This is a genomic window from Stenotrophomonas sp. 01N47 (genome assembly GCF_056399165.1).
This window is the reverse complement of record NZ_JBFTQU010000005.1, coordinates 341,626-396,802: the sequence shown is the minus strand read 5'-3', so window position 1 is coordinate 396,802 and position 55,177 is coordinate 341,626. Positions and strand designations below refer to the sequence as shown.

The window sequence follows — 55,177 nt, the reverse complement described above, 5'->3', positions numbered from 1 at the left end:
CCCAGGCGCCCTGGGTCAGCACCAGATCACCGGCAATGGCGCCGAACACCGCGCAGAACACATCCACGGTACGCATCGCCTGTGGATCGCCGTGCAGGGCGCGGGCGGTCACGTCCACCGGTTGCAGTTGGCCCGGGTCGATACCCGCCATCTCGCAGATTGCGCGATGGATGTTGACCAGGCCGGGGCCGCAGATCAGCCGCTCGTTGGAGACGCGCCCGAACTGCTCGGACAGGATCTCCAGGATGCGGATCTCTTCCGGCGTTCCCGGCGGGAAGCTGACATGGCCGCCTTCGGTTTCCAGCGGGTAACAGCGGCCGTGGCGAAGGATCAGGCCGCCGACGCCGAGGCCGGTACCTGGGCCGATCACTGCGTAGTTGCGCGGCTGACCCGGCTTGCCCGGAACCCAGGCGGCACCGCCGACCTGGACCACGTCATCGGGCTGCAGCAGCGAAATCGCCATTGCCTGCGCGGCGAAGTCGTTGATCAGGTGCAGTTCGTTGAAACCAAGCATCGCGGCCGTGCGGCTGCGCGAGATCACCCACGGATGGTTGGTGATGCGGGCTTCGTCACCATCGACACGACCGGCGACTGCGAACACGCCACGGTTTGCGGTGGCGCCGATCTGCTCCAGATGGTGGCGCGCGGCATCACCCAGCGACGGGAACTCCGCCACGGCGTACTCGCGGATGCTCTCTTTCAGCAGCGGGGCGTCCTGCGAGGTGTCGGCAAGGGCGAAGCGGGCATTGGTGCCACCGATGTCGGCGACCAGCACGGGCTGCGAGCTGGCACTCATTCCGACGCTCCGCTATCCGGTGCATCCACGCCCTGCGGCAGGAAATCGACCGCGTTGGCCGGGCCCCACTGGCCGGCAGGGTAGGGCTCCAGCGGCAGGTTGGCCGCCTTCCAGGCGTCGGCAACGCTGTCGATCCAGGCCCAGGCGGCACGCACTTCGTCATCGCGCACGAACAGGGTGTGGTTGCCGTTGAAGGCGTCCAGGAACAGGCGCTCGTAGGCGATGCGGCGATGCAGGCCGGTCGGCACCGACAGCTCCAGCTCCAGCGGCTGCAGTTCCAGCGCGCCCCATTCGGGCCCGGCCAGGCTGCTCATCAGGCCCAGTTCGATGTTCTCCTGCGGCTGCAGCTGGAACACCAGGCGGTTCGGTGCGGCCTGCGCACGCTGCGGACGCTCGAACAACCAGTGCGTGACCGGCTTTAGGGTCACCACCACGCGGGTGGTGCGCTCGGGCAGGCGCTTGCCGGTGACCAGGTGGAACGGCACGCCGCTCCAGCGCCAGTTGTCGATGTGCGCGGTGACACCGGCGAAGGTCTCCACGTCGCTGCCTTCCGGCGGCTGGTAGGCCTGTGCGGGCTGGCCGTTGATGCTGCCGGCGGTATAGCGGCCGCGCACGCTGTCACGCGCGGCGTGCTTGGCATCCAGCGGGCGCAGCGCGCGCAGCACCTTGACCTTCTCATCGCGGATGCGGTCGGCTTCCAGCGACGCCGGCGGCTCCATTGCCACCATGCACAGCAACTGCAGGATGTGGCTCTGCACCATGTCGCGCAGGGCGCCGGAGCGCGCGTAGTAGGCATCGCGGCCATCCACGCCTTCGCTTTCTGCAACGAGGATGTGCACCGATTCGATGTAATTGCGGTTCCACACTGCTTCCAGCAGCGTATTGCCGAAGCGCAGCGCGATCAGGTTCTGTACCGCCGCCTTGCCCAGGTAGTGATCGAGGCGGAACACGCGGTCTTCGTCGATCCACTGGCCGATGGTGGTGATGATCTCCTCGGCGCTTTCGCTGTCGCTGCCGATCGGCTTCTCCAGCATCAGGCGCGCGGGTGCGGCCAGTGCGCCGCCCTTGGCCAGGCCCTCGCAGGTGGAGATGTACAGGCCCGGCGGGATCGCCAGGTAGCTCACGCAGCGGCGGTCGACCAGGTCGGACACGGCAGCGGCGACCGAGTCGACGTCGCGCAGGTCCACCGAGCGGTAGTCGATGCGGCGCAGCAGGGAGGCGATGTCCTCCTGGCTGGCCATCGGCATCGCCTGCTGCAGGCGCGGGCGCAGGATGTCATGGAAGGCTTCGGTGTCGTGGCCCGACAGGGCCAGCGCACGGATGCGGAAATCCTCCGGCAGCAGGCCGTCGCCGAGCAGGCGCAGCAGCGAAGGGAACAGGTAGCGCTGGGCCAGATCACCTGTGGCACCAAACAGGAAGAGTGTGTCGTGCATCGCTCGAGTTTCAGATCCGGGTGACATCGTTGTCAATCGCTTCATGGCTGGGTTCGGGGGACATCCGCGCAACTGCCTGTCCGAGGCTCATCTGGATCGGTTTTCCGGCTCGCCGGAGCACCGTTCCAATCGAAACCACTACAGCGGCAACCCTTCGTTCGGTCGACGATGCAGGTCGGCGCGCACCGACTGTCGGATAGTGCCACGTGAAAACGTTTACATGGCAGAATGGGCAACTGTATTCGATTGCAGTGGTCGCCGTCATGCGGCAACCGCGCAATCATCACTGCCATCGGGAGGGCCGAGGCAGTCCCAAAAGACAGCCCGGCGTCGGGCGGACTGGATGAGTGAAATGGCAAAAGTGCAGTTGCAGGGTGTGCGCAAGGTCTACGACAACGGCCAGGTTGCAGTGAAGGACGCCACCTTCGAGGTCGCCGATGGCGAACTGATGGTGCTGGTCGGTCCATCGGGGTGTGGCAAGTCGACCCTGTTGCGGATGGTGGCCGGGCTGGAAGAGATCAGCGGCGGCACGTTGACCATCGGTGATCGCGTGGTCAACGACGTGGCGCCGAAGGATCGCGACATCGCGATGGTGTTCCAGAGTTACGCGCTGTATCCGCACATGACCGTGGCCGAGAACCTGGCCTTCGGGCTGAAGCTGCGCGGCCATGACAAGGCGACCATCGACAAGCGCATCAGCGAAGCCGCGCAGACGCTGGGACTGACCGACATGATGGACAAGCTGCCCAAGGCGATGTCCGGCGGCCAGCGCCAGCGCGTTGCATTGGGCCGTGCGCTGGTGCGTGAGCCGGCGGTGTTCCTGCTGGACGAGCCGCTGTCCAACCTGGATGCCAAGCTGCGCCACAGCGTGCGCACCGAGATCGCGCAGCTGCACCGCAAGCTGGGCACCACCATGATCTACGTGACCCACGATCAGGTCGAGGCGATGACCCTGGGCCAGCGCATCGTGGTGCTGAAGGACGGCATCATCCAGCAGATCGATACGCCGATGGCGCTGTACGACCGCCCGGCCAACCTGTTCGTGGCCGGCTTCCTCGGCAGCCCGGCGATGAACGTGCTGCGCGGCACGCTGCAGGGCGACGCTGGTGGCGTGACCGTGGTCGATGGCCAGTGGCGTGCCCCGTTGGGGCAGGCGACGATCGATCCGGCGTGGCTGCAGAAGCCGATCGCCGTGGGTGTGCGTCCGGAGCACCTGCAGCCTGCGGGCAGCGAGGACACGCATGCGTTCACCGCACGCATCGAAGGCATCGAGCCGGTCGGCAACGAGATCTTCGTCAACATGAGCAGTGGCCAGCACGCGCTGACCATGCGCGTGGCGCCGCAGTCGCTGCCGGGCGTGGGCGAGGACATCCGGGTGGCGATCCACCCGCAGGGCCTGCATTTCTTCAACCCGGAAACCGGCGAGCGCCTGTAGCCGGCACTACCTTCCTTCGCCGAAGGCGTGCGGACCAACGGTCCGCACCCACCGTGATCCCCAGTAGATCCACGCCATGCGTGGATGAAATGCCGGATCGGCGCCTCAGCGCGCCAGGCCGTCCAGCAGCGGTATCCGCTGCGCGGGCGCGTCGCCCACCTGCAGCTCGCTGTCGCTGGCCTCCAGGGGCAGCACGGCCAGCGCCAGATCGCCGGCTACGCTGGCCAAGGTGCCGAGCGCAGTGCCGTCCTGCTGCACGCCATCGCCTGCCTGCGCAGGTGCTGCGGTATGCAGCAGCTGCACCGCGCGCTTGGCCTTGCCAAGGAAATGGGTGCGCGCGACGATTTCCTGACCCGGGTAGCAACCCTTCTTCACGCTGTAGCCGTTGAGGCGGTCCAGGCCCAGCTGCTGCGGGGTCCACACCTCGCGCTGGCTCTCTACCAATCGTGGCAGGCCAAAGCGCAGGTCGGCCTGGCGCCAGGCCAGAGCAAAGGCGGCGCCCCCGGTTTCGTCGCTGGCCGGGAAGGCCTCGACCGGACCGATGCGCAGCGTGCGGGGAAGTGCGTCGCTGCCCAGATCCAGCTCCCAGCCGTGGCTGTCGGCCAGTGCGATGGCAGCGCCGGTAGCGGCTTCCGGCGCAGTAAAGGCCCCGGCCACCACCAGGTCCGCATGCACCTGCAATTTCACTTTGCGGCGGAACACGAAGCGCTGCAGTTGCGACGCAATCGCATCGGCATCGCCGTCGGCGAGCACCAGAAGCACTTGGTCATCGGCCAGCCGCAGCAGCTGAAACACCGCCAGGGTGCGGCCCTTGGCGCTCAGCCACGCGCTCCACTGCCAGTGCAGCAGGGGCAGGGCGGTCACGTCGCTGCTGAACTGGGCATGGGCAAAAGCCACTGCATCCACGCCCTGCAGGCTCAGCAATTGATGGCCGGGCAGGCGCGGATATGCGACGAAAGCAGGGGGAAGGTTGTCAGGCACGTGAACGAGGTCTAAAATTTGTGCGTTGCGAGACCCATCATGATAGGCCAAACAACCCCCACTCCCGACGCTGAAGCTGAAACCCCGCTGGTTCCCCCGGTCCCTGTGCCCGTGGAACAACCAGAGGTGGAAGAAGAATTCGGTGGCCGCGGCGGACTCGATCCGGTGCGGTATGGCGATTGGGAAAAAAACGGACGCTGCATCGATTTTTGATCAGCATTGAGCCAACGCGGCCTTATGCCGCCCAGCCGAGACAACGAGCCCAGCGAATGGCGACCAGACAACGTCCCCTTTCTCCGCACCTTCAGGTGTATCGCTGGCAGATTCAGATGGCCACCTCGATCCTGCATCGAGCCACTGGCGTCTTTCTGTCTGTTGGTGCCCTCATCATCGCCGGAGGCCTGTTGGCTCTGATGATGGGGCCCGAATCCTGGAACTGCTTCACCGGCCATGCCGGGGCCTGGTATGGCCGCGTGTTCCTGTTCGCGTGGACATGGTCGTTCGCCTATCACCTGTGCAATGGCATCCGCCATATCGTGCAGGACTTCGCGATCGGATTCCGCATTGCCACCTTCATCCGCAGCAGCTGGATGTCGGTGATCGGCAGCCTGCTGATCACCCTGGCGGTGTGGGCCTATGTGCTCTTCGGAGGTGCCGCATGAGCAAGTTCCGTACCCCGTTGAAGGGCGTGCGCGGTCTGGGTTCGGCCAAGACCGGCACCGAGCACTTCGTGCATCAGCGCCTGACCGCCGCCGCGCTGGTCGTGCTGGGCATCTGGTTCCTGGTGTTCGTGCTGGGCCTGCTGGGCTCGGATTACGTGACCGCCACCGCCGCGATCGCCAAGCCGTGGAACGCCGTTCCGCTGATCGGCCTGCTGATCGCCATGTTCTGGCATGCCCAGCTCGGCCTGCAGGTCGTGCTGGAGGACTACATCCACGAATCGCTGCTGGCCCTGGTGCTGCAGACCGCGGTGAAGTTCGTTGCCGTGCTCGGCATGATCGTCAGTGTGTTTGCGGTGGGCCGCATCGCCCTCGGCGTTGCCTGAGCCCAGGCGCCAAGACAGGAATCCAGACTAGATGTCCGCTTACAAGATTACCGAACACAAGTACGACATGGTCGTGGTGGGCGCCGGCGGCGCCGGCCTGCGTGCCACGTTCGGCCTGGCCGCCAAGGGCCTTCAGACCGTGTGCCTGACCAAGGTCTTCCCGACCCGTTCGCACACCGTTGCCGCCCAGGGTGGTATCTCCGCCGCGCTCGGCAACATGGGCGAGGACGACTGGCGTTACCACTTCTTCGACACCATCAAGGGTTCGGACTGGCTGGGCGACCAGGACGCCATCGAGTACATGTGCCGTGAAGCGATTCCGGCGATCATCGAGCTCGAGCACTACGGCGTGCCGTTCAGCCGCACCGCCGAAGGCAAGATCTACCAGCGTCCGTTCGGTGGCATGACCACCCAGTACGGCGAAGGTCCGGCGGCGCAGCGTACCTGCGCGGCGGCCGACCGTACCGGCCACGCGATGCTGCACACGCTGTACCAGCAGTCGCTGAAGCACGACGCGCGCTTCATGATCGAGTACTTCGCGCTCGACCTGATCTTCGATGACGAAGGTGCCTGCCGTGGTGTGCTGGCGTTGGACATGTCCGACGGCACGCTGCACCTGTTCCGCGCCCAGGGCGTGGTGCTGGCCACCGGCGGCTACGGCCGCGCCTACTTCAGCGCCACCTCGGCGCACACCTGCACCGGCGACGGTGGCGGCCTGGCCATGCGCGCCGGCATTGCCATGCAGGACATGGAGTTCGTGCAGTTCCATCCGACCGGCATCTACGGCGCCGGCTGCCTGATCACCGAGGGTGTCCGCGGTGAAGGCGGCATCCTGCGCAACAGCAGCGGCGAGCGCTTCATGGAGCGTTACGCACCGCACTACAAGGACCTGGCCTCGCGCGACGTTGTCAGCCGTTCGATGACCATCGAGATCCGCGAAGGCCGTGGCGTGGGCGAGCACAAGGACCACATCCTGCTCGACCTGACCCACCTCGGCCCGGGCGTGATCGACGACAAGCTGCCGGGCATCGCCGAGAGCGCCCGCATCTTCGCCGGCGTCGACGTGCACAAGCAGCCGATCCCGGTGATTCCGACCGTGCACTACAACATGGGCGGCATCCCGACCAACTACCACGGTGAAGTGGTGCGCAAGGACGGCGAGAACCCCGATGCGGTCGTGCCGGGCCTGTACGCCATCGGCGAAGCGGCCTGCGTTTCGGTTCACGGTGCCAACCGCCTGGGTTCGAACTCGCTGCTGGACCTGGTGGTGTTCGGGCGTGCAGTGGCCAATCGTTGCGCGGCGACGATCACCCCGGGCGCGGCGCACAAGACCCTGCCGGCCGACGCCTGCGACAAGGCGCTGGGCCTGCTGGACAAGCTGCGTCACGCCAACGGCGATACGCCGACTTCGGTCATCCGCGATCGCATGCAGCGCACCATGCAGGCAGACGCGGCGGTCTTCCGCACCAGCCAGACGCTGAAGGAAGGCTGCGAGAAGATGGACAAGATCTTCGACTCGTTCCAGGACGTGAAGGTCTCCGACCGTTCGCTGGTCTGGAACTCGGACCTGATCGAGACCTACGAGCTGAACAACCTGCTGCTGAACGCGGTGGCGACGATCAACTCGGCCGAGCAGCGCAAGGAAAGCCGTGGCGCACACGCGCACGAGGACTTCCCGGACCGCGACGACGTCAATTGGCAGAAGCACACCCTGGTCAGCGTGGACGAGAAGGGCAAGTGCAGCTTCGACTACCGTCCGGTGCACATGTACACGTTGACTGATGACGTGTCCGTGGTGCCGCCGAAGCCGCGCGTGTACTGATCCGACCCCGCCTAACATGCAATCCGCGCCCTCGGGCGCGGGCCGCCTGAGCCAACGAGAGCAGCCATGGCCGAGTTTTCACTCCCCAAGAATTCCAAGATCACGAAGGGCAAGCACTTCCCCGCCAAGACCGGCGGCAAGAACGTGCGCACCTTCAAGATCTACCGCTGGAGTCCGGACGACGACAGCAATCCGCGCACCGACACCTATGACGTCGATCTGGACGCCTGCGGCCCGATGGTCCTGGACGCGCTGATCAAGATCAAGAACGAGATCGACCCGACCCTGACCTTCCGCCGCTCGTGCCGCGAAGGCATCTGTGGTTCGTGCGCGATGAACATCGACGGCACCAACACCCTGGCCTGCACCCGAGCCATCTCGGACTGCGGCAAGAAGGAAGTGCCGATCTACCCGCTGCCGCACATGAACGTGGTCAAGGATCTGGTTCCGGACCTGACCCACTTCTACGCGCAGTACGCCTCGATCAAGCCGTGGATCCGCACCCAGACCCCGGCACCGCCGGACCGTGAGCGCCTGCAGTCGCCGGAAGACCGCAAGAAGCTGGACGGTCTGTACGAGTGCATCCTGTGCGCGTGCTGCTCGACCAGCTGCCCGAGCTACTGGTGGAACGGCGAGCGTTACCTGGGCCCGGCGATCCTGCTGCAGGCCTATCGCTGGATCATCGATTCGCGCGATGAGGACACCGGTGCGCGCCTGGACGATCTGGAAGATCCGTTCAAGCTGTACCGCTGCCACACCATCATGAACTGCGCCCGGACCTGCCCGAAGGGCCTGAACCCGGCGCTGGCGATCGCCGAGATCAAGAAGCTGATGATGGAACGCCGCGCCTGATACGGTGCCGGGTAGTTGCACGACCCCAGCAGAGCCACGCCATGCGTGGCTTTGCTGTATCTGGAGAGACACGATGGAAGAAGATGTTCTGCTGAAGAAGCTGCGCTGGCGTTGCCGGCGCGGCATGCGCGAACTGGACCAGTTGTTCGGTCGCTACCTGGACCGCGAATGGAGCAGTGCACCGACCGAAGAGCGCGAGGTTTTCCTGTTCCTGCTCGATTGCGAGGACGATAAGTTGTGGCGTTGGTTCATGGGCTACGAGGCCTGTCCACATGCGCACGCCGTCCCCCTCATGCACAAGATCCTCGCCCTCAAGCCTTGAGTGGCGCCCGTCGCGGCTGCAGGCCGGCGCTCAGTTGGCGGTACTGTTGGCCGCGCCGTGGCTGCTGCGCGCTTCGGATCTGCCCCCAGCCCATCTGGTTCCCGCGCTGATCGGGGTCTGGGCGCTTGGCCTGGCCGAACTGGCCTGGCGCCTGCGGCGGCCCCGCGTGGTGCTGCAGCTGCCGCCCGCGCCCGAGCCGCTGCGCGTGGACGGCCACGACATTCCCGAGCCGCGACTGGTGGTGCGCGGGCCCTGGCTGCTGCTGCAGTGGCGCGAAGGCTGGCGCCGGCGACGCCTGTTGTTCTGGCCGGATGTGCTGGATCGCGGGCAACGACGTGAACTGCGACTGGCCGTATCCGCACGCGCCGTTTCCCGTCAGCCCCGGTCGGTGGCACCATAGGCTGAATCGACTGGCGTGCCTGCATGTTCAAACCCATTCCCGTGGCCATTGGCCTGCGCTACCTGCGCGCCAAGCGCCGCAACGGCTTCATCTCCTTCATTTCGATGGCATCGATCCTGGGCATCGCGCTCGGGGTGACGGTGCTGATCACCACATTGGCGGTGATGAGCGGTTTCCAGAAGGAAATCCGCAGCCGCCTGCTGCAGATGACTGCGCACACCACCATCAGCCGCGACGGCGAGCCGATGCCGGACTGGATGCGCGTGGTCGATGTGGCCAGCAAGGATCCGCGCGTGGCCGGTGCTGCGCCGTATATCGAGATCCAGTCGATGATCAGCGGCCCGCGCGTGCAGGGTGCGATCATCCAGGGCATCGATCCGGCGCTGGAACCGAAGGTGTCGGTGATCGACAAGAAGGTCACCAAGGGCAGCTACGGCAGCCTGACCCCGGGCAGCTTCAACCTGTTGCTGGGCAAGGAACTGGCCGTCTGGCTGGGCGTGGACGTCGGTGACCAGGTGCTGGTGACCTTCGCGGAAGTGCAGGGCACCCCGGCCGGCGCGGTGCCGCGGATGAAGCGCTTCACCGTCAGCGGCATCTTCGAGGCCGGTTACAACGAGGTCGATCGCGGTGTGGGTTTTGCCAACATGAAAGACCTGGAGCGCGTACTGCGTTCCGATGGCGCCACCGGCGTGCGCCTGAAACTGCATGACATGGACCGCTCGCTGGAGGTGGGCGTGGACCTGGCGCAGAACCTCGGCGGTGCCTATCGGGTCAGCGACTGGACCCAGCAGAACGCCAACCTGTACCACTCGCTGCGCATGGAAAAAGTGGTGATGGGCATCCTGCTCTCGCTGATCATCGCCATGGGCGCCTTCAACCTGGTGTCCTCGCAGGTGATGCTGGTGACCGACAAGCAGGCCGACATCGCGATCCTGCGCACCCTCGGCCTGACCCCGGGCGGAGTGATGCAGGTGTTCATGGTGCAGGGCTCGCTGATCGGCATCTTCGGCACCCTTGCAGGCCTGATCGGCGGCATCACCCTGACCTTGAACCTGGAGCGCATCCTCGGCGCCATCGAATCGGTGTTCAACGTCAAGCTGCTGCCGGAGGACGTGTACTACATCACCGGCCTGCCGACCGACATGCAGACCAGCGACATCGTGGTGATCACCCTGGTCGCGCTGCTGATGAGCTTCCTGGCCACTTTGTATCCCGCCTGGCGGGCAGCACGCACCCAGCCGGCGGAGGCCCTGCGCTATGAATAAGGTCTTCAACCGCGGCGATGAAGTGATCCGTGCCGAAGGGCTGGGCAAGACCTACGCCGAAGGGCGCATGCAGACACCGGTGTTCGACGGGCTGGACCTGACGGTGACTGCAGGTGAGACGGTTGCGATCATCGGTGCCTCCGGTGCCGGCAAGAGCACGCTGCTGCACCTGCTGGGCGGGCTGGACACGCCGACTGCGGGCGAGGTGTATGTCACCGGCCAGCGCATGTCGGCGCTGTCGGACACCTCGCGCGGCCTGTTGCGCAACCAGGCGCTGGGTTTCGTCTACCAGTTCCACCACCTGCTGCCGGAATTCACCGCGCTGGAAAACGTGATGATGCCGGTGATGCTGGCCGGTACCGCGGTGGCCGAGGCCAGTACGCGTGCGACTGCGCTGCTGGAATCGGTCGGCCTGGGCCATCGCCTGGACCACAAGCCCGGCGAACTGTCCGGCGGTGAACGCCAGCGTGCCGCGGTGGCGCGTGCATTGGTCAATCACCCCGCCTGCGTGCTGGGCGACGAGCCGACCGGCAACCTGGATGACCGCACTGCTGCGACCGTGTTCGAGCTGATGCTGGAGCTCAACCGTGCGCGGCATACCAGCCTGGTGCTGGTGACCCATGACCGCAGCCTGGCGCGGCGGCTGGACCGGGTGCTGGAGCTGCGCGAAGGGCGCCTGCACGCGCTGGCCCACGCCGACGTCTGAGCGGGCTGGCCGCTATGGTGGATGCCGACCTTGGTCGGCTGCTCCTGCAGGCCAAGCGCCAACCAAGGTTGGCGGCTACCGGAATCGACGCAGGGCCTGGTCGGCTGGGGGGCCGCCGACCAACGGCTGAACCAGGCTGCCGGCCGTTGCGCCGGCACCACCCCGGCGGGTGCATGATCGGCACAGTTTCCCCGTGGAGATGGCCATGAAGACCCCACTGTTGATCGCCGGGCTGTGCCTGGCCCTGGCTGGCTGTGCCACCACCGGCCGCCTGGGCAGTGCCGAGAAGCTGGAGCTGTATCGTGCCCACGCTGGCGCACCGCAGAAGGACATGCAGTTCTTCGGCAGCCTCAATGGCTGGACCGAGCTGGGCGACAGTGCGCTGGCGGTGTGGACCAAGCCCAGCGAGGCCTACCTGCTGGAACTGAGTGGGCCGTGCCCGGATCTGTCCTACGCACCGGCGATCGGATTGACCAGCCATATGGGCCGCGTCTCGGCACCATTCGACAAGGTGCTGGTACGTGACCCGACCGCTGGACCTTGTACATCGGGGTTGCCGGCCAGCGGCCGGCACTACCTGCGTGTCAGGCTTCCGGGGTGAACCCGGCCGGCTTCTCCGCGTCCTTCTCGAACAGGAACTTCACCAGTTCCGTTTCCAGCAAGGCACGATGTTCCGGCTTTCGCGGGGAGAGGCGGTTCTCGTTGATCAGCATGGTCTGGTGTGCCAGCCATGCGGTCCACGCCGGCTTGCCGATGTGGTTGAACACGCGCTGGCCCAGCTCACCCGGGTAAGGCACGAAGTCCAGGCCCTCGGCATCGCGTTGTTCGTACTGGCAGAAGACGGTTCGGGGCATGGCACTCACTCGTGGTTGCGGGATTTTGCGGAGGTTCGCTTCGGGCTCTTGATGGGCGCGCCCTCAAGCAGTTTGCGGATGGGGGCAGGCAAGCCCAGTGCAGGCAGTTCGGCGGCGCCAACCCAGCGCAGCGTGGGTTCTTCCACGCGCAGGCCGTGCACCTGCCGTGACAATACCTGCAGGTGCAGTTTGTAGTGGCTGAAGGTGTGCTGCAGCACTGGCAGTTCCTCGGCATCTTCCAGCGAACCATCGACGTGTACGTCGAACCAGTCCTGCAGCTCGCTGCCCGCATCGGCCTGCGGAAGCGTCCACAACTGTGCCCAGATGCCGGTGTCCGGCCGCTTCTGCAGCAGCACGCGCTGCTGCTTGTCGCGCAGCAGCAGGGCCACCGCCTCGCGTTCGGGCAGCGTCTTGCTTGGCTTTGCGGTTGGCAGCTCGGCGGTGCGGCCTTCGCGACGTGCCACGCAATCGGTCTGCAGCGGGCAGATCACGCAGGCCGGTCTGGACCGGCTGCAGACTGTGGCACCGAGGTCCATCTGCGCCTGGGTGTAGTCGGCCATGCGTCCAGACGGCACCTGTGCGACCTGCGCTTCGGCGATGGCCCACAGCTGCTTTTCGATGGCGGGCAGGCCAGGGAAGCCTTCGACGCCGTGATAGCGGCTGAGCACGCGCTTGACGTTGCCATCGAGGATCGCGAACGGGTCGTTCCAAGCCTGGCTGAGGATCGCGCCGGCGGTGCTGCGGCCGATGCCGGGCAGGTCGTGCAGGGCATCGAAATCACGCGGCAGGTCGCCGCCGTGCTCGGCGACGCAGCGCTTGGCGGCGGCGTGCAGATTGCGTGCACGGGCGTAGTAGCCCAGGCCGGCCCACTGCGCCATCACCGCGTCGTTGCTGGCGGCGGCAAGGTCGGGCAGGGTGGGGAAATGCTGCAGGAACCGATGGAAGTACGGAATGACCGTGGCCACCTGGGTCTGCTGCAGCATGATCTCCGACAACCACACCCGGTACGGGCTGCGCGGATGCTGCCAGGGCAGGTCGTGGCGGCCGTGGTGGTCGAACCAGTGCAGCAGGCGGGCGACGAAGCCATGCTCAGGGGCGGACGTGGCGCTGGCGTTCGGCTGGCGGGGCATCGGTACTCCAGGGGGCAGCCACCCATGGGGTGGCTCTACCGGGTTGCAGTAGAGCCACGCCATGCGTGGATGCGGGCGCGTCAGGCAGTGCCCAGCGCTTCGGGCAACAGGGCGTCGACGAAGGCTTCCGGATCGAACACGCGCAGGTCCTCCGGGCGCTCGCCGATGCCAGCGAAACGGATCGGAATGCCGAACTCACGGGCCAGCGCGAACACCACGCCGCCCTTGGCAGTACCGTCCAGCTTGGTCACCACCAGGCCGGTTACCTTGACCGCGGCATTGAACTGGCGCAGCTGCGAAAGCGCGTTCTGGCCGGTGGTGCCGTCGATCACCATCAGCACTTCGTGCGGCGCGTTCTCGTCGATCTTGCCGAGCACGCGGCGGATCTTGCCCAGCTCGTTCATCAGCCCGGACTGGGTGTGCAGGCGGCCTGCGGTATCGGCGATCAGTACCGAGGTGCCGCGGGCCTTGCCGGCCTGCAGCGCATCGTAGGCCACCGAGGCGGCATCAGCGTTCTGCCCCTGCGCGACCACGGCCACGCCGTTGCGCTCGCCCCAGATCTGCAGCTGGGCGACGGCGGCGGCGCGGAAGGTATCGCCAGCGGCCAGCATCAGGCTGTGGCCCTCGTCCTTGAAACGCTTGGCCAGCTTGCCGATGGTGGTGGTCTTGCCAACGCCGTTGACGCCCACGGTCAGCACCACGAAGGGCTTGGCGTTGCGGTCGATGACCAGCGGCTTGGATACCGGCTGCAGGATCGCGATCAGGTCCGCACGCAGTGCCGCCAGCAGGGCATTGGCATCGATGAACTCGCGTGCCTTCATGCGCTTGCGCAGGTCGGCGATCAGGTCGGTGGTGGCGGCAACGCCAACGTCGGCGGTCAGCAGCGCGGTCTCGATCTCGTCCAGCAGGTCGTCATCGAGCTTGGGGTTGCGCGAGAACAGGCCGCCGAAACTGCGGGCGAACGCACTGTTGCGCAGGCGCTCGCGCCAGCCGGGCTTGCCCGCCGCAGCAGCCGGGGCATCGACCAGTACCGGCAGGTCGGCGGCGGGGGCGGCTGGTTCCTGCGCCGGGATGACCGGGGCCAGCGGGGCGAGCACCGCGGCGGCGGCGGCCGCTTCGGCTTCGAAGTTCTCCGGCGCCAGCACGCGGGCGGGCGTGGCTTCGGGGATGGTTTCCTGCGCCGTCTGCAGTGTTGCTTGCGGGGCCGGCGCGGTTGACGTTGCGGGCGCAACGACCTCGGGCGTGGCAGCTGGCACAGGCGCTTCCACCGTCGGCGGGACTACCGGTGCGGCCGGGGCCTGCTCGGGTGGCGCGGCCGACGGGAATGCCGCCGCCAGCTCTTCAGCCGAGTAGTGCTGGGTCTTGGGCGCGTCCGGTGTGGCGGCGTCCTGGGGCTTCTTGCGGCGGAAAAAACTGAGCATTGGCAAAAGGCGCTGAAATCAGAGGGATATGCTACCACCCGGGCCTGTATGGCCGGCGTGGACTCAAGGTCGCAGCTGCGCGGCCGTTAACCGGTCCGGAGGGCTGCGTTGGGTGGCCTGGGAGACCGCCGATGAACGATGTGACAGGTGTTGCGCTCAGCGGGATGCGTGCGGCCCAGCAGGGCGTGCAGGTGGCCGCACACAATGTGGCCAACCTGGCGAACCCGGATGCGCCACGACTGCAACTGCAGCGCGATGTCGCAGCGCAGGGCGGGGTGGACACCAGCGTGACGTCCCATGGCGACACCGATCCGACCGCACCGCTGGGCGACCTGTTGGCTGCCAAGGCCGAGGTGGTGGCCTTCGCTGCCAACGCGGCGGTGATCCGTCGCGAGGACCAGATGCTGGGCTCGCTGCTGGATCGGCAGGCCTGATCCGACCTGCTCTGGTGCGTGCCTGATCCGAGCTGCTCTGGTAGGTGCCAACCTTGGTTGGCACGCTTTTGTAGAGTCGAGCCATGCTCGGCAGCTTTTCAAGCGCCAACCGAGGTTGGCATCTACCAGGCCAACAGCAGCGCCAACCAAGGTTGGCATCTACCGGGGCAATGGCGGTGCCAACCGAGGTTGGCACCCACCAGGCCGGGCGATCCCGGCATCGGTCAGGCCGACAGCTCCAGCAGCAGCTTGTTCAGACGGGCCACGTAGGCACCCGGGTCCTTCAGGCTGTCGCCGGCTGCCAGCGCGGCCTGATCGAACAGCACCCGGCCCAGGTCGTCGAAACGTGCGCCATCGGCTTCGGCATCAAGCTTGGCGATCAGCGGATGACCCGGGTTGATCTCCAGTACCGGCTTGCTGTCGGGCACCTTCTGGCCGCTGGCTTCCAGGATCTGGCGCATCTGCAGGCCCAGGTCCTGTTCGCCGATGGCCAGCACCGCCGGCGAATCGGTCAGGCGGTGCGACACGCGCACTTCGGCCACGTCATCGCCGAGCACGTTCTTCAGGCGCTCGACCAGGCCCTGCTTGTCCTTGGCTGCGGCTTCCTGCTCCTGCTTGTCCGCTTCGCTCTCCAGCGCACCCAGGTCGAGGTCGCCGCGGGCGATGTCGACGAAGCCCTTGCCGTCGAAATCGGTCAGGTAGCCCATCAGCCACTCGTCGATGCGATCGGTCAGCAGCAGGACTTCGATGCCCTTCTTGCGGAACACTTCCAGGTGCGGGCTGTTGCGCACCTGGCTGTAGCTCTCGCCGGTCAGGTAATAGATCTTGTCCTGGCCTTCGGCCATGCGGCCGATGTAGTCGGCCAACGAGACGGTCTGCGCATCGGCCTCGCCACGGGTGGAAGCGAAGCGCAGCAGGCCGGCGACCTTCTCACGGTTGTTGTAGTCCTCGGCCGGGCCTTCCTTCAGCACCTGGCCGAATTCCTTCCAGAACGTGGCGTACTGCTCGGGCTTGTCGCTGGACAGCTTCTCCAGCATGTCCAGCGAACGCTTGGTCAGCGCGGCCTTCATCGAATCGATGACCGGGCCGGACTGCAGGATCTCGCGCGAGACATTCAGCGACAGGTCGTTGGAATCGACCACGCCCTTGATGAAACGCAGGTACAGCGGCAGGAACTGCTCGGCCTGGTCCATCACGAACACCCGTTGCACGTACAGCTTCAGGCCCTTGGGCGCATCGCGGTGGTACAGGTCGAACGGCGCGCGGCCCGGCACGTACAGCAGCGAGGTGTACTCCAGCTTGCCTTCAACCTTGTTGTGGCTCCACGCCAGCGGGTCGCTGTGGTCGTGGGCGACGTGCTTGTAGAACTCGGTGTACTCCGCATCGCTGATCTCGGTGCGCGGGCGGGTCCACAGCGCGCTGGCGCGGTTGACGGTTTCCCACTCGATCGCGGCGCCTTCTTCGCCGCCTTCCTTGGGCATCTGGATCGGCAGGCCGATGTGATCGGAGTACTTCTTGAGGATGCTGCGCAGGCGCCAGCCGTCGGCGAAGTCGTGCTCGCCGTCCTTCAGGTGCAGGACGATGCGGGTGCCGCGCTCGGCCTTGTCGATGGTAGCGACATCGAAATCGCCTTCGCCACGCGAGGTCCAGCGCACGCCTTCATTGGCGGCCAGGCCGGCGCGGCGCGAAGTGACTTCCACTTCGTCGGCGACGATGAAGGCGCTGTAGAAGCCGACGCCGAACTGGCCGATCAGCTGCGAGTCCTTCTTCTGGTCGCCGGACAGCTGGCGCAGGAAGTCGCCGGTGCCGGACTTGGCGATGGTGCCAAGGTGGGTGATGGCATCGGCGCGGCTCATGCCGATGCCGTTGTCTTCGATGGTGATGGTGTGGGCGGCCGGATCGAAGCTGACGCGCACGCGCAGTTCGCTGTCGCCTTCCAGCAGCTCAGGCTGGGTCAGGGCTTCGAAGCGCAGCTTGTCGGCGGCGTCGGCGGCATTGGAGACCAGCTCGCGGAGGAAGATTTCCTTGTTGGAGTACAGCGAGTGGATCATCAGCTGCAGCAGCTGCTTGACTTCGGTCTGGAAGCCAAGGGTTTCGGTCTGGGTCGTCTCGGTCATCGGGTAGGGCTCCATGTGCGGTGCCGCGCAAGCGCGTGCGGCCTCGCCAAGGGGTAGGGGTGATTGTCCCGAAATCAAGGGGTTGTTCTGGCAGGGCTGCGCCCTGCACCCGCAGAGGCCAGAGCAACAGCAACAGCAACAGCAACAGCGGGCATTCCGTGGGATGGCGGGGCACTGTGGGTTTGCGGGGACGCCGTAAACCCGTCCATGGGGGCTTGGTCGCGGCATCCATGCCGCTCACACCCCGCAAACCCACAGTGCCCCGCCTTCGACAGATCGTCGCGACCTGAAGTAGATCCACGCCATGCGTGGATGAAATCTCCCAGATATCGAAATCCAAACCAGGGTCAGATCCATTTTCCTACGGAAAACGGATCTGACCCCAAGAGATGTTCCGACAGATCGCAGAAAACTGTCGAAGGCGGGGTGGGTCAGGTTGTGGGGGTGTCCGCGGCATGGATGCCGCGGCCAAGCCCCCATGGATGGGTTTACGGCGTCCCCCACAGCCTGACCCACCCCGCCTACCCTCAGGAAACCAGCTTTTGCCGTTGCTCTGGCTGTTGCTTCGGCCGTTGCTTCGGCCTCTGCGGGTGCCGGGCGCAGCCCGGCCGAACTACAATCCCGCTCATGCTGAAATTCTCGAATGAATCTCGCCAGGGGCGCCTGTGAGCGGCCGCGGTGGCAACGAAGGCCAGGTCCGCATCATCGGTGGGCGCTGGCGCAATACCCGGCTGCCGGTTCCGACCCTGCCGGGCCTGCGGCCCAGCAGCGACCGCGTGCGTGAGACCCTGTTCAACTGGTTGATGCCCAAGCTGGGCGGGGCGCGCGTGCTGGACCTGTTCGCCGGCAGCGGCGCGCTGGGGCTGGAGGCGGTCTCGCGCGGTGCCGCGCACGCCACCCTGGTCGAGCGCGATGCGCAACTGGCGCGCAATCTGTCCGCTGCCGTGGCCAAACTGCAGGCAGGCGACAGCGTCACGGTCGCCCAGGCCGATGCGCTGCGCTGGCTGCAGGCCGCGCCGGCACAGCAGGCGGATCTGGTGTTCATCGACCCGCCGTTCGCCGATGGCCTGTGGCAGGACGTGCTGGCCCAGCTGCCGCGGCACCTGGCCGCCGATGCCTGGTTGTACCTGGAATCGCCGGCCAGCCACGTGCCGGCGCTGCCCCCGGAATGGCTGCTGCACCGCGATGGCGGCACCCGCGAGGTGCGCTTTGCCCTGTACCGCCGCGCCGCTGCTACACTTTGACCTCATCTGAACATCTGCTACCGCCCATGACCGTGGCCAACCGCCGCATCGCCGTCTATCCCGGCACGTTCGACCCCATCACCAATGGTCATATCGACCTGGTGAGCCGGGCCGCGCCGCTGTTTGAAAAGGTCGTGGTGGGCGTGGCGCAGAGCCCCTCGAAGGGACCGGCACTGCCGCTGGAGCAGCGCGTACAGCTGGCGCGTGGCGCCCTGGGCCACCACAGCAACGTCGAGGTCATCGGCTTCGATACGCTGCTGGCCCATTTTGTACGTTCGGTGCAGGGCGGTGTGCTGCTGCGCGGGCTGCGCGCGGTGTCCGACTTCGAGTACGAATTCCAGATGGCGAGCATGAACCGCCACCTGATTCCGGAGGTCGAGACCCTGTTCCTGACCCCCGCCGAGCAGCACAGCTTCATCTCGTCCTCGCTGGTCCGCGAGATCGCACGCCTGGGTGGCGATGTGTCCGGCTTCGTGCCGGCCGCCGTGCTCGAGGCGCTGCGCAAGGTCCGCGAAGCGAAGTCGGCGCAGTCGTAAGCCCTGGCCAGCAGTAGATCCTGTAGCACCACGCATTCCATTACGCACACCAACACGCAACATTCCGGGAGGAAACCCATGAACAACACCATGCGCGCGATGCTGATCGCCTCGTTTGCCCTGGCTTTCACCGCCTGCAAGAAGGAAGAAGCCGCTCCGGTCGACGAAGCCAAGCAGGCGCTGGTCGCCCCGGCCAAGGAAGACGACGCAGGCTGGAAGAAGTACCTGCAGGAAGTGGCCATCCAGAACATGGGCAACATCACCAACAGCCCGTTCCTGTACTACCTCTCGCCGGAATCGGATCCGGACTTCCAGGCCAAGTACGAGCGCCAGACCGAAAGCGCGACCCAGGCCGTGGCCCGTGGCGTGCAGCCGGGCAACATGCTGGCCTTCGGTTCGTCGGCCTCGGGCAAGATGGCTGACATGATCCAGACCGTGTTCAAGGACGTCTCGCCGGATTCGATGAAGGGCGTGCGCGTCGTCTTCATCGGCCAGTCCGCCGACAACGCCCGCGTGCAGGCCGTGGTCCAGCCGACCGGTGCCGAGTACATTTTCGTCGAAGCCAAGTAAGACCGAGCCGAGGCGGTCGTGCTTCGGCACGGCCCGGGCGGCGCCCTGCGATGGGCGCCGCTGATGACCTGACCGGCCCGCGCGCCCGCGCAGGCCGGTCCTTGTCCCAAGGCGCGGGCGTGGAGTATCGCCATGTCGCTGAAAATCAATGAGCTCTGCGTCAACTGCGACGTATGCGAGCCGGCCTGCCCGAACCAGGCCATCACGATGGGTGAAACCATCTACGTGATCGACCCCGCCCGCTGTACCGAGTGCGTGGGCCATTTCGACGAACCGCAGTGCGTGGTCGTCTGCCCGGTCGAATGCATCGACCCCGATCCGGACATCGTCGAAACCGAAATCGAGCTGCTGGCCAAGTTGCGCCAACTGCAGCACGATCATCCCGAACTCTATGCGGAGCCCCCATCCGAATGAAGTCGTTCGCCCGCCCCCTGTTGCTGCTCGGCCTGCTGCTGAGTTCCGTCGCCTGGGCTGATGCCCCGGTCCGTGCCGAGCGCCCCGATGGCGCGGCCATCGCCAGCGGTCACGCCTTGGCCACCCAGGCCGGTGTCGACATCCTGGCCCAGGGCGGCAACGCCTTCGACGCGGCGGTGGCGGTGTCTTCGACCCTGGCGGTGGTCGAGCCGATCAGCTCCGGCCTTGGTGGCGGCGGCTTCTTCCTGTTGCATGATGCGGCCACCGGCAAGGACGTGATGCTGGACGCGCGCGAGACCGCGCCGGCCGCGGCCACGCCGCAGGCCTTCCTCGACAAGAAGGGTGACCTGGACCGCGACCGCTCGGTCAACGGCCCATGGTCGGCCGGCATTCCGGGCCTGCCGGCGGCGCTGGTCGAACTGTCGGCCAAGCACGGCAAGCTGCCGCTGTCAGCGTCGTTGCAGCCGGCGATCCGCATCGCGCGTGAAGGCTTCCCGGTGTACGACCGCATGGCCAAGGGCTATGCCTCGCGCCGTGAAGTGATGGAGCGTTATCCCGGTACGCGCGAGGTCTACCTGCGCAATGGCAAGCCGATCGCCACCGGTGACCTGTTCAAGCAGCCGGAACTGGCGGAGACCCTGGAGCGCCTGGCGGCCGGTGGCTTCGACGGCTTCTACAAGGGCCAGACCGGCAAGCTGCTGCTGGCCGGCGTGAAGCAGGCCGGTGGCAAGTGGACCGCCGAAGAACTTGCCGGCTACCGCGTCAAGCAGCGTGCGCCGATCGTCTTCAACTACAACGGCTGGAAGATCACCACCGCGCCGCCGCCGTCCTCCGGTGGCATCGCCCTGGCCAGCATGCTGCAGATCCTGGAAGGCTGGGACATCAAGCAGATGGATGCGGCGCACCGCACCCATCTGGTGGTCGAGTCGATGCGTCGTGCCTACCGTGACCGCACCTTCTTCCTCGGCGATCCGGATTTCGTGCAGATCCCGCAGAAGGTGCTGGCCAGCAAGGATTACGCGCAGGGCCTGCGTGCCACCATCCACCCGGAAAAGGCGACCCCCAGCGACCTGCTGTCGGGCAACCCGACGCCGCTGGAGGATGACGAGACCACCCATTTCTCGATCATCGACCGTGATGGCAACCGTGTCGGCGCCACCCAGACCGTCAACCTGCTGTACGGCTCGGGCCTGATTCCGAAGGGCACCGGCGTGCTGCTGAACAATGAGATGGACGACTTCGCGCTGAAGCCGGGAACGCCCAATGCCTTTGGCGTGATGGGCTACGCGGCCAACGCGCCGAAGCCGGGCAAGCGCATGCTCAGCTCGATGACGCCCACCTTCATGGAAAACGACGACAAGGTGATCGTGCTGGGCACACCCGGTGGCAGCCGCATCATCACCATGGTGCTGCTGGGTATCCTGGGATACGACGCTGGCCTGGATGCGCAGCAGGTCGCCGCGCTGCCGCGCTACCACCACCAGTGGCTGCCGGACCTGATCGAAGCGGAAAGCAATGCTTTCGACGCTGGCACCATCAAGCAGCTGCAGGCGATGGGCCACAAGATCGACCTGCCGGGCGAGGTCGCTGCCGGTGGCCGTGGTTCCAGCCACGTGTGGGGCAACCTGCAGACGGTGGAGTGGGACCGCAAGGCCAACAAACTGTTTGGCGGCAGCGACCCGCGCAACCCGGTCGGCAGTGCCCAGGTCGTGCCGGCTCCCTGATCCGGCGGTAGCGCCGGGCCATGCCCGGCGGACGCAAACCTGGGAACCCCGCCCGCAACGGCGGGGTTTTTCATTTCCCGGCTAGCGATTATTTAACGAGCGGCGACCGATAATTGCGTCATGAAACTATGGTCGATCCGCGGTAATACCCAGCGTCTGGATGGCGGTGCAATGTTCGGCAACGCGCCGCGCGCGTTGTGGGAAAAGTGGGCAGCACCGGATGAGCTCAACCGCATCGAGCTGGCCTGTCGTGCGTTGTTGGCGAGCCCGCTGGAAGGCAAGACGGTGCTGTTCGAAACCGGCATCGGTGCGTTCTTCGAGCCGCGCATGCGCGAGCGCTATGGCGTGCAGGAAAGCCAGCATGTGCTGATCGATTCACTGCGCGAAGCCGGCTTCGAGCACGAAGACATCGACGTGGTGGTGCTCAGCCATCTGCATTTCGACCATGCCGGTGGCCTGCTGGCTGCGTGGCGCGAAGGTCGTGAACCGGAACTGCTGTTCCCCAATGCGACGTACGTGGTCGGTGCCCAGCATTGGCAGCGCGCGTTGCAGCCGCACCCGCGCGATCGCGCCAGCTTCATTCCGGAACTACCGGGCCTGCTGCAGGCCAGTGGCCGCCTGGAAGTGGTGGACGGCGAGTATTCGAAGGTGCTCGGCCACAGCGTGCGTTTCAGCTACAGCGACGGGCACACGCCGGGGCTGATGCTGGCCGAGATCGTCGGGCAGGCACGCGCAGGCGAGGGGGCGCATGGCGGCGTGGTGTTCTGCGCCGATCTGATTCCGGGTCGCTCGTGGGTGCACGTGCCGATCACCATGGGGTACGACCGCAACGCCGAGCTGCTGATCGACGAGAAGCGACAGTTCCTGGAAGACAAGCTGGCGCGCAACGTGCATCTGTTCTTCACCCATGATCCGCAGGTGGCGCTGGCGCAGGTCGGGCGGGATGAGAAGGGACGTTTCGTGACGTTGCATGAGCAGGGCGAACTGAAGGCGCGCGCGCTGGGGTGAGGTTGGCCGGCAGGGCTGCGCCCTGCACCTGCAGAGACCGGAGCCGAAGCAACAGCAACAGCGGGCTATCCGTGGGTGGCGGGGCGGTGTCGGATTGCGGGGGCGCCGCAAGTACGTCCTTGTAGGCTTGGCAGCCGCATCCATGCGGCTGACACCCCGCAATCCGACACCGCCCCGCCGCTGACAGATTTTCGTGATCTGTCGGGTCGGATCCCGTTGCTGCGCAACGGGCTCTGACCCCATTCGACGGACAGGTTCCAAGTGACGGCCAGTAGATCCACGCCATGCGTGGATGGGGCCTTTCTTCGCTGTTTTTACGATGCCTTGAGGCAGCTGCTCATGAAGGTCTTGCGGGCGTCGCCGGCGAGCTTTTGGGTGGCAGCATCTGCGTTGCACTTCTTCATGCGCTCCTGCGGCGTGGCAGGGGTTGCCGGTGCGGCTGCGTGCGAGCTCAGGCATGCGCTCTGTGCGGACTTGTAGGCGTCGCCTTTCAGCCCTTTGTTCTTTGCCGAACAGTCGGCCATGCGCTGCTGTTGCGGGGTGGCTGCGTTGGCGGCAAGCGGGAGGCTGAGCAGCAGGGCGGCGGCGAGCAGCAAAGAGGCTTTCATGGTGGCTCCAGGGCAGGGCGGGTGCGCGGAGCATTCGCCCGTCGCTGCAAAGCCGGCGTGAAGGTGCCTGGAGCGGGTGGAGCACTTCCTTTCGAAAGCGCTCCGCCCCGGTCGATCTCAGCCCACGCGGGTACCGAAGATGCGGTCGCCGGCATCACCCAGGCCCGGCAGGATGTAGCCCTTGTCGTTGAGCTGCGCATCGATCGCGGCGGTGTAGATCTCCACGTCCGGGTGCACGGCCTTCACCGCTTCGATGCCCTCCGGCGCGGCAACCAGGAAGATGCCCTTGATCCGGCGTGCGCCGGCGCGCTTGAGCATGTCGATGGTGGCGATCAGGGTGCCGCCGGTGGCCAGCATCGGGTCGAGGATCAGCGCGTCGCGCTCTTCCAGGCGGCCGGTCAGGCGCTCGAAGTAGGGCACCGGCTGCAGGGTTTCCTCATCGCGCTGCAGGCCGACCACGCTGACACGGGCGGCCGGGATCAGCGACAGCACGCCACTGAGCATGCCCAGGCCGGCGCGCAGGATCGGCACCACGGTGATCTTGGCGCCGGCGATGCGCTGCACGGTGACCGGACCGGCCCAGCCCGGCAGGGTGTGTGGCTCGGTTTCCAGGTCGGCGGTGGCCTCGTAGGCCAGCAGCGTGCCCAGTTCGTTGGCCAGTTCGCGGAAATCCTTGGTGCTGAGCGCGGCGTTGCGCATCAGGCCGATCTTGTGCTGCACCAGCGGGTGGCGCACTTCGACGATCTTCATGGGAGGGTCTGGCAGAAGGGGAGGCCCCCATTTTAAGCGGAATGCGCGGTGGTGCCGAGCCGGGTCCGGCAGGCCAGGCTCCACCGGTGTCATGCCCATGCAACCTGCCGGACATACCGTGCTGACCCAATCTTTACACCGTTGGGGATAGCTGTGCAGAAGAAGAACACGTTGGGCCTGGCAATCAGCCTCTCGCTGCTGGTGACGACCAGCCCGTCGGTGCTGGCGGCCGAAAATGCTGCCGCTGCCGTGGCAGGGGGGGCCGCCGCAGCGACCGATCTGGACCGCATCGAAGTGCGTGCGCAGCTGGAATCGCAGGTACGCGCCGTCGACCTGAAGCGCAGCAGCGATGCCATCGAAGACGCCGTGTCTTCCGATGCGCTGGGCCAGTACCCGGACAAGAACGTGGCCGAGTCGCTGCAGCGCCTGCCGGGCATCAGCGTGACCCGCGACCAGGGCGAAGGCCGTTTCGTGGTGGTGCGTGGCCTGGATGCCAATCTCAACAGCGTCAGCGTCGACGGCATCGCCATCGGCACCCCGGAAGATTCCAGCCGTGCCGCGCCGCTGGATGTGATTCCGTCCGATTCGACCGAGCGCCTGCGCGTGGTCAAGTCGCCTACCCCGGACATGCCGGGCGACGCCATCGGCGGCGCGATCCTGGTTGAATCGGCCTCGGCCTTCGATCGTGACGGCCGCAGCCTGCGTGGCAAGATCGAAGCCAGCCACCAGCAGCTGTCCGGCGAAACCAGCCCGAAGGCGGCCTTCAACTACAGCGAAGTGTTCAACGACACCTTCGGCGTCGCGCTGGGCGTGAACTACCAGAAGCGCACGTTCGAATCCGACAACACCGAAGTGGAGTACGACGGCGAAGACGATCCCGCACCGGGCGATGTCACCGCGATCAACCTGCAGCACCGCAAGTACGAAATCGAACGCAAGCGCATCGGCGCCAACCTCAACCTGGACTGGCGCCCGAACGAGGACAGCAAGTACTACCTGCGTGCGCTGTACAGCCAGTTCGATGATGCCGAAACCCGCCAGCGCGTGATCTTCAACTTCGATGACGCGAAGATGGTGAAGACCGGTACCGACCAGTACCGGTTGGAGGGCATGCCGAAGGATTCCATCGACAAGCGCATGCGCTACCGCACCAAGGAAGAGAACACCTTTGCGGCCAGCCTGGGCGGCGAGAACACGCTGACCAACGCCGTGGTCGATTACAAGGTTGGTTTCACCCGCACCGAAGAGCGGGTGAACGATGAAATGGAGGCGCGCTTCAAGCTCAACGGCAAGGCCTTCAACGGTACGCTGGACCAGAGCAGTCGAATGCCCAGCTACAGCTTCGACAATCCGCAGTGGCTGGACAACGCGAACTACGCGTTCGACCGCTTCGTGATTTCACCCAAGCAGGTGGACGACAAGGAGCACAGCGCACAGGTCAACGTCCGCTTCGACGGCGACAGCAGCAGCATCAAGTTCGGCCTGCTGGGGCGCTGGCGCGACCGCGACGTCAACGTCGACGAAAGCGAACTGCGCGTCGGCCCGAAGGTTGCCCTGTCCAGCTGGACCACCGGCTCCCCGGATCACCGCCACGGCACCCTGGGTGACGGCATGGATTCGGACGCGATGCGCGCGTACTGGGCGGCCAACCGTGGCCAGTTCAGTGCTCGCCCGCAGGATGTCGGCGCCAACGCGATGACCTCGCTGGAAGAGGACTACACCGCCAGTGAAGACATCTTCGCCAGCTACGCCATGGGCACCTGGGATGTCGGTGCGCTGCGCATCATCGGTGGCGTGCGTGTGGAGAACACGCGCTTCAGGGCCGAAGGCAACCAGGTCGATGTGGCGGCCAACGGCCGCAGCTACACCGTAACCCCGCGCGTGGCCAACAGCAGCTATACCAACGTACTGCCGGGCCTGCACCTGCGCTATGACGCGGCCGATGACTGGGTGCTGCGCGCCTCGGCCAACAAGACCGTTTCGCGCCCGTCCTTCGGCGATATCTCGCCGCGCGTCGGCTACAGCCGCGGCGACGAGGAAGTGCGCCTGGGCAATCCTGAGCTGGATCCGTACGAGTCGAAGAACATCGACCTGTCGGTGGAGAAGTACCTCGGCAGCACCGGCATCGTTTCGCTAGGTCTGTTCCACAAGTCCATCGACGGCTATATCGTCGAGACGGTGCGCACCAATGATCCGGCCTACGGTGGTTTTGACGTGACCCAGCCGATCAATGGCCGCAAAGCCACCGTGCGTGGTGCGGAGCTGAACTGGCAGCAGCAGCTGGCCTTCCTGCCCGCCGGCCTGGACGGTCTGCTGGTGGGCGCAAGCGGCACCTGGCTGGATACCGGATTCGACGCTGGCATCGAGGATCGCGCCGGTGAGGATTTCACCCTGCCGCGTGCCTCCAAGCACGTTTACAGCGCCCACATCGGCTATGAAAAGTACGGCCTCAGCACCCGTCTGGCGGCGGTGTACCGCAGCGAGTACCTGGACAGCATCGGCAAGGGCCGTGCGTTCGACATCTACGTCGCGCCCAACACCCAGCTCGACTTCTCGCTGGACTACAAGTTCAACGCGAACGTGAGCGTGTACTTTGAAGCGCAGAACCTGCTGGACAAGCCATTGGAGCTGTACCAGGGCACGCGCTCGCGCACCCTGCAGATGGAGGAATATGGCCGCACCTACGCCGTCGGCCTGAAGGTGGCACTGTGATGGCGCGTTGCATCACCCTGATGGCGGCCTCGCTGGCAGCCGTTCTTGCCGCCGGCTGCACGCCGGCCGCGGACAAAGCGCCGGCAGCGGCTGCAGCGACCGGCGCTGTGGCACCGGTCGAGCGCAACGTGGCGACCATCGCCGAGGCCTTCCTGACCCCGATGACCCCGGCCGACAACATCGATTCGCCCGCGTCCTGGCAGGCGCCGGATGGCAAGACCTGGCTGATCGCCACGGCCAAGGCCACCGACAAGCTGGTGGTCTACGACGGCAGCAACGGCCAGCACCTGCGCGACGTCGGCAGCACCGGCACCGGCCTGGGCCAGTTCGATCGTCCCAACGGCATCGCGGTGATCGATGACCTGCTGTGGATCGTCGAGCGCGACAACCACCGTGTGCAGGTGCTTTCGCTGCCGGACTTCACTCCGTTGGCCACCTTCGGTGCCGACGATCTGCGCAAGCCCTACGGCCTGTGGGTGGACCGCCGTGCCGATGGCTACAGCGTCTACGTCACCGACTCCTGGGACAACGGCGAGGACGCACAGGGCAAGGACATCCTGCCGCCGCTGGCTGAGCTGGACAAGCGCGTGCGCCAGTACCACGTGTCCCGCGATGGCACGAAGGTGCAGGCAACACTGTCGGCCAGCATCGGTGATACCAGCGAAGCCGGCGCGTTGCGTGTGGTCGAATCGATCTGGGGGGATCCGGCCAATGATCGCCTGCTGATCGCCGAAGAGGACGAAAGCTACGCCAGCGAATTCAAGGTCTACACCCTGGCGGGGCGCTTCACCGGCACCACCTTCGGCCGCGACGTGTTCAAGGCGCAGGCCGAAGGCGTGATGCTGCGCACCTGCGGCAAGGACGGCTGGTGGATCACCACCGAGCAGGGCAAGCAGCGCAGCGTTTTCCATCTGTTCGACCGCCATACGCTGAAGCCGGTGGGCGCGTTCCAGGGCAATACCGTGGCCAACACCGATGGCATCTGGATGATGCAGCAGCCGACGCCGCGGTTCCCGCACGGTGCGTTGTATGCGGTGCACGATGACCAGGGCGTGGTGGCGTTCGACTGGGAGAGCATCGCCAAGCAGTTGGCCCTGCCGCTGGAGTGCGGTTCGTGAGCGCGCGTTTGATGCGCCTGCTTGCGGTCGGCCTGCTGTTGGCGTTGCCATCGGTGGCGATGGCTGCGGCCGAGCCCAATACGCAGGTGCCGCCGGGCAGCCGCTACTACGCGGCCACACCGGTGCCGGACCGCATCGTTGCCTCTCCATCGGTCGACCCCAGCCACGGCTTCGCAGTGGCCTGGCGCACCGATGGCAGCGTGCAGTCGCCGCTGCTGGAAATCGCACGGGCCGACGATTCGCCGGCCATCGAGGGCATCGTCCAGGTGCGCGCGAAGACCCAGGTGCTGCAGACCGAGAACGGCCTGTCGCATCATCATCGCGCCGACATCGATGGTTTGCAGCCGGACACCCTGTATGTCTACCGCGTACAGGGCAATGGCAGCTGGAGCGCGTGGAACCAGCTGCGTACGCTGGCCGCTGCCGACCAGCCGCTGACCCTGCTGTATTTCGGTGATACCCAGAACAAGAACGTCAGCCATGTAAGCCGCGTGGTGCGGGCCGCACAGAAGGCCGCGCCGGATGCACGGATCAGCCTGTTTGCCGGCGACCTGGTCAGCGGTGGCGACAACATGGACGACAGCGAATGGGGCGAATGGTTCGCCGCCACCAACTGGCTTGCACAGGAGACGCTGGTGGCGCCGGCGATCGGCAACCACGAGTACTTCGAGGAATTCGAGGACACGCCACAGGAGCGCCGTGTGCTGGGCCGCCATTGGCCGGTGACCTTCGCCCTGCCGGGCAACGGTGCCAGCGCGGCGGCGGGTACCAGCTACTGGTTCGACGCACAGGGCGTGCGCGTGGCCGTGGTCGATGGCACCTCGGCGCTGGATCTCGGTACCGCCAAGGCGCAGGCACAGTGGTTGGACAAGGTGTTGTCCGGCAACCGGCAGCCGTGGACGATCGTGCTGCTGCACCAGCCGTTCTATTCGCCGCGCGAGGGTCGCGAGAATGCCGCCCTGCGCAAGGTGCTGCTGCCGGTGGTGCGCCGCCACAAGGTGGATCTGATATTGCAGGGGCATGACCACACCTATGGCCGTCGCGGCGAAGGGCAGGCGGCAACGCCGCAGTACGTGGTGACCGTAGCCGGGCCGAAGCAGTACCGCCTGTCGGACGAAGCACGCACGACGATGGACCCCGTGGGCGAAGACACCCAGCTGTTCCAGGTGTTGCGCATCGATCCGCAGCGCCTTCGCTACGAGGCCCGCACGGTGACCGGGCGCCTGTACGACGCCTTCGAGCTGAAGCGCGATGGCGGTGGCAGCAAGCAACGGGTGGAGCAGCAGGAGGGACGGATCGCGCCGCGTGACTGCGCGCGTGCGCAGACCGCCAAGGGCCGCACCGACCGATGCTGGGAGTGAGGGCAGACCGATGAGCACGCGCCCGCGCCTCGTTCCCGTGGCCGCCATTGCCGTTGCCCTGCTGCTGGTGGTCGGCGCGGTGGCTGCTGCCGATACCGTACTGCACCCGTTCCTGGCCGCTCAGCCGGAGCAGGTGCCGCAGGAAAGAACGACGGACGGGTGATCAGCGAAGCGATGCAGCAGTCCAAAAGTGGATCCATGCCACGCGTGGATTGACCCTTCCCGTGCACCATCCGCGCATGGCGTGGCTCTACTGCATTGCGTCCAGGAACAGTTCTGCTTCATCGGTGCTGCCCAGCACCACAACGACAGCGCGCAGCGCCGCTTCGCGATGAACCGGACGGATCCCGCCATCATCGTCATCGCTGTACAGATCCTCATCGGCCTCGAGGTAAACGCTGCCGGCCGCCGCCAGTGCGGCCATCAGGGTCGGTACGTCGGCGACGAACTCGTCGGCGTCCCAGTGGCCCGCGCCATGACGGGCGAACAGAACGCGGCCATCGTCGATGTCGAGGATGAGAGGATCGGCGCCACGGTCGGCGATCACCAGCCAGTGCGCTGGCCAGTCGCTGATCGGTTCGCCATCGATGCCGTTCCAGCGATAACCCGCCTGGTAAGTCCACAGGCGCTGCAGGGGCGGCAGCCACACTTCTACGCCCGGTACGGTGAGGCCGCTGGGCCCTTTGGCAGGATTGAATACCTCACCGAACGGGCCGACGCGTGCATAGAATCTGGCCAGCACGTCCGGCAGCGGGAACGGCCCCTGCCACGCGTCGGCGGATTGCGGTTGCAGGGGGTCGAAGCGGGCAAACGTGGCGCGAAGATCATCCATGACGTGGGCCGGGCGGAAGCGGAAGAGCGCGCAGCCTAGCAGAGCCGAGCGCACGCATTGCCTTCACCGTCACTGGCTATCATGGCCGCCCAGCAACTGAGAGGCAGTGCACGTGTCGGTAGCGTTGGTATGGTTCCGTCGGGATCTGCGGTTGCAGGACAATCCGGCGCTGCAGGCGGCGCTGGAAGCTGGCCACGATGTGGTGCCGGTGTACATCCACGCGCCGCATGAAGAGGGCGAGTGGGCGCCGGGCGCGGCCTCCAATGCATGGCGCCATCGTTCGCTGGCAGCGCTGGACGCCGACCTGCGTGCACGGGGTTCATCGCTGGTGCTGCGTGCCGGTGACAGCCTGCCGGCCCTGCAGGCGTTGATCGAGCAGACCGGCGCTGAAGCGGTGTACTGGAACCGCAAGTACGAACCGGCGACGCAACCGCGCGATGCCGCCATCAAACGCACGCTGCGCGAGCAGGGCATCGATGCGCAGAGCTGCAACGGCAGCCTGCTGTTCGAGCCCTGGGACATCGCCACCCAGCAGGGGCAGCCCTACAAGGTATTCACTCCGTACTGGCGCAACGTACTCAGCCACTGGCGTTTGCCCGCCTTGCAGGCTGCACCGGAGACGCTGCCGGCGCACACGGTCGACAGCCTCGCGCTGGATACGCTGCAACTGGCGCCCACGCTGGACTGGGATACCGGGTTCTGGGAACTCTGGCAGCCGGGCGAGACCGGTGCGCTCGAGGCGTTGTCCGTGTTCGAGGATGGTGCGCTGCGCGGCTATCGCGAGCAGCGCGACCTGCCGGATCGGGTCGGTACCTCGCGGCTGTCGCCGCACCTGCATTTCGGCGAAATCGCGCCGTGGCGCATCGCCCACGCGCTGGAAGGCCTGCGCAATGCCGGCACCGATGCCGACATCGACGGCTACCTGCGCCAGCTCGGTTGGCGTGATTTCGCCTACCACCTGCTGCACCATTTCCCGAAGACGCCCACCGACAACCTCAATCCACGCTTCGATCGCTTCCCTTGGTCCAACCCCAGTGCTGCCCAGCTGCACGACTGGCAGCGCGGCAACACCGGTGTGCCCATCGTTGATGCTGGCCTGCGCGAGCTCTGGCATACCGGCTACATGCACAACCGGGTGCGGATGATCGTTGCCAGCTACCTGTGCAAGCACCTGCGTGCGCATTGGCTGCACGGCGCGCGCTGGTTCTGGGACACGCTGGTGGATGCGGACCTGGCCAACAACACGATGGGGTGGCAGTGGGTGGCCGGCACCGGTGCCGACGCGGCTCCCTATTTCCGGGTATTCAATCCGGTTACACAGGCCGAGAAATTCGATCCACAGGCGCGCTACATCAGTCGCTGGGTGCCTGAGCTGGTGGCGCTGCCGGTGAAGGCACGGTTCGCTCCATGGCAGCACCCGCAGCTGTTGGCCGAACTCTCGCCCGGCTACCCGCGCACGCCGCTGGTGGACCTGGCGGCTGGCCGGGATGCCGCTCTGGCCGCCTACCGTCAGTCGGCGGCGGGGTAAAGCGCTGGCTGAGCGGTCCAGACAGCTAGCTGAACACGTCCCTGTCGACCGGTGTGATCATCATCCCGACATCGCGTCCGGCTGTTTATCCTCGTTGCCGCCCGCAAGCCGCCGGCCCGACCGGAAACCAAGGAGAACACCATGATCCGCAACACCACCCGCAACGTCGCACTGGCCCTGATGAGTGCGGCCGTCCTGTCGGCCTGCGCCACCGGCGGCTCCTATGTGCAGAGTGATCCGTACGGCAACCCGACCGAGCAGCAGAACCGCACCGGCCGCAATGCCCTGATCGGTACCGCCATCGGCGTGGCCGCGGGCCTGCTGACCGGCGACAGCGCGACCGAACGTCGCCAGCATGCGCTGATCGGCGCGGGCATCGGTGCACTCAGTGGCGCCGCGGTGGGTCAGTACCAGGATCGCCAGGAGCGCGCGCTGCGCGAGCGCACCGCCAACACCGGCATCGATGTCGAGCGCCAGGGCGACAACATCATGCTGAACCTACCCGACGGCATCACCTTCGACTTCGGCAAGTCGGCACTGAAGCCGCAGTTCTATGGCTCGCTCAATGGCGTTGCCGGCACCCTGCGCGATTACAACCAGACCATGATCGAAGTGGTCGGCCACACCGACAGCATCGGCAGCGACGCGGTCAACAACCGTCTGTCCAAGGAGCGTGCTGATTCGGTGGCGCAGTACCTGATCGGCCAAGGCGTGCAGAGCGTCCGAATCGAGACCCTGGGCGCGGGCAAGTCCTATCCGATCGCTGACAACAGCACCGATGCCGGCCGTGCCAAGAACCGTCGCGTCGAGATCCGCGTGATTCCTCTCAAACAATAACGCGCAGCGTTATTGCTGTTCCGGCGCAGCCGGAACGAAAATGCCGCCCTTGCAGGCGGCATTTTCTGTAGGTGCCGAGCTTGCTCGGCACGCCGATAGCCCATGTGGAGAGCCGTGCCGACCAAGGTCGGCATCTACCGGAGGCGATCCAGGAGCAGGGTACAGGCGGCATCGCTGCAGCTTACGCCGCCGAAGCAGCCACCTTCTCCAGGATCCGCTTGCCGCTGCTCGCCAGCGCCGCTTCTTCCTGTTCCTGCTGCTGCCGCGCCAGCTTCGCACCGGGGCACTGCGCCAGCATGTAGTTGGCATCGAAGTTGAGCTTCTCCACCAGGAAATCGACGAACGCGCGCACCTTCGGCGAGACCAGCCGGCCACCGGCGAACACCGCGTTGAAATCCACTTCCGGCCCGGTCCAGCCGGCCAGCACGCGGCGCACCATGCCCGACTCGACGAACGGCTTGGCCATCACGTCGCCGGTCAGCAGCAGACCTTCGCCGCACACCAGCGCGCCATTCAGCGCAGACATGTCGTTGGCCGTCATCAGCGGCGTCACCGGGAAGTCGCGCAGCTCGCCACCGTTCTCGCCCAGCTGCCAGGTAAAGCGCGGCGAATTGCCGGTGTGGTACGGCTTGCGCATGGCCAGGATGCGGTGGAACTGCAGCTCTTCCGGATGCAGCGGCTCGCCGTAGCGCTCGATGTAGGCCGGGCTGGCGAACACCTGCGTGCGCAGGCTGCCGAGCTTGCGCGCCACCAGGTTGGAATCGGGCAGGGCACCCACGCGCAGGGCAAGATCGGCCTCACCGGCGATCAGGTCCAGCTTCTCGTTGCCCATGTGCATGTCCAGGCGGATCTCCGGGTACTGCGCATGGAACTGGCCCAGCAGCGGTGCGATCCAGGTGATGCCGATCGAATAGGGCACGGTGAAGCGCAACCAGCCGCGTGGACCGGACTGCAGCTGGCTGACCGCGCTTTCGGCTTCTTCAAGTTCGCGCGCGATGCGCTGGCAATGCTCGTGATAGATCGAGCCGGCTTCGGTGAGGCCGAGGCGGCGCGTGGTCCGGTGCAGCAGGCGCGCACCGAGGCGCGTTTCCAGTTCCTGCACCTTGCGGCTCACCGTGGTCTTGGGCAGGCCGAGCGATTTTGCAGCGGCGATGAAGCTGCCTTGCTCGACCACTTTGACGAAGATCAGCGTCTCGTTGAGATCGTGGGACATGGTCAGGAATCCTGGACGTCGGGGATGGGGCAATCGTGACAGAACGATTGGACCGGGGACGGGATGATTATTCCCCTTAATCAGGACTAATCAAGTAGGGGTTTGAGGTCTATCGTGGCGCCATTCGCTAATTGGAGCCCGTCCGCCATGAGCCTGCGCAACATTCTTGCCCGCTTCCGGATTGCCGGCCAGAACGCTCTGGACCTGGCAATGACCGTCGAATCCCGTCCCAGCTCCTTGGTTAACAAGGATTTTCGGGAGTTTACAGCACCCATGCGTCAGCAGCGTGGCGGTGCCTTGCGCCTTGCATCCCACAAGGGTGACCGACTGCGTCGAATCGGGACTATCCCGGATTTGGGAGGAAATGTCCCGTGAATGGGATTCTGACGCCCGAGGTCCTGGTTCTCGGCGGCACCGGTGCCGTGGGCCAGGGTGTGGTCGGCGCATTGCTGGAGGCCGGCAGCCCCGTGCTGGTGGTCGGCCGCGATCCCGGCCGCCTGGCGGCGTTGCACGAGCAGTTCGCCGATGAGCCGGGCCTGCAGACGATGCTGGGCTCGCTCAGCGACGACAGTTCGGCACGTGCGCTGGCCGAACGCGTGGCGCAGCGCCCGCGCCCGCTGGCAGCGGTGGTTGCCGCGATGGGGGGCCCGTACAACCGTGGCCGCGTGGTCGAGCGTGGCGGTGACGCCCTGTCGGCGGCATTGCAGGCGGACCTGATGCCGCATGTGCACGCGGTGCACCACCTGCTGCCGCTGCTGCAGGACAACGTGCACGCCCGCCGCTACGTGATGATCGGCAGCCCGGCCGGGCTCAAGCCCTGGGCAGGCTATGGCGAGACCTCGATCACCACCGCAGCGTTGCGCATGTACGCGCAGGTAGTGCACCAGGAAGCGCAGGCCGTAGGCGTACGCGCGCAGATGCTGGAAGTGTGCAGTCCGGTCTGCACGCCGGCCAACGCTGCCAACGCCTGTATCGAATGGCCGAGTTCACTGCTGGTCGGTCGCCGCGTGGTGTCCCTGCTCGACGGGTGCCGCGACAACCGCGCAATCGTCCGTTGCGACAGCAGTGATGCCGAACTGCCACGCGGCCTGCTGCACCTGGAAATACCGCCGCTGTGGCGCGACACCGCAGGCGTCGCTTGACCTCGACTTTGGTTGAGGTCGCAGGATACGCCGCCGAAAGTTGATAGCAATTCTCAAATAGCTGTACCACCCCTCCGTACGGATGCATGCCATGACTTCCCCCAATACCACTCCACATCGTTTCGGTCATCGCATCGCGATGGCTGGCGTGTCGATCCTCGCTGCCGCCGTCCTGGCGGCCTGCAGCGGAGGCCATGCCGAAGAAGCCGGCGCGCCGCCCCCGCCGCAGGTCAGCGCTGCCCCCGTGTTGCTCAAGCAGGTCAGCCAGTGGGACGAATTCAGCGGTCGCGTCGAGGCCGTGCAGAGCGTCGAGCTGCGCCCGCGCGTGTCCGGCTACATCGACAAGGTCAACTACGTTGAAGGCGAAGAAGTGAAGAAGGGCGCCGTCCTGTTCACCATCGATGCCCGCAGCTACCAGGCCGAGTACGATCGCGCCAACGCCGAACTGGCCCGTGCGCGTACCCAGGCGGTGCTGGCCCGCAGCGAGTCCGAGCGTGCCAAGCGCCTGGCCGAGCAGCAGGCGATTTCCACCGAAACGGCCGAACAGCGTCGTGCGGCCGCCGACCAGTCCGGTGCGGCGGTGCAGGCTGCGCAGGCCGCCCTGGATGCAGCCCGCCTCAACCTTGAGTTCACCAAGGTGCGTGCGCCGATCGACGGCCGTGCCGGCCGGGCGATGGTCACCGCCGGCAACCTGGTCACCGCCGGCGACAGCGCCAGCGTGCTGACCACGCTGGTCTCGCTGGATACGGTGTTCGTGTACTTCGATGCCGACGAAAGCACCTTCCTGCGCTACGCGCAGATGGCACGCAAGGGCGAGCGCCCGAGCGAGCGCGACAGCGAGCTGCCGGTGAAGATCGGCCTGTCCGGTGAAGAAGGCTACCCGCACTCGGGCAAGGTCGACTTCCTCGACAACCAGGTGACCCGCAGCACCGGCACCATCCGCGTCCGCGCGCTGCTGGACAACGCCGATCGCCAGTTCACCCCGGGCCTGTTCGCCCGCGTGCAGCTGCTCGGCAGCGGCCAGTTCCAGGCCATGCTGATCGACGACAAGGCCGTGCTGACCGACCAGGACCGCAAGTACGTGTACGTGGTCGACAAGGATGGCAAGGCCCAGCGCCGTGACATCCGCCTCGGCCGCACCGCCGAAGGCCTGCGCATCGTCGAGCAGGGCCTGGCCGCCGGTGACAAGGTGATCATCGATGGCGTGCAGAAGGTCTTCATGCCCGGTATGCCGGTGCAGGCGAAGGCGGTGGCGATGCAGCCCACCGCTGCGCCGGCGCCGGGTCGCGATGCAACTGCCGCACTGAACCACTGATCCGCCGGCTCCTGATCCGCGTCCCCGCTTAGCTGCCGGTGCCAGCGGCAGCCGTCACTGCCTTCGCCAGATTGGCGAGGGGCAGGGCGGCTGTTGCCCGCCGACGGCCTTTTCCAGGAATTCTTCCATGGACTTTTCCCGTTTCTTCATCGACAGGCCGATCTTCGCGGCGGTGCTGTCGATCGTGATCTTCGCCGCAGGCCTGATCTCGATTCCGATGCTGCCCATCGGTGAGTACCCCGAAGTGGTGCCGCCGTCGGTGGTCGTACGCACGGTCTACCCGGGCGCCAACCCGAAGGTGATCGCCGAAACCGTGGCCACCCCGCTGGAGGAGGCCATCAACGGCGTTGAGGGCATGATCTACCTCAAGTCGGTGGCCGGTTCCGACGGCGTGCTGCAGATGACCATCACCTTCCGCCCGGGCACCGACCCGGACGAAGCGGCGGTGAAGGTGCAGAACCGCGTTGCCCAGGCCCAGGCGCGACTGCCCGAGGACGTGCGCCGGCAAGGCGTGACCACCCAGAAGCAGTCGCCCACCTTCCTGATGGTGGTGCACCTGACCTCGCCCAACGGCAAGTACGACACCCTGTACCTGCGCAACTACGCCCGCCTGCACGTCAAGGACGCGCTGGCACGTATCCAGGGCGTCGGCGACGCACAGATCTTCGGCGGTGGTGACTATGCCATGCGCGCCTGGCTGGACCCGGACAAGGTGGCCGCGCGCGGCCTGACCGCCAGCGACGTGGTGCGCGCCATGCGCGAGCAGAACGTGCAGGTCTCGGCCGGCCAGCTCGGCGCCGAGCCGATGCCCAACAGCCAGTTCCTGACCCTGATCAATGCCCAGGGCCGCCTGCGCAGCGAGCAGGAGTTCGGCGACATCGTGCTCAAGAGCGGCACCGACGGTGAAGTGGTGCGGCTGGCGGACGTGGCCCGTGTCGAACTGGGTGCCGGTGACTACACGCTGCGCTCGCAGCTGGACGGCAAGAACGCGGTGGGTATCGGTATCTTCCAGGCCCCCGGCGCCAATGCGCTGGAGATCCGCGATGCGGTGATGGCCAGCATGGACGAGATGCAGAAGACCATGCCGGCCGACGTGAAGTACGAAGCGGTGTATGACACCACCATCTTCGTGCGCGACTCGATCAAGGCCGTGGTCTCCACCCTGCTGGAAGCCATCGCGCTGGTGGTGCTGGTGGTGATCCTGTTCCTGCAGACCTGGCGTGCTTCGATCATCCCGCTTATCGCGGTGCCGGTGTCGATCGTCGGTACGTTCGGCGCGCTGTACCTGCTGGGCTTCTCGATCAACACGCTGAGCCTGTTCGGCCTGGTGCTGGCGATCGGCATCGTGGTCGATGACGCGATCGTGGTGGTGGAAAACGTTGAGCGCAACATCGAAGAAGGCTTGACCCCGCTGGCCGCTGCGCATCAGGCGATGCGCGAAGTGTCCGGGCCGATCATCGCCATCGCGCTGGTGCTGTGTGCGGTGTTCGTGCCGATGGCGTTCCTGTCGGGCGTCACCGGTCAGTTCTACAAGCAGTTCGCGGTCACCATCGCCATCTCCACGGTGATCTCGGCGATCAACTCGCTGACCCTGTCGCCGGCCCTGGCGGCCCGCCTGCTCAAGCCGCATGGCGCGCCGAAGGATGCCCCGACCCGCATCATCGACCGTCTGTTCGGCTGGGTGTTCCGTCCGTTCAACCGCTTCTTCAAGTCCAGCTCGGAAAAGTACGAGCGTGGCGTGTCGAAGATCCTCGGTCGTCGTGGTGCGGTGTTCGTGGTGTATGCGGTGCTGCTGGTGGGTACCGGTTTCATCTTCAAGCTGGTCCCGCCGGGCTTCATTCCGACCCAGGACAAGCTGTACCTGATCGCCGGTGTGAAGCTGCCGGAGGGTTCGTCGATCGCGCGTACCGATGAAATGCTGCGCAAGGTCGCCAAGATCGCCCAGGAAACCGACGGTGTGGCTCACACCATCTCGTTCCCCGGTCTGAATGCCCTGCAGTTCACCAATACGCCCAACACCGGTGTCGCGTTCATTCCGCTCAAGCCGTTCAGCGAGCGCCATGGCCGCACCGCGGCGCAGATCAATGCGGAGATCAACCAGAAGATCGCAGGCCTGCAGGAAGGGTTCGCCTTCGCCATGATGCCGCCGCCGATCCTCGGCCTCGGTAACGGCAACGGCTACCAGATGTTCATCCAGGACCGTGGCAACCTCGGCTATGGCGCGTTGCAGAACGCGGTGCAGTCGATGCAGGGTGCGGTTGCGCAGACCCCGGGCATGGCCTTCCCGATCACCAGCTACCAGGCCAACGTGCCGCAGCTGGATGCCGAGGTGGACCGTGTCAAGGCGAAGGCCCAGGGCGTACAGCTGACCGAGTTGTTCGACACGCTGCAGACCTACCTGGGTTCGGCCTACGTCAACGACTTCAACCAGTTCGGACGTACCTGGCAGGTGATCGCACAGGCCGATGGCCAGTTCCGTGACAGCGTCGAGGACATCGGCAAGCTGCGGACCCGCAACGACCGTGGCGAGATGGTGCCGATCGGCTCGATGGTCACCGTCAAGGAAACCTACGGTCCGGACCCGGTGCTGCGCTTCAACGGCTATCCGGCCGCTGACCTGGCCGGTGAAGCCGACCCGCGTGTGCTGTCCTCGGCCGAAGCGATGAACAACCTCACCGCCATCGCCGCCAAGGTGCTGCCGGTGGGCATGGCTACCGAGTGGACCGACCTGAGCTACCAGCAGGCGACCCAGGGCAAGGCGGCCTTCATCGTGTTCCCGGTGGCGATCATGCTGGCCTTCCTGGTGCTGGCCGCGCTGTACGAAAGCTGGTCGCTGCCGCTGGCGGTGATCCTGATCGTGCCGATGACCCTGCTGTCCGCGCTGTTCGGCGTGTGGATGACCGGCGGCGACAACAACGTGTTCGTGCAGGTCGGCCTGGTGGTGCTGATGGGCCTGGCGTGCAAGAACGCGATCCTGATCGTCGAGTTCGCCAGAGAGCTGGAGATGGGCGGCAAGGGCATCGTCGAAGCGGCACTGGAAGCCTGCCGCCTGCGTCTGCGCCCGATCGTGATGACCTCCATCGCCTTCATCGCCGGCACCGTGCCGCTGGTGCTGTCGCATGGCGCTGGCGCCGAAGTGCGCTCGGTGACCGGTATCACCGTGTTCGCCGGCATGCTGGGCGTGACCCTGTTCGGCCTGTTCCTGACCCCGGTGTTCTACGTGGCACTGCGCAAGTTCGTCACCCGCAACGGTGGTGGCCAGCTGGTGCAGCACGGCGAGCCGACCATCCACCACTGACATGGAAAACAGCGGCGCCGGCAACCACCGGCGCCTGCTTCCCCCTACCAAGGCAATGAATCCATGAACACCCATCAGAACAAGATCGCGCTGGTCACCGGCGCAACCCGCGGCATCGGCCTGGAAACCGTGCGCCAGCTTGCACAGGCCGGCGTGCACACGCTGTTGGCCGGGCGCAAGCGCGAAACCGCAGTGGAGCTGGCGTTGAAGCTGCAGGCCGAGGGCCTGCCGGTGGAAGCGCTGCAGCTGGACGTCAACGATGGCGCCAGCATCGCCGAGGCGGTCGAGCAGGTGCGCCAGCGCCACGGTCGTCTGGACATCCTCGTCAACAACGCCGGCATCATGATCGAGAACCCGGCACAACTGCCGTCGGAGCAGTCGCTGGACACCTGGCGTCGCACGTTCGAGACCAACGTGTATGCGCTGGTGGCGGTGACCCAGGCCTTCCTGCCACTGATCAAGCAGGCCAAGTCCGGCCGCATCGTCAACGTCTCCAGCATGCTCGGCTCGCAGACCCTGCATGCCGATCCGACCTCGGGCATCTACGACTTCAAGATCCCGGCCTACAACGCGTCCAAGGCCGCGGTGAACAGCTGGACCCTGGCCCTGGCCCATGAACTGCGCAGTACGCCGATCAAGGTCAACACCGTGCACCCCGGCTACGTGAAAACCGATATGAACGGTGGCAACGGCGAGATCGAAATCGCCGAGGGCGCGCGTTCCAGCGTGCAGATGGCGCTGATCGGCGAGTCCGGCGCCAGCGGCAGCTTCACCTACCTGGGCGAGGTGCTGCCATGGTGATCCGCACTCTGGCGATGGCCGTCTCCAGCCTGGTGCTGGCGGGCTGTGTCAGCGTCGGCCCCAACTACAAGGCACCGGTGCAGGAGCCCGTCGTCCTGCAGGGTGCACAGCAGCCGGTCTTCAGCACCACCTCGCCGGTGGCCAGCTGGTGGGCGCAGTTCGATGACCCGGTGCTGGAAGAATTGGTCCACGGCGCGCTGTCGGACAACCTGGACCTGCGCGTCGCTGTCGCCCGTGTCAGCCAGGCCCGTGCTGTGTTTGTCGAGAGCCGCTTCGACCAGGCGCCACACGTTACCGCTGGCGGCAGCTACGACCGCCGCAAGCAACCCGATCCGCAGCTGGGTGGGCAGCGGGTGTTCAGTGAAAGCTACCAGCTCGGCTTCGATGCGGGCTGGGAGCTGGATCTGTTCGGCCGCAAGCGCCGCGCTGCAGAGGCCGCGCGTGCCGACCTGGACGCCGAGCAGGCCAACCTTGCCGACGCGCAGGTGCTGATCGCTGCCGAAGTGGCACGCAACTACTTCGAACTGCGTGGCACCCAGAAGCGCATCGCGGTGGCCCAGCGCACCCTGGTCAACCTGCGCGATACGCAGCGGCTGACCGAGGCGCGCTGGGAACTGGGTGCCGGCAGCGAGCTGGACGTGCAGAGCAGCCGGGCACGGTTGAAGGCCATCGAGGCCGACATCCCGCTGCTGGAAGTGGCCGAGACGCAGTCGCGCAACCGGTTGGCTGTCCTGCTAGGCCAGCGTCCGGAAGTGCTGACCGCCATGCTGGCACCGCACGAAGTGCCGGCGTTTGCAAAGGCACTGCCGCTGGGTGATACCCGCGAACTGCTGCGCCAGCGTGCCGACGTGCGTGTGGCCGAGCGTCGCCTGGCCGCCGCCACCGCGCGTGTCGGTGTTGCCACGGCCGATCTGTTCCCGCGGTTGTCGCTGTCCGGCTTCGTCGGCTTCCTTGGCGGCGATGCCAGTGGCCTGGTCAACGGCAACAACAAGGCCTGGTCGCTGACCCCGTCGTTGAGCTGGGCGGCATTCGATTTCGGCACGGTCAAGGCGCGCCTGCGTGCCAGCAAGGCCGAAGCCGAGGGCGTAGCCGCGCAGTACGAACAGGCGGTACTGCTGGCGCTGGAAGACACCGAAAATGCGTTGACCCGCTACTCCAAGCAGCAGGCGCGGCTGGCCATCGTGGTCGAGCAGGCGCAGGCGGCACGGCGTGCCGAATCGCTGGCGCAGATCCGCTACCGCGAGGGCTCGGAAGACTTCCTGACCCTGCTGGACGCGCAGCGCACGCAGCTGGTGGCCGATGATGCACTGGCGGCCGCCGAATCAGAGGTCAATGTCAGTGTCGTGGGTGTGTACAAGGCACTCGGTGGCTGGGGCCAGTCACCGCAGGCGCCGAGCGTGGCGCAGGCGCGCTGATCGACAGGGGACGGAAGCATCTGCTTCCGTCCCTTTTTTCATCATGGCCAGTGGTTGGCCGGAGCATCGTGATCACGCATGCGCACGATGCAGAATCGATGACCGGTGGGCGCTTCCATCACCCACCAGCGTTTGACGAAACCGACCCGGCGGGCACCGAGTTTTTCCAGCCGTTCGGCTTCGGCGTCGATGTCGTCGCTTTCGATATCCAGATGCACCCGCGACGGGTGATCGACCCGCTGCACCTCCACGTTCAATCCCGCCGGCGCGCCTGTCAGATCGGCATACTCTGCGTCGCCTTCAGCACGGGCGGGCTCGGCCTGCAGGCCCAGCGCTGCGGCCCAGAAGCGTGCGCTGTCCGCGGCAGGCGTGTCCTGGCAATCGATGATGAAGCCCGCCAGTCGGCTGCGATGGGTCATGTGCCGTCTCCGCTCAATGAGGATGCCGGCAGGGTAGCGCGTGCGCCGCCGCGCGCGTTCTCGCGGTCATGACGTTTCTGACTCTGCCGGAACTGCGGCCCACCGTGTAACTACTGGGGAAACCAAGGGAGGACGGGACATGAGCGAACAGAAGCAATCGGCCCAACGGACGCTGCTGGGCGACCCCGGCCTGCCGGGGGCAGGGCTGTCGGTCGGCGTGGTGGTGCTGGTGGTGCTGGCGGCAATGGCCGCGATGATCGGCTTCCTGCGCCTGCCCGATTCAATGCTGGGGGTTGGCCTTGTCGGCATTGCGGTGTTCCTGGCCGTCGGCGCCCGCATCTGCCAGGCGCGCGACCAGCACCAGGCGTTGTACCGCCTGCTGGGCAAGCGACCGTCGTCGTAGCGAGGGTCGCTGCAGTGCTCAGTGCTTCGGCCAGTCCAGCTCAACGACCAGCGGGAAGTGGTCGGAGGGCAGCACGCCGCCGATGCGGCGGTCATCGGTCAGGAAGCTGCGCGCGTGGAAGCCACGTACCAGCACCCAGTCCAGCTCGGCGGTCGCCGTTCCTGTGAAGTTGTGGAAGGTCAGGTGCGGACCCTGCGGCGACTTGACCTGGCGACGGGTGTCCTGAAGCACCCGGGTGAAGGCCTGATAGGTGCCGCCGCCGGGCTCGCTGTTGAAATCACCGGTCAGCACCACCGGCAGATCGGAAGGCAGCGCGGCCACGCGCGTGGCGATCAGTTCTGCACCCTTGATCCGCCGCGGTTCGTCCTCGTCGCGGTAGGGCAGGTGAGTGTTCATGAAGTAGAAGCGACGGCCATCATCCAGGCGACGGAACACGGCCCAGGTGACCATGCGCGGGAACAGGTTGCCCCAGCTGATGCTGCCTGCAACCTCGGGTGTATCGGACAGCCAGAAGTTACCGGACTGCTCCACTGCCAGCACCTTGCTGTCGTAGAAAACGCCCATGTGCTCGTCGCCGCTGCCCCCGCGGCGGCCCTCGCCGAACCAGCGATAGTCGGGCAGATGCTCGGCCAGGTAGTTGGCCTGCTCCAGCACCAGCTCCTGGGTGCCGATCACCGCCGGATGCGCCTGCTGGATCACCTTGACCATGGCATCGCGGCGGTCTTCCCAGCGCTTGCCAGGGTCGGTGTCGGCAGGCGTGCGCACGTTGAATGACATGACCTTCAACGGTGCGGGTGAGGCTGCCCAGGTTACGGCGGGCAGAGCAAAAGCCAGGAGTGCGCAGAGCGCGGACGTGCGGAAGCGAGACAACATCGTGGAATCCCTCCATTCCATGAAAGCGGTTTCATGGAGAATGCCATGGACGGCAAGGGCAGCGGTATGCCGGGATGGGCGGCTGCAAGGGCCGGGCGGACGGCGTGCGACCGCCCGGCAGATGCCACTGGGCGATCAGGGGTCGTACATCATCCCGTTCTCGTCGCGGTTGTAGTGGTCGCTGGCCACGCGGGTGCCATCGTCATAGACCACGTACAGCGTGCAACGCTGGTGGATGCCGAAGCCGGCACGGAAGGGCACGCACTCTTCCTGCAGGCCGACCTCTTCGGCGGCATTTGCCGGCGCTGAAGGCACCAGCGCGGCAAGCGCCAGCACGGCACCGAATGAACACGCGAACAGTTTCTTGTGCAGCATCATCGAACACGCTCCTTGTTGTCGTGGGTGCTACCAGACTCCATTGATGCAATGACTGCCGACCGCCGCTGGCAACAGCGTGCCGACGCCACACCTGCAGCAGAACACAGGTGCGGTCCTGTGTAGCACGCAGCCTGCATCGGCAGGAAGTGCCTGTCCTCTCAGCGACCGGCCAACGCATCCAGCAGGGTGCGCGCAGCCAGCTTGCCGAGCGCATTGCCCGCCAGCGGGCTGTCGCCGGTCAACAGCAGGCGGTCCTGCATCACGCTGCCATCGATGCCCTCGTTGACGATCTGCACGCCCTGCTGGGCCAGGCGCTCACCGAAGAACCACGGCAGTTGCCCAGGCATGTAGCCGATATCCGGGGTCTGCCGGTCCATCGCATCGGGGAAGGCGCAGATTCGATGACCGCGGAACAATGAACCGCCACCGGCTTCATCCACGCCGGCCGCCAGCAGCGCGGCAGGGCCGTGGCAGAGGGTGATGATGTGACGTTGATTGTCCACCGCCCACTGCAGGGTGGCCTTCACCGCGCGGCTTTCCGGCAGGCCGATCAACGCGCCGTGACCACCGGGAATGAACACTGCGGCGTAGTCCGAACCGGCATCGAGTGCCCCCGCCACGTCGTCCAGGTGCAGAGGCTGGCGGAAGCGGGATTCGTAGCGTTCGTACAGGCCGCCGATCTCGCGGTCTTCGCGTGGGAACGCCCACCATTCAAACTTCACCGGGTTGCCCGACAGCGTCGCCACGTCGATGCCGAAACCGGCCTTGTGCAGGTGATACATCGGCAGCAGCGTCTCCACCGGATGGTTGCCGGTCGAGAACAGGTGGCCGTTGGCGGTCGGCAGATAACGTTCGTCGGCGGCGATCATCAGCACTTTCCAGCGTCCGTCACGACGGGCATCGGGATAGTCCGCGCCGGACAGATCGGTGGTTGCCGAAGTGAACTGGGACAACGAATACGGCGACGGGAAAAACGCATCGCGCTCGGCCGGGTCGGGGCTGGGCTGACGGCTGGGCTCTGACGTGTTCATGCGAACCTCCTGCGGAAGAGAGTGGTCACCTTAGCCAGAGCGATGCGTACGCACGATGAGGGATTTCCCCCAATGCGATCAGGCAGGGTGCGCTTGCCGAACCCGCTGGTAGGCGTCGTCCAGCATTGCCAGGAAAGCCTGTCGCTGCGCGGCATCAAGCACCACCGCGCGTTCGAACGCATCCACGCTCGCACTCCAGTCCGCCAGTGTGTCGTCGTTGTAGAGGGCCTGATGCCGTTCCCATGCTCCGCCTGCCTTCAGGTACAGCCACTTGTCGAACAGGTGCAGCGGGCTGCCGTTGTCCAGTTGCAGCGGGCGGGTGGTCCTGGTGTGGGCCAGCACGCTGCGCAGCGCAGGTGAATCGTGAAGCTGGCCTGCCCAGACGTGGTTGCCAAGATGCTGATCGGCAAAGCGCAGGATCGCCTGGTGATCATCCTCCAACCCGGCCTCGTAGAGTGCCTGCGGCACCCGTAGGTGCCGGCGATCGAACAGCCACTTCAGCACCAGCGTTGCCGCCTGCGGGGTGGTGTTGTGTTCATTGCCAGGGTCGAAATCATGATGGCCGACGAACTCGCGGTCCTCATGAAGATTGATCTGGATGGTGTCCACGCGCTGCCTGCGCTTGCAGAACCAGAGCTTGATGTCGACGTCCCCGGTAAGCGGCTTTTCAAAGTAGACGGTGTCGCCGAATTCTTCCAACCGGCCGTTGAAGTACGCCAGGCAGTCCTGGAGTGTGGCTGCTGGCTGCACGTATCCGTCCCAGAAGCCTTCGGGCTTTGGCGGATTGCCCTTGGGCCGGCGACTGAACAGGGTGGCGGACTTGAAGTGGCTCAGCAGGCTGCCACGCGCTCCGACGGTGGGCGGATAGAAGCGATCATTGATGATGTCGAAGGCAAAGTAGAACTCCATGTCGTGGAGCTTGTCCTTGACCGATTTCTGCCCCTGGTTCGCGCTGATCGTGGTCGGGGGCTTGCTGATACCGTGCTGCGCGAACCATGCCTGCAGATGAGCATCCGAGCCCTTGCTGCCGAGCAGCTCGACCAGTGTTGAGATATGCATTCCATTGCCTCGTTGTCGGTGGCCCGGACGGGAAAGCGCGGGCCATGGTTGCTGTAAGTCGTGCGCTACTTCGCCGGCAGAGGATGAGCCTCCATATCCTCATGCAGGATGCGGCGAAGTTCGACGATGGCCGGCGTGGCTTCCTGCACGCTGTGACCGGACACGATCACCTTTTCCGAGACGGCCTTCGGCAGGTGCGAGCTCCAGTAGGGGACCAGTCCATCGTCGGTCTTTTCCAGAGGACCTTCAGCCTGGGTGCGCGCGATGATCGAGTGGTAACGCACCTTCGGCGATATCGGCAGATCGGCCACGGCCTTGACGAAGGCATCGTCCTTGTCCAGGTTCTGGATGCTGTTCATCTGGTAGCCGTGCTTGTCATCGTTGCGCTCGACCTTGCCGTCGTTTGCCAATGTCGCGACATCCTCCAGCACGGTCAGCGGCAGGCGCACGAAGCGGCCGAGCCAGCGCCCCAGGCGCGTGCCGGCAACATCGGTGCCGCGATGGGGGGTAGCGATGAACACCACCCGTGAGATTTCCGGTTCCGGCTGGAATGTCAGCACCGGCGCGCCCTTCGTACGCAGCAGTTCGCGCTGCGCCGGGGTCATCTGCGCAGTCGCCAGCAGGGTGTCGACCAGATGATCACCGGAGGAGGACACCATCAACCGCGAAATCACTCCGCCCATGCTGTGCGCGACCACCACCATGTCGTGCGATGCCAGTGCCTTGCCGGTTGGGTCGAAGTGCTGCAGTGCCTCGTGCAGGATCCGCCGGATCTCATCGTGGCTGAGGGCGATCGGCATGTTGGTCGGGTAGTAGAACTGCCAGATCTGGAAGTCGCCGCGGATCTCATCGTCACGCATCAGCTCGTTGGCCACGTTGACCCACGCCTCCGGGCTGCTGGCCAGGCCATGGATCATCAGCAGCACGCGGCGGTCCGGATCGTACGGCTGCATCATGAACAGATGCGGCTTGTCGATGCCGCCCTTGCCGCCGAACAGCGTACGCAGCGATTGCCGGCTGAAGTTGGAGCGGGCCAGCCACAGCGCGTAACCGGCGGTGAAGTTCGCCGCCAGTGGCACCTGCTCGCCGTGCAGTTCCACCACCGCCACCTGGTACGGGTCGTGGATCTCCAGTTCCGGCTCGTCGTCGTGCAGCACTTCCCACAGGTTGTTGCCGGAAAAACGCAACAGCACGGTCATCGACGGCGACGGCATCTCGCTCCAGTCGCGCTCGGCCGTCGTTGCGGTACCAGCGGCGGCGGCCGCCAGGCCGGTGCTGGCCGGGTCTGCCATCACCGCCACCAGTTCGGCGCCGAAGCCATCGCGGCGATGCACGCTGCGCAGGGTGCCGGTGAAGGACATCGATGCGGCCGGTACCAGTTCCAGCGGCTCGCGGGTGTCCGCTGCCGGGCCATCGTCGGCAGGCGCGAGCACGAAGGTCCAGCGTCCCAGCTGGAACCGCCCGTTGTCGTTGCGCACCTGCTTGCTCGAATACGCGTCGAATAGCAGCACGGCTGATTCCTGCACGGCCAGGTTGTAGTAGTCGCGCACCTGGGTCTGGCGATCTTCGAAGCCACGCTGGTTGGCGGTGCGTTCGGTGAAGAACAGATATGCATAGGATTGCCGCGCGATCTGCATCCACGCATCCAGGCGCGGCTGGAAGGTCGGGTCAGGCGGGGCGGTCGCGGCCTTGCTGCGGGCCACCGACGCCGACTCGCGCTTCGGCGCCGGCATCGTCATCGCGTACTGCACCCACAGTTCGGCCAGCGCCGAGCGCTTGTCTTCCTCGCGGACGACGATGCTGCCCTCCATCGCCTCGATGCAGGGCAGGCCGGGCTTGGCACAGGCGCCCTCGTCCAGGCCGGCCACACGGAGGGTCTCCATGGTGGCCGCGCTGAGCTTGCCGCTGGTGAGGATGTCACCGCGCTTGAGCGCGATGTACTGGCCCGGTGTGACCGTGCCCACCTGCACCGATGGGCCGAACTGGCGCAGCGTCGCGCACCCGCTGAGGGTCAGCAGGGCAATGAGGACGAAGGTGGAGCGGATGACGCCGATGCCTGTTCTTTCCATGTGAACTCCCTGCGCTGGCGCCACTCTAGCGGCAGGCGTGTCAACGCGGAAGCAGGCCTGCGGCAGCGCCGGACCGTGCTCGGCGAACCCCGCCTGTCAGCCGGTCTCCCCGCAGATCATCCCTCGATCAGGCAGGTCACCGCAGCCGAATAACCTTCATAGTCGTCACTGGCACCCACATGCAGCGTGTGCGTGGCATCAATCTTCTTGAGGTAGGAAGGCGCTTCGGTCTCGGCCGCGTCGTTGACCGTCGTCACTCCCCAGGATCGGGCCAAACGCTGGTGATCGACGCCCTGCAGATACACATGCAGGCTCTTGTAGGGCTTGGAAATGCTCACATCCGCGCTGGCCACGGTGCCTCCGAACAGCGCCACCGGCTTGCCCTTGGGCTCGAACACGCTGCCGGGGTCGCGGCTCAGGCCGGCGGCATGGAATGCCTGCTCCACCTGCGCTTCAGTGAAATCGGAACCCGCCTTGCAGGCCAGCAGAGTTTCCAGCGCGGTGGTGCTGGTTTCCGGAGGTGCGGCAACAGCGGCGGTTGTCAAGGGCAGGCCCAGCAGCAGGGCGATAAGCGGCTTGTTCATTGCAGATCCTTCTGTATGTCGCGGAGCAGCGGAGGCGCCGGCACCAAGTCCGGGAAGACAGGTTGAAGTGTGGGGCAGGGCAGCGTTGTCGGCTAGGCCCCCTCGCTGGGCTGCCAAGCAATTCCCGATCAAGGGCATCCAAGGCCAGTTGCGCCCACTGGCGGACCTCTTCCAACGGATGCTGCAGCTCAGCCCGCAGGGTCGGGCTGACCGTGCTGTCGCCTGATTCGCCGAGCAGTTCCAGCAGCTTTCCGCGCGAGTAACCATCATCCACGGCCGGCAGCCGAGCAAGCAGGTGCGGCACCGCAATGGCCGCAGCCGGGCGAAGACCCCAGTAGGCGTCTTCGAAGGTTGCCGGATCCTGATCCAGGATCTGGTCGAGCCAGGAGGCAACGTCGATTCTGTGGAGATCCATGGCAGTCCCTCCCGTAGCCAAGGACTACACCATCTGCACGCCAGAGGCGTCGGTTTCCACTGTGATCATTTCCACCAGCGCCCATAGGCCGGTGAACAGCACGCCGATCAAGAGCCAGCCCAACAACAGCGTGATCAGTAGTTGGCAGATCGCGCGTCCGTGGTAACCGGCATAGAAGTTGTGGACGCCGAAAATGCCCAGGAACAGGGCGAGCAGGATGTAGATGGCACGGTTCCTGGCGATAGGCGGGGATCGCGATACCGGTGCCGCATAGACAGCGTCCATTGGCTGCTGAGTGGCCGGTGGGGCAGCTGCATCGCAGATCGGGCAGAGCGCCGTATCGCTGCGTGCCTTGCAGTTGCATTCGGAGCTGTTCATCAACGCCACGGTGCTTCTCCTTGTCGAGGCAGCGGTTCTGGACCTGATGCGGCCAACAAAAAAGCCAGACCCCAATCGACGGGAGATCTGGCTTTTCGTGCCCCGAAGGGCGGTACAAATGGTGGAGGTGGGCGGAATTGAACCGCCGTCCGAAGGCACTCCATCCCCAGCACTACATGCTTAGCTCACCGTTGAATCTCATCCCCGAGCAGCACGGTGTGCAAAGCGCACCCGGGAACCAGCCTGTTGTGTTCTTGTGCCGGACTGACAGGCAGCCGCCCAGCGCGATTCCATGATAATGACTCTACGCTGCGAGCATGGACACAAGCAGTTTCGAGGCTCCGCCTAAGTCGGCAGAAGGTCACGCACCGCAGTTTTTAGGCTGCGAGAGCGACCGGAGCGTAGTTGTCGTCGTTGGCAACTAGAGTTTTGCAGCTGGATTTACGAGGAAAGCTACCCCCTCGGCATGCGCCAGGCGACTTCACAACCCCCGTCGAAACCAATGCACCCCCGGTTTCTTCAAGTATTGCAAGGCTTTCAGGCCCTTGGTTGACCAAATGTTGACCAAGAACCCGCCTAACGACGTGGATGGTACGGCAATCTTCCTGAACAGTCACGCGCCCAGGGGATGGTGCCGGAACCGTTCAGTCGCCGCTGCTGTCCAGCAGCAGGCTGCGGGGCAGGGGGGCAGTCAGCGGATTCCAGACCGCCGCGGCCTTGGCGCCGGCATCGGGGACCATCGAAGGAATCCACCGGCCGTACTTCTTGGCGGTGATCGTCTAGTCGCGGTGCCCCATCTGCCTCGCCACCCACATCACGTTCTCGCCCGCGCTGAGCGCCTGAGAGGCAAAGGTGTGGCGCATCTGATACGGGTACCGGTACCGGACGCCGGCCTTGCGCAGCGCGCGCTGCCATTCGCCGGCACGGATGCTTTGGTCGGACCCCCATCGGGCATTTGTCCTGGGATCGTGGAAGACGAACTCGCCGGCGGTGGCGGTGTGGGCCCGCTGAGCATTCAGGGCGTCGATCGCCGGCTGCAGCAGCTGCACCTCGCGAACGCCGGACTCGGTCTTAGGGGCTTTCATCTTGCCCATGACCCAGGCGCGGCGGATCGGCGATGTTGCCGACTCCACTGAAACAGGGGTCAGCAGTCGATGGACACGAAGGACGTTCAGGTAGTCGCCACTGGACCAAGGGCGGGATTCTTCTTTTGCTGCAACAGGCCAGGATGTGGTACCCACGGCATCCAGGAAGCGGCACTCTCGCCGTCAGGTACTGGAAAAGGGCATGGAAGACGAGCGCTATAGAGCTCAGGTGGTCTCGATGGAGGCCTTCAAAGCTGGTCGAGTGGGCCAGGTGCCTCCGGAGTTGTTGCAGATGTACGACCAGGTGACGCGTGATCAGCACGCGCTGGCACGAACAACCACCGTCATGTTGACCTCGGTGCGCCGGGCGTTGGGTTTGCCGGATATCTGAGGCAAGGGCCCAGAAGAGTTCGAGTCGGCGGGAAAGGTTTCGATAAAATTCAATAGAATCCAGTCGGGCATATGGAATGCCCGACTGGAAACACAGCTGCATCAACGGACGGCTTTACTTAACTTCCGTCCACTGCACCACGGCGGGCTCGGCGTCAATGATGCCCGCAACAGATTTCAGGCGTGACACCGCATCCAGTGCGGAGTCCACGGATGTGTACTCAACAACTGCTTTTCCTGAGGCGGTTGAAACACTTGCCACCTTCCCACTCGTGACCTGTGCTGCACGCTTGACCGCTGCTTCGTCAGAAAAGTAGAGGTTGACACTGGAGGTGACGACGATTGGCGCACCGTCTGGCGAAACGGCCGCTGCAAGTTTGCCGCTGCTAGATCCTGCTTCGCTTGCTGGGGTGTCCGTAGAACGCTTCTTGCGAGAGCCCGAAGGCGGCGCGCCGGACGTCTCTGGTGTGGCAGACGGCGTAATCAGAAAATCATTTCCATTCTTGCGTTGAACCGCCGCGGAAGGCGCCAGCCGAAACTGAGCTTTGCCGACCTGAAACTGCCGGCCGGTAGCCGCGCCCTTCAGTTCTGCTGCGTCGACGCTACTTAGCGGCTTGCCTTGGGAAGCAGAGCTTCCGTTGGTCTGTGCAAGGATTGAAAAGGGGGTGCCGAACATTCCGAGCATGGTCAAAAATACGATCTTGTTCATCGTTAGTGCCCCAGGACGCGAATGTTGAAGGAGGTCAGGTTGCCTAGAGGTTGTGCGCTTGCACCTAAGCCAAGATCGGAAACTTCAAGTTTCCATTTGCCTTTGCCATCCTCATCGAGAAATGCATTGCTTGCGACGAAATTCCATGCAGAGAAATTGGCTTGAGTAGTATTCCCGAAAAGCCAGTGCTTTCCGGATCCGATAGCAGTGTAGGCAGGTTGCACAACGCTGCGGGTGCCAGCCGGCGATATCAATACAAACTGGATTCGTCGGGTATTTGTGTGGCTCACTTCAAAACCAATCTGAACAGTTTCAATCTTGCTGGGTGCGCTTGTAAAATCTATCGAAATCACTGCGGGCTTTGTGGTCCCTCCAATGGCCACGCTATTCGCGTTGGCCGACCAGCCAGTGTCCACTAGTGCCGGGAATGGCGTCTTGAACTTATCAGCTGCATCTATGGCCGCTGCCGCGTTGACCAGGCCAAAGCCGTACCAATTGCTGTAGTTGTGTCCCGCTTTGTTTTTCACCCAGCCGTTGTGGGTCTTGTCCGTCTGAACTGCAGTTGTAGCCAAGATGTATTTGACTTCACGGTAGCTAAGGGTGGGATTTGCTTCCAACATCAATGCAGCCACACCGGAGATCATCGGGGCTGACGCAGATGTGCCGTTCATCTTTGCTGTGTAGTTGCAAGTTTTATCAATCATTGAATTCGAACCATCTAGTGAGTTTCGAATCAGAGAATTTTGGTTGCCTCCCTCGCTGCAACCAATGGCGTCAGTGGTTAAAATGGCGGGGTCGTAGTATTCTTTAGCTTGGCCGGATCTATAGCTTTTCTCCCAACCGGACTCTCCGCCAAATGCGGAGATCCACAGTGACGAACCTACAGATGAGTATGACGAGCGGATTCCGTCTGCGCGGACAGCTCCGACTGTAATAACTGTTTGAAGATTGTTGCGGGGGTCGCGAGTCGCAGGTATGCAGCCATTGCCTTTTGTGATGGTATCTTGGGTGCAATAGTCCCGCTTATCTCCTTCATTCCAGGCATTATTAAAGTTGTTTCCCGCGGATTTTACGTAAATTCCTCCGCGCCCTCCGCGAGTGCTTTTCATGGCGCGCTCAAAACTATTTACTTCGTTCTGGCTGAAAGTAAATGGCAGTGATCCATTGCTCGGGCCAGTGCCCCAACTGTTGTTAAATACGTCGACATCTTGAACTTCTGCGCCACTCCACCAAGAGTATTCAATATTGCTGGTCTGCGACCCTTGGGCTGTTTGGGAGAGTACGTTGAAGCCCTTGAGGGTTGCGGCAGGCGCAACACCGCGGACGCCCACATTGTTGTTTCCGACCGCGCCTGCGATCCCCCCAACCATGGTCCCGTGGTTGTCTGCATTCAGGTTGCTCGGCGTGGGGTCATTTGATTGATTGGCAAAATTCTTTCCCGCGACTTTCGCTATATTTGCGGCGAGGTCGGGATGTGCGATTTGTAGTCCGTCGTCGACGATCGCGATCGTGACTCCTTTTCCATGGATCCCCGCTTTGTATGCGCTATCCACTTTAAGGTCTACTCCACTGACCGGAAGGGTGTCGGCCTGCACTTTTTGCCCAGTGTTATGTAGGTGCCACTGATAGCGCGCCAATGAGTCGGAGTTTTGGGCATTCGCGGCCAGCGGAGCTAGTGCCATGGCGCAAGATGTTGCCAGAATAAGTTGCTTCATGCGTTGCGGGGTAAAAATCCGATTACGTTGTTCCATGTGCTGATCCTGGGAATGTGATGCACTGAATTTCGGAGTGTTCTACCGCATGCCGGTTGGGGGGGGGGCTGGGGTCTATGCTTTTTGATGGGCACTTCTGATGGACGACATCTCCTGGCTGGTGGGATTCGTAATGCGGCTAACGCGGCACAGACCGCCCCCCCCCCAGTGACGAATGATCACTATTCGGAATAAGCCCATATCGGTTGGTTGGCCAAGGCAGGAGCGGAGTCTGTTGCTGGCCACGTTGGGTGGGCGGCTGGCGTTACCGCCGCCCGACCCCTCTACTGGCCCGTACGCTCCACCAGCGGGCCGGACGATCCGCCGCTGGAGGGAGGCCGTAAGGGAGAATCGTTTGGCCAAGGGGACCATGAAGCGGCCATTCGTCTGGATGGACTAGCGGCTCGCCCGCAGGGGCTCGGCTGCTTTGGCGATTTGCTCAAACCGCCGATTTGATCAGTTCGTCAAATCGTTCAGGCAAGATGGAGGCGGGACCTTGGGGGGATGAAGATGCTGGAAGCTCTTTTCCTGGCGACCGTCAAGGCGGCGCCGGCGGCCACTGCAGCGGCGAGTGCTGGCGACCACTGGAAGTGGCTGGTGCCGGTGGCCACGCTGATCCTCGGCTTCGGTCTGAAATGGCTCCAGGACCACGTCACGGAGAAAGATCGAAGGCGTCATGAGGGGGATCTGCGTCGGGAGCAGCGTTACGACCAGTTGAGGATGCGGCGGCTCGATGCCGAGCGGACGAACCTCCTGGCACTTCAGCCGATGGTGCTGAGGCTTGTTCGCGCGGGCAACGCTGCAAAGAAGGAGCAGGACGCCATGTTTCGACAGGGAGTAGGTTGGCTGAAGATCAAGTTCTCGCCCGAAATCGATCAGGAAGTTCAGCTAAGCGCCCTGGACCTTATCCCGCTGGAATCGCGAATCCATACGGCGGAGGTTGCGAATTTACTCGGCGACGTCGTAGATCGAGTCTGGGCTATGTTGTCGGCGCCCACCAAGGCCGAGTCGGACCGTTTGTTCGATGAGATTAGTCAGCCGCATAACCGCCTCCATAGTGTGATGGGCATAGCGATCAAGCGGCTGGAGGACGAGAACCAGCAGCTCGGAGATCCGTCGGCGCGCTGACGGCGGCAACGGTCAACATCGAATGTTGACCAAAAAGTTGACCAAACGCTGCCAATCGATACCCATTTCAGCCCATGCGGCAGGCATGAACGAAAAAGCCCATCAAGCTAAGGCATTGATGGGCTTCGTTATTTTTGTTTTTGCGAAACCGGCGCCGATGGCGTCACGGGGACAATGCACCCCCGGTTTCTTCAAGTTCTGCAAGGTACGAGGCCTGTTCCGTGTCGCCACGGTCAGTAGCTGCCCAACGCTGCGCATGCTACGCCAAAAACCTGAACAGTCACCCGCTTCCGCAGGTCACTTGCTAGCATCGGCGGTTCCGATAGTCGCCCAGGGAATGGACCGTATGCAGCTCGAAATCGCCGTGACCGACGCCCCCAGCCCGCAAGCACTGGAGCTGATTGCCGATGGCCTGGATCAGTTCAATCTGCAGGCGGCCGGCCATGCCGATCGACGCACCTTGGCCGTGCTGGCCACCGATCCGGCCAGCGGCGAAGTGGTGGGTGGCTTGAGCGGGCGCACCTCGCTGGGCCTGTTGTTCGTCGACCTGTTCTACCTGCCGCCCGCACAGCGGGGTAATGGCCTGGGGTCGCAGATGCTTGCCGCTGCCGAAGAGGAAGCGCGCCGGCGCGGCTGCCGTTCCGCCGTGCTCTACACCATCAGCTTCCAGGCGCCGGACTTCTATGTGAAGCATGGCTGGACCGTATTCGGCCAGGTCCCGTGCGATCCGCCGGGGACCAGTCGCGTGTTCCTCAGCAAGGATCTCCGCGCGGCGTGAATGGCAGGCGTCGGCCGGTCGCCACGTCAATCCGCAACATGTTGTAGAGCCTCCGTCATAGCGGATTGCTAACGTCGTTGGCACGAATTTGCGACACACTGGCTACGACCATTCGAGCCAGCACAGAGACGGAGACGGCCGGTGACCGAAGCAATGCAACAGCGCAGCCTGCGTCAGCTGGTTGGCCCGGTAGGGGCCGATTACCAGCGGCGGGCACTGCCGCCTGGCTGGGTCTGGGCGGTGCTGGCGGTGTTGCTGGCTGGAACGTGGGCCACCGAGCTGCCGGCC

General features: G+C 65.1%; 56 protein-coding genes, 1 other RNA gene and 1 pseudogene (2 of these 58 running past the window's edge). 35 read left to right on the top strand and 23 right to left on the bottom strand.

Annotated elements, in window-relative coordinates:
- Both glk and zwf read right to left on the bottom strand, forming a co-directional pair.
- A protein-coding gene (gene glk / locus AC1DKR_RS11610; RefSeq protein WP_312785917.1) for a glucokinase crosses the window boundary here: on the bottom strand, positions 1–796 show its 5' portion. 212 nt of this gene lie to the left of the window's left edge; 796 of the gene's 1,008 nt are visible here — the first part of the coding sequence; the start codon lies at positions 794–796; the stop codon falls past the left edge of the window.
- Positions 793–2,229 (bottom strand): glucose-6-phosphate dehydrogenase, encoded by a 1,437-nt coding sequence (gene zwf / locus AC1DKR_RS11605; RefSeq protein WP_025878809.1) that lies wholly within the window; start codon positions 2,227–2,229, stop codon positions 793–795. Before zwf ends, glk begins: the two co-directional genes overlap by 4 nt.
- Positions 2,230–2,581: 352 nt before the next feature.
- Here zwf and AC1DKR_RS11600 point away from each other — a divergent pair, with 352 nt between their 5' ends.
- The gene (locus AC1DKR_RS11600; protein WP_025878810.1) at positions 2,582–3,664 is read left to right on the top strand and encodes an ABC transporter ATP-binding protein; all 1,083 of its coding nucleotides are present in this window, start codon (positions 2,582–2,584) and stop codon (positions 3,662–3,664) included.
- A gap of 105 nt (positions 3,665–3,769) precedes the next feature.
- Here AC1DKR_RS11600 and ygfZ read toward each other — a convergent pair whose 3' ends face one another.
- Positions 3,770–4,645, bottom strand: a complete 876-nt coding sequence (ygfZ, locus tag AC1DKR_RS11595) for a CAF17-like 4Fe-4S cluster assembly/insertion protein YgfZ (RefSeq protein WP_394198753.1) — start codon at positions 4,643–4,645, stop codon at positions 3,770–3,772.
- A 39-nt stretch (positions 4,646–4,684) separates the two neighbouring features.
- Here ygfZ and AC1DKR_RS11590 point away from each other — a divergent pair, with 39 nt between their 5' ends.
- From AC1DKR_RS11590 to AC1DKR_RS11545, 10 genes are all read left to right on the top strand, one after another.
- On the top strand, positions 4,685–4,858 hold the full coding sequence (locus AC1DKR_RS11590) for a DUF1674 domain-containing protein (protein WP_312111213.1): 174 nt from the start codon (positions 4,685–4,687) through the stop codon (positions 4,856–4,858).
- 56 nt (positions 4,859–4,914) lie between these two features.
- Positions 4,915–5,307: a succinate dehydrogenase, cytochrome b556 subunit gene (sdhC, locus tag AC1DKR_RS11585; RefSeq protein WP_025878812.1), complete on the top strand. Its 393-nt coding sequence runs from the start codon at positions 4,915–4,917 to the stop codon at positions 5,305–5,307.
- Positions 5,304–5,690 (top strand): succinate dehydrogenase, hydrophobic membrane anchor protein, encoded by a 387-nt coding sequence (gene sdhD, locus AC1DKR_RS11580; protein ID WP_025878813.1) that lies wholly within the window; start codon positions 5,304–5,306, stop codon positions 5,688–5,690. Before sdhC ends, sdhD begins: the two co-directional genes overlap by 4 nt.
- A 31-nt stretch (positions 5,691–5,721) precedes the next feature.
- Entirely contained in the window at positions 5,722–7,512 is a 1,791-nt protein-coding gene (sdhA, locus tag AC1DKR_RS11575) for a succinate dehydrogenase flavoprotein subunit (RefSeq protein WP_025878814.1), read from the top strand.
- Between the two features lie 66 nt (positions 7,513–7,578).
- Entirely contained in the window at positions 7,579–8,364 is a 786-nt protein-coding gene (locus AC1DKR_RS11570; protein WP_025878815.1) for a succinate dehydrogenase iron-sulfur subunit, read from the top strand.
- Between the two features lie 73 nt (positions 8,365–8,437).
- Positions 8,438–8,686, top strand: coding sequence for an FAD assembly factor SdhE (locus tag AC1DKR_RS11565; RefSeq protein WP_089240366.1), 249 nt, complete (start codon positions 8,438–8,440; stop codon positions 8,684–8,686).
- Positions 8,637–9,086, top strand: a complete 450-nt coding sequence (locus AC1DKR_RS11560; protein WP_317850495.1) for a hypothetical protein — start codon at positions 8,637–8,639, stop codon at positions 9,084–9,086. The genes AC1DKR_RS11565 and AC1DKR_RS11560 overlap by 50 nt, the downstream gene beginning before the upstream one ends.
- Positions 9,087–9,109: 23 nt before the next feature.
- The gene (locus tag AC1DKR_RS11555; RefSeq protein WP_093819978.1) at positions 9,110–10,351 is read left to right on the top strand and encodes a lipoprotein-releasing ABC transporter permease subunit; all 1,242 of its coding nucleotides are present in this window, start codon (positions 9,110–9,112) and stop codon (positions 10,349–10,351) included.
- Positions 10,344–11,057, top strand: a complete 714-nt coding sequence (gene lolD / locus AC1DKR_RS11550; protein WP_032977862.1) for a lipoprotein-releasing ABC transporter ATP-binding protein LolD — start codon at positions 10,344–10,346, stop codon at positions 11,055–11,057. Before AC1DKR_RS11555 ends, lolD begins: the two co-directional genes overlap by 8 nt.
- A gap of 205 nt (positions 11,058–11,262) precedes the next feature.
- On the top strand, positions 11,263–11,658 hold the full coding sequence (locus AC1DKR_RS11545) for a DUF6491 family protein (RefSeq protein ID WP_478032937.1): 396 nt from the start codon (positions 11,263–11,265) through the stop codon (positions 11,656–11,658).
- Here the strand turns inward: AC1DKR_RS11545 and AC1DKR_RS11540 are convergent.
- The 3 genes from AC1DKR_RS11540 to ftsY all read right to left on the bottom strand — a co-directional run bounded on the left by AC1DKR_RS11540 (position 11,642) and on the right by ftsY (position 14,462).
- A complete protein-coding gene (locus AC1DKR_RS11540; RefSeq protein ID WP_093820188.1) occupies positions 11,642–11,911 on the bottom strand; it encodes an oxidative damage protection protein in 270 nt (89 codons plus the stop codon). The genes AC1DKR_RS11545 and AC1DKR_RS11540 overlap by 17 nt on opposite strands.
- A gap of 5 nt (positions 11,912–11,916) precedes the next feature.
- The gene (mutY, locus tag AC1DKR_RS11535) at positions 11,917–13,041 is read right to left on the bottom strand and encodes an A/G-specific adenine glycosylase (RefSeq protein ID WP_478032935.1); all 1,125 of its coding nucleotides are present in this window, start codon (positions 13,039–13,041) and stop codon (positions 11,917–11,919) included.
- Positions 13,042–13,121: 80 nt separating this feature from the next.
- Complete coding sequence (ftsY, locus tag AC1DKR_RS11530; protein ID WP_478032933.1) at positions 13,122–14,462, bottom strand: signal recognition particle-docking protein FtsY; 1,341 nt, start codon at positions 14,460–14,462, stop codon at positions 13,122–13,124.
- 131 nt (positions 14,463–14,593) lie between these two features.
- Between ftsY and AC1DKR_RS11525 the strand changes: the two genes are divergently transcribed.
- Entirely contained in the window at positions 14,594–14,896 is a 303-nt protein-coding gene (locus AC1DKR_RS11525) for a hypothetical protein (protein WP_312787956.1), read from the top strand.
- A gap of 224 nt (positions 14,897–15,120) precedes the next feature.
- On the opposite strand, the gene htpG is transcribed toward AC1DKR_RS11525, so the two are convergent.
- Positions 15,121–17,013 (bottom strand): molecular chaperone HtpG, encoded by a 1,893-nt coding sequence (gene htpG / locus AC1DKR_RS11520; RefSeq protein ID WP_032977853.1) that lies wholly within the window; start codon positions 17,011–17,013, stop codon positions 15,121–15,123.
- Positions 17,014–17,678: 665 nt separating this feature from the next.
- Here htpG and rsmD point away from each other — a divergent pair.
- The 6 genes from rsmD to AC1DKR_RS11490 all read left to right on the top strand — a co-directional run bounded on the left by rsmD (position 17,679) and on the right by AC1DKR_RS11490 (position 22,509).
- Positions 17,679–18,257, top strand: coding sequence for a 16S rRNA (guanine(966)-N(2))-methyltransferase RsmD (gene rsmD, locus AC1DKR_RS11515; RefSeq protein ID WP_428704178.1), 579 nt, complete (start codon positions 17,679–17,681; stop codon positions 18,255–18,257).
- 26 nt (positions 18,258–18,283) lie between these two features.
- Positions 18,284–18,793, top strand: a complete 510-nt coding sequence (gene coaD, locus AC1DKR_RS11510) for a pantetheine-phosphate adenylyltransferase (protein ID WP_008267036.1) — start codon at positions 18,284–18,286, stop codon at positions 18,791–18,793.
- 78 nt (positions 18,794–18,871) lie between these two features.
- The gene (locus AC1DKR_RS11505) at positions 18,872–19,363 is read left to right on the top strand and encodes a hypothetical protein (protein ID WP_025878827.1); all 492 of its coding nucleotides are present in this window, start codon (positions 18,872–18,874) and stop codon (positions 19,361–19,363) included.
- A gap of 132 nt (positions 19,364–19,495) precedes the next feature.
- Positions 19,496–19,777, top strand: coding sequence for a YfhL family 4Fe-4S dicluster ferredoxin (locus AC1DKR_RS11500; protein ID WP_025878828.1), 282 nt, complete (start codon positions 19,496–19,498; stop codon positions 19,775–19,777).
- Positions 19,774–21,501: a gamma-glutamyltransferase gene (gene ggt, locus AC1DKR_RS11495; protein ID WP_478032930.1), complete on the top strand. Its 1,728-nt coding sequence runs from the start codon at positions 19,774–19,776 to the stop codon at positions 21,499–21,501. Before AC1DKR_RS11500 ends, ggt begins: the two co-directional genes overlap by 4 nt.
- Positions 21,502–21,621: 120 nt before the next feature.
- Positions 21,622–22,509, top strand: coding sequence for an MBL fold metallo-hydrolase (locus AC1DKR_RS11490; RefSeq protein ID WP_312107904.1), 888 nt, complete (start codon positions 21,622–21,624; stop codon positions 22,507–22,509).
- Between the two features lie 314 nt (positions 22,510–22,823).
- On the opposite strand, the gene AC1DKR_RS11485 is transcribed toward AC1DKR_RS11490, so the two are convergent.
- A complete protein-coding gene (locus AC1DKR_RS11485; protein WP_140227153.1) occupies positions 22,824–23,117 on the bottom strand; it encodes a PsiF family protein in 294 nt (97 codons plus the stop codon).
- A 117-nt stretch (positions 23,118–23,234) separates the two neighbouring features.
- Complete coding sequence (upp, locus tag AC1DKR_RS11480) at positions 23,235–23,867, bottom strand: uracil phosphoribosyltransferase (protein ID WP_004153184.1); 633 nt, start codon at positions 23,865–23,867, stop codon at positions 23,235–23,237.
- 201 nt (positions 23,868–24,068) lie between these two features.
- Between upp and AC1DKR_RS11475 the strand changes: the two genes are divergently transcribed.
- From AC1DKR_RS11475 to AC1DKR_RS11460, 4 genes and pseudogenes are all read left to right on the top strand, one after another.
- Entirely contained in the window at positions 24,069–26,579 is a 2,511-nt protein-coding gene (locus AC1DKR_RS11475; RefSeq protein ID WP_478033246.1) for a TonB-dependent receptor, read from the top strand.
- On the top strand, positions 26,579–27,697 hold the full coding sequence (locus tag AC1DKR_RS11470; protein ID WP_394198339.1) for an NHL repeat-containing protein: 1,119 nt from the start codon (positions 26,579–26,581) through the stop codon (positions 27,695–27,697). The genes AC1DKR_RS11475 and AC1DKR_RS11470 overlap by 1 nt, the downstream gene beginning before the upstream one ends.
- 11 nt (positions 27,698–27,708) lie before the next feature.
- Positions 27,709–29,058, top strand: coding sequence for a purple acid phosphatase family protein (locus AC1DKR_RS11465; protein WP_312787051.1), 1,350 nt, complete (start codon positions 27,709–27,711; stop codon positions 29,056–29,058).
- Positions 29,059–29,068: 10 nt separating this feature from the next.
- A pseudogene (locus AC1DKR_RS11460) lies at positions 29,069–29,203 on the top strand (inorganic diphosphatase); the annotation flags it as partial.
- Between the two features lie 105 nt (positions 29,204–29,308).
- On the opposite strand, the gene AC1DKR_RS11455 reads toward AC1DKR_RS11460, so the two are convergent.
- Positions 29,309–29,890 (bottom strand): hypothetical protein, encoded by a 582-nt coding sequence (locus AC1DKR_RS11455; protein WP_478032927.1) that lies wholly within the window; start codon positions 29,888–29,890, stop codon positions 29,309–29,311.
- 112 nt (positions 29,891–30,002) lie between these two features.
- On the opposite strand from AC1DKR_RS11455, the gene AC1DKR_RS11450 reads away from it, so the two are divergent.
- Positions 30,003–31,418 carry a cryptochrome/photolyase family protein gene (locus AC1DKR_RS11450; protein WP_312107899.1) on the top strand — a complete coding sequence of 472 codons (1,416 nt, stop codon included), beginning with the start codon at positions 30,003–30,005 and terminating at the stop codon, positions 31,416–31,418.
- Positions 31,419–31,559: 141 nt separating this feature from the next.
- Positions 31,560–32,255 (top strand): YiaD family glycine zipper/OmpA-like lipoprotein, encoded by a 696-nt coding sequence (locus AC1DKR_RS11445; protein ID WP_089240401.1) that lies wholly within the window; start codon positions 31,560–31,562, stop codon positions 32,253–32,255.
- Between the two features lie 181 nt (positions 32,256–32,436).
- Here the strand turns inward: AC1DKR_RS11445 and AC1DKR_RS11440 are convergent, their stop codons facing one another.
- Positions 32,437–33,468 carry a LysR family transcriptional regulator gene (locus tag AC1DKR_RS11440; RefSeq protein ID WP_025878839.1) on the bottom strand — a complete coding sequence of 344 codons (1,032 nt, stop codon included), beginning with the start codon at positions 33,466–33,468 and terminating at the stop codon, positions 32,437–32,439.
- A 147-nt stretch (positions 33,469–33,615) separates the two neighbouring features.
- Here AC1DKR_RS11440 and AC1DKR_RS11435 point away from each other — a divergent pair, with 147 nt between their 5' ends.
- From AC1DKR_RS11435 to AC1DKR_RS11410, 6 genes are all read left to right on the top strand, one after another.
- A complete protein-coding gene (locus tag AC1DKR_RS11435) occupies positions 33,616–33,843 on the top strand; it encodes a hypothetical protein (protein WP_223494836.1) in 228 nt (75 codons plus the stop codon).
- The gene (locus AC1DKR_RS11430) at positions 33,840–34,610 is read left to right on the top strand and encodes an SDR family NAD(P)-dependent oxidoreductase (protein ID WP_025878841.1); all 771 of its coding nucleotides are present in this window, start codon (positions 33,840–33,842) and stop codon (positions 34,608–34,610) included. The genes AC1DKR_RS11435 and AC1DKR_RS11430 overlap by 4 nt, the downstream gene beginning before the upstream one ends.
- 91 nt (positions 34,611–34,701) lie before the next feature.
- Positions 34,702–35,925, top strand: coding sequence for an efflux RND transporter periplasmic adaptor subunit (locus AC1DKR_RS11425; RefSeq protein ID WP_223494837.1), 1,224 nt, complete (start codon positions 34,702–34,704; stop codon positions 35,923–35,925).
- Between the two features lie 127 nt (positions 35,926–36,052).
- Positions 36,053–39,223, top strand: a complete 3,171-nt coding sequence (locus AC1DKR_RS11420; protein ID WP_025878843.1) for an efflux RND transporter permease subunit — start codon at positions 36,053–36,055, stop codon at positions 39,221–39,223.
- A 63-nt stretch (positions 39,224–39,286) separates the two neighbouring features.
- Positions 39,287–40,024 carry an SDR family oxidoreductase gene (locus AC1DKR_RS11415; RefSeq protein ID WP_025878844.1) on the top strand — a complete coding sequence of 246 codons (738 nt, stop codon included), beginning with the start codon at positions 39,287–39,289 and terminating at the stop codon, positions 40,022–40,024.
- Complete coding sequence (locus AC1DKR_RS11410) at positions 40,018–41,439, top strand: efflux transporter outer membrane subunit (RefSeq protein WP_025878845.1); 1,422 nt, start codon at positions 40,018–40,020, stop codon at positions 41,437–41,439. The genes AC1DKR_RS11415 and AC1DKR_RS11410 overlap by 7 nt, the downstream gene beginning before the upstream one ends.
- A gap of 41 nt (positions 41,440–41,480) precedes the next feature.
- On the opposite strand, the gene AC1DKR_RS11405 is transcribed toward AC1DKR_RS11410, so the two are convergent.
- Positions 41,481–41,858 (bottom strand): VOC family protein, encoded by a 378-nt coding sequence (locus tag AC1DKR_RS11405; protein ID WP_033830848.1) that lies wholly within the window; start codon positions 41,856–41,858, stop codon positions 41,481–41,483.
- A gap of 139 nt (positions 41,859–41,997) precedes the next feature.
- Between AC1DKR_RS11405 and AC1DKR_RS11400 the strand changes: the two genes are divergently transcribed.
- Positions 41,998–42,261 (top strand): hypothetical protein, encoded by a 264-nt coding sequence (locus tag AC1DKR_RS11400; protein ID WP_312107324.1) that lies wholly within the window; start codon positions 41,998–42,000, stop codon positions 42,259–42,261.
- An 18-nt stretch (positions 42,262–42,279) separates the two neighbouring features.
- Here AC1DKR_RS11400 and AC1DKR_RS11395 read toward each other — a convergent pair whose 3' ends face one another.
- The 9 genes from AC1DKR_RS11395 to AC1DKR_RS11355 form a co-directional block, all read right to left on the bottom strand.
- On the bottom strand, positions 42,280–43,134 hold the full coding sequence (locus tag AC1DKR_RS11395; RefSeq protein WP_478032924.1) for an endonuclease/exonuclease/phosphatase family protein: 855 nt from the start codon (positions 43,132–43,134) through the stop codon (positions 42,280–42,282).
- Between the two features lie 135 nt (positions 43,135–43,269).
- Positions 43,270–43,512 carry a hypothetical protein gene (locus tag AC1DKR_RS11390; RefSeq protein WP_025878849.1) on the bottom strand — a complete coding sequence of 81 codons (243 nt, stop codon included), beginning with the start codon at positions 43,510–43,512 and terminating at the stop codon, positions 43,270–43,272.
- Positions 43,513–43,670: 158 nt separating this feature from the next.
- On the bottom strand, positions 43,671–44,543 hold the full coding sequence (gene hchA, locus AC1DKR_RS11385) for a glyoxalase III HchA (protein WP_312786045.1): 873 nt from the start codon (positions 44,541–44,543) through the stop codon (positions 43,671–43,673).
- A gap of 78 nt (positions 44,544–44,621) precedes the next feature.
- A complete protein-coding gene (locus tag AC1DKR_RS11380) occupies positions 44,622–45,602 on the bottom strand; it encodes a hypothetical protein (protein ID WP_478032922.1) in 981 nt (326 codons plus the stop codon).
- Between the two features lie 65 nt (positions 45,603–45,667).
- Positions 45,668–47,671, bottom strand: coding sequence for an esterase/lipase family protein (locus tag AC1DKR_RS11375; RefSeq protein ID WP_478032920.1), 2,004 nt, complete (start codon positions 47,669–47,671; stop codon positions 45,668–45,670).
- A 116-nt stretch (positions 47,672–47,787) separates the two neighbouring features.
- Positions 47,788–48,255: a hypothetical protein gene (locus AC1DKR_RS11370; protein WP_478032918.1), complete on the bottom strand. Its 468-nt coding sequence runs from the start codon at positions 48,253–48,255 to the stop codon at positions 47,788–47,790.
- A gap of 439 nt (positions 48,256–48,694) precedes the next feature.
- Entirely contained in the window at positions 48,695–49,048 is a 354-nt protein-coding gene (locus tag AC1DKR_RS11365; protein WP_478033245.1) for a TM2 domain-containing protein, read from the bottom strand.
- A 119-nt stretch (positions 49,049–49,167) separates the two neighbouring features.
- Positions 49,168–49,560, bottom strand: a transfer-messenger RNA (tmRNA) gene (gene ssrA / locus AC1DKR_RS11360).
- Between the two features lie 267 nt (positions 49,561–49,827).
- A complete protein-coding gene (locus AC1DKR_RS11355) occupies positions 49,828–50,289 on the bottom strand; it encodes a site-specific integrase (RefSeq protein ID WP_478032916.1) in 462 nt (153 codons plus the stop codon).
- 46 nt (positions 50,290–50,335) lie between these two features.
- Between AC1DKR_RS11355 and AC1DKR_RS11350 the strand changes: the two genes are divergently transcribed.
- Positions 50,336–50,524: a hypothetical protein gene (locus AC1DKR_RS11350; RefSeq protein ID WP_312786049.1), complete on the top strand. Its 189-nt coding sequence runs from the start codon at positions 50,336–50,338 to the stop codon at positions 50,522–50,524.
- Between the two features lie 114 nt (positions 50,525–50,638).
- Here the strand turns inward: AC1DKR_RS11350 and AC1DKR_RS11345 are convergent, their stop codons facing one another.
- Entirely contained in the window at positions 50,639–51,232 is a 594-nt protein-coding gene (locus tag AC1DKR_RS11345) for a DNA breaking-rejoining protein (RefSeq protein WP_312786050.1), read from the bottom strand.
- 2 nt (positions 51,233–51,234) lie between these two features.
- Positions 51,235–52,983, bottom strand: a complete 1,749-nt coding sequence (locus AC1DKR_RS11340; protein ID WP_478032912.1) for a S8 family serine peptidase — start codon at positions 52,981–52,983, stop codon at positions 51,235–51,237.
- Positions 52,984–53,487: 504 nt separating this feature from the next.
- On the opposite strand from AC1DKR_RS11340, the gene AC1DKR_RS11335 reads away from it, so the two are divergent.
- The 3 genes from AC1DKR_RS11335 to AC1DKR_RS11325 form a co-directional block, all read left to right on the top strand.
- Complete coding sequence (locus AC1DKR_RS11335; protein ID WP_312786052.1) at positions 53,488–54,111, top strand: hypothetical protein; 624 nt, start codon at positions 53,488–53,490, stop codon at positions 54,109–54,111.
- A gap of 22 nt (positions 54,112–54,133) precedes the next feature.
- Positions 54,134–54,889, top strand: coding sequence for a GNAT family N-acetyltransferase (locus AC1DKR_RS11330; protein ID WP_312786053.1), 756 nt, complete (start codon positions 54,134–54,136; stop codon positions 54,887–54,889).
- Positions 54,890–55,030: 141 nt separating this feature from the next.
- Positions 55,031–55,177: the 5' portion of a hypothetical protein gene (locus AC1DKR_RS11325; protein WP_108264897.1), read on the top strand. 426 nt of this gene lie beyond the right edge of the window; the window shows 147 of its 573 coding nt (coding positions 1–147); it begins with the start codon at positions 55,031–55,033; the stop codon falls past the right edge of the window.

Excerpts from the sequence above, each read along its gene's own strand:
- AC1DKR_RS11400 (WP_312107324.1), top strand. The coding sequence starts at position 41,998 with ATGAGCGAACAGAAGCAATCGGCCCAACGGACGCTGCTGGGCGACCCC.
- AC1DKR_RS11370 (WP_478032918.1), bottom strand. The coding sequence starts at position 48,255 with ATGAACAAGCCGCTTATCGCCCTGCTGCTGGGCCTGCCCTTGACAACC.
- AC1DKR_RS11425 (WP_223494837.1), top strand. The coding sequence starts at position 34,702 with ATGACTTCCCCCAATACCACTCCACATCGTTTCGGTCATCGCATCGCG.
- AC1DKR_RS11485 (WP_140227153.1), bottom strand. The coding sequence starts at position 23,117 with ATGAAAGCCTCTTTGCTGCTCGCCGCCGCCCTGCTGCTCAGCCTCCCG.
- AC1DKR_RS11555 (WP_093819978.1), top strand. The coding sequence starts at position 9,110 with ATGTTCAAACCCATTCCCGTGGCCATTGGCCTGCGCTACCTGCGCGCC.
- AC1DKR_RS11440 (WP_025878839.1), bottom strand. The coding sequence starts at position 33,468 with ATGTCCCACGATCTCAACGAGACGCTGATCTTCGTCAAAGTGGTCGAG.
- zwf (WP_025878809.1), bottom strand. The coding sequence starts at position 2,229 with ATGCACGACACACTCTTCCTGTTTGGTGCCACAGGTGATCTGGCCCAG.
- sdhD (WP_025878813.1), top strand. The coding sequence starts at position 5,304 with ATGAGCAAGTTCCGTACCCCGTTGAAGGGCGTGCGCGGTCTGGGTTCG.
- AC1DKR_RS11340 (WP_478032912.1), bottom strand. The coding sequence starts at position 52,983 with ATGGAACAACGTAATCGGATTTTTACCCCGCAACGCATGAAGCAACTT.
- hchA (WP_312786045.1), bottom strand. The coding sequence starts at position 44,543 with ATGAACACGTCAGAGCCCAGCCGTCAGCCCAGCCCCGACCCGGCCGAG.
- AC1DKR_RS11470 (WP_394198339.1), top strand. The coding sequence starts at position 26,579 with ATGGCGCGTTGCATCACCCTGATGGCGGCCTCGCTGGCAGCCGTTCTT.
- AC1DKR_RS11380 (WP_478032922.1), bottom strand. The coding sequence starts at position 45,602 with ATGCATATCTCAACACTGGTCGAGCTGCTCGGCAGCAAGGGCTCGGAT.
- AC1DKR_RS11395 (WP_478032924.1), bottom strand. The coding sequence starts at position 43,134 with ATGTTGTCTCGCTTCCGCACGTCCGCGCTCTGCGCACTCCTGGCTTTT.
- AC1DKR_RS11405 (WP_033830848.1), bottom strand. The coding sequence starts at position 41,858 with ATGACCCATCGCAGCCGACTGGCGGGCTTCATCATCGATTGCCAGGAC.
- htpG (WP_032977853.1), bottom strand. The coding sequence starts at position 17,013 with ATGACCGAGACGACCCAGACCGAAACCCTTGGCTTCCAGACCGAAGTC.
- AC1DKR_RS11455 (WP_478032927.1), bottom strand. The coding sequence starts at position 29,890 with ATGGATGATCTTCGCGCCACGTTTGCCCGCTTCGACCCCCTGCAACCG.
- AC1DKR_RS11350 (WP_312786049.1), top strand. The coding sequence starts at position 50,336 with ATGGAAGACGAGCGCTATAGAGCTCAGGTGGTCTCGATGGAGGCCTTC.
- AC1DKR_RS11435 (WP_223494836.1), top strand. The coding sequence starts at position 33,616 with ATGAGCCTGCGCAACATTCTTGCCCGCTTCCGGATTGCCGGCCAGAAC.
- AC1DKR_RS11465 (WP_312787051.1), top strand. The coding sequence starts at position 27,709 with ATGCGCCTGCTTGCGGTCGGCCTGCTGTTGGCGTTGCCATCGGTGGCG.
- AC1DKR_RS11345 (WP_312786050.1), bottom strand. The coding sequence starts at position 51,232 with ATGAACAAGATCGTATTTTTGACCATGCTCGGAATGTTCGGCACCCCC.
- AC1DKR_RS11365 (WP_478033245.1), bottom strand. The coding sequence starts at position 49,048 with ATGAACAGCTCCGAATGCAACTGCAAGGCACGCAGCGATACGGCGCTC.
- AC1DKR_RS11490 (WP_312107904.1), top strand. The coding sequence starts at position 21,622 with ATGAAACTATGGTCGATCCGCGGTAATACCCAGCGTCTGGATGGCGGT.
- AC1DKR_RS11590 (WP_312111213.1), top strand. The coding sequence starts at position 4,685 with ATGATAGGCCAAACAACCCCCACTCCCGACGCTGAAGCTGAAACCCCG.
- AC1DKR_RS11500 (WP_025878828.1), top strand. The coding sequence starts at position 19,496 with ATGTCGCTGAAAATCAATGAGCTCTGCGTCAACTGCGACGTATGCGAG.
- ftsY (WP_478032933.1), bottom strand. The coding sequence starts at position 14,462 with ATGCTCAGTTTTTTCCGCCGCAAGAAGCCCCAGGACGCCGCCACACCG.
- AC1DKR_RS11560 (WP_317850495.1), top strand. The coding sequence starts at position 8,637 with ATGCGCACGCCGTCCCCCTCATGCACAAGATCCTCGCCCTCAAGCCTT.
- AC1DKR_RS11600 (WP_025878810.1), top strand. The coding sequence starts at position 2,582 with ATGGCAAAAGTGCAGTTGCAGGGTGTGCGCAAGGTCTACGACAACGGC.
- AC1DKR_RS11335 (WP_312786052.1), top strand. The coding sequence starts at position 53,488 with ATGAAGATGCTGGAAGCTCTTTTCCTGGCGACCGTCAAGGCGGCGCCG.
- AC1DKR_RS11330 (WP_312786053.1), top strand. The coding sequence starts at position 54,134 with ATGTTGACCAAAAAGTTGACCAAACGCTGCCAATCGATACCCATTTCA.
- AC1DKR_RS11565 (WP_089240366.1), top strand. The coding sequence starts at position 8,438 with ATGGAAGAAGATGTTCTGCTGAAGAAGCTGCGCTGGCGTTGCCGGCGC.
- AC1DKR_RS11375 (WP_478032920.1), bottom strand. The coding sequence starts at position 47,671 with ATGGAAAGAACAGGCATCGGCGTCATCCGCTCCACCTTCGTCCTCATT.
- lolD (WP_032977862.1), top strand. The coding sequence starts at position 10,344 with ATGAATAAGGTCTTCAACCGCGGCGATGAAGTGATCCGTGCCGAAGGG.
- AC1DKR_RS11420 (WP_025878843.1), top strand. The coding sequence starts at position 36,053 with ATGGACTTTTCCCGTTTCTTCATCGACAGGCCGATCTTCGCGGCGGTG.
- AC1DKR_RS11545 (WP_478032937.1), top strand. The coding sequence starts at position 11,263 with ATGAAGACCCCACTGTTGATCGCCGGGCTGTGCCTGGCCCTGGCTGGC.
- mutY (WP_478032935.1), bottom strand. The coding sequence starts at position 13,041 with ATGCCCCGCCAGCCGAACGCCAGCGCCACGTCCGCCCCTGAGCATGGC.
- AC1DKR_RS11390 (WP_025878849.1), bottom strand. The coding sequence starts at position 43,512 with ATGATGCTGCACAAGAAACTGTTCGCGTGTTCATTCGGTGCCGTGCTG.
- sdhC (WP_025878812.1), top strand. The coding sequence starts at position 4,915 with ATGGCGACCAGACAACGTCCCCTTTCTCCGCACCTTCAGGTGTATCGC.
- upp (WP_004153184.1), bottom strand. The coding sequence starts at position 23,867 with ATGAAGATCGTCGAAGTGCGCCACCCGCTGGTGCAGCACAAGATCGGC.
- AC1DKR_RS11410 (WP_025878845.1), top strand. The coding sequence starts at position 40,018 with ATGGTGATCCGCACTCTGGCGATGGCCGTCTCCAGCCTGGTGCTGGCG.
- AC1DKR_RS11415 (WP_025878844.1), top strand. The coding sequence starts at position 39,287 with ATGAACACCCATCAGAACAAGATCGCGCTGGTCACCGGCGCAACCCGC.
- sdhA (WP_025878814.1), top strand. The coding sequence starts at position 5,722 with ATGTCCGCTTACAAGATTACCGAACACAAGTACGACATGGTCGTGGTG.
- AC1DKR_RS11445 (WP_089240401.1), top strand. The coding sequence starts at position 31,560 with ATGATCCGCAACACCACCCGCAACGTCGCACTGGCCCTGATGAGTGCG.
- AC1DKR_RS11505 (WP_025878827.1), top strand. The coding sequence starts at position 18,872 with ATGAACAACACCATGCGCGCGATGCTGATCGCCTCGTTTGCCCTGGCT.
- AC1DKR_RS11525 (WP_312787956.1), top strand. The coding sequence starts at position 14,594 with ATGAACGATGTGACAGGTGTTGCGCTCAGCGGGATGCGTGCGGCCCAG.
- AC1DKR_RS11540 (WP_093820188.1), bottom strand. The coding sequence starts at position 11,911 with ATGCCCCGAACCGTCTTCTGCCAGTACGAACAACGCGATGCCGAGGGC.
- ggt (WP_478032930.1), top strand. The coding sequence starts at position 19,774 with ATGAAGTCGTTCGCCCGCCCCCTGTTGCTGCTCGGCCTGCTGCTGAGT.
- AC1DKR_RS11570 (WP_025878815.1), top strand. The coding sequence starts at position 7,579 with ATGGCCGAGTTTTCACTCCCCAAGAATTCCAAGATCACGAAGGGCAAG.
- coaD (WP_008267036.1), top strand. The coding sequence starts at position 18,284 with ATGACCGTGGCCAACCGCCGCATCGCCGTCTATCCCGGCACGTTCGAC.